Below are 57,671 nucleotides of genomic sequence, written 5' to 3' on the forward strand. Positions count from 1 at the left end.
GACCCAATGTTTCCCGAGCGCCGCAAGAGCGCGGCCGTCAAGAAGAAGCTGCAGCTCATCCAGCGCCTGGAGCGGCCGTGCGACGACGAGCGCGGCCTCATGGAGGCCGCTCGGACTGCGGGCCCTCGCCGTATTGTGGTGAAGCGTCCGGCCAAGGGGCCGTGGCTTGCGGGCGAGAAGCCCAGCTACACCGTGGCCGGCAAGGCCATACGCTACGACTGCTACGCGCTGTGAGCGTAGGCGGCGTGCCGAGAGACGCCCGGTCGCCGCACGCTGCGAGCCTCTCGGCCCCTCAATCTCACCACACGCATGCCCTAGACTCTTCCAGTTCACCAGACACGTCGCCTGCGCCGAGCGCTGGCAGAAGGGGGCACGCATGCCCACGAAGGACACTACGACTCCGGTCAAGATAGTCATGCTCACCGGGTACCTGGGGGCGGGCAAGACCACGCTCCTCAACCACATCCTCGCCAACGACGAGGGCATCCGCGCTGCCGTTATTGTGAACGACATCGGCGAGATCAACGTTGACGCGAGCCTCATCAAGAACGGCGGTCTCTCCGCCACGGACAGCCTCATTCCCATGAGCAACGGCTGCATCTGCTGCACGCTTGCCTCTGACCTGGCGCAGCAGCTCACGTCCATCGCCGAGACCGGCGACTTCGATTACATCATCATCGAGGCCTCGGGCATCTGCGAGCCCATCCCCATTGCCTACACCATCTCGTCCATCTGCGACCAGACCAAGGGCGGCACCGCACCGCTCGACCTGGACAACATCGTGGCCGTGGTCGACTGCGCCCGCATGTACGACGAGTTCAACGGCGGTCACGCCCTTCTCTCCGACGACATCGAGGAGGACGACGTCGAGAGCCTTCTCATCCAGCAGATCGAGTTCTGCACCACGCTCGTGCTCAACAAGTGCGACCGCGTGACGCCCGAGCAGGTGGCCGAGCTCAAGGCCATCGTGCGCGGCCTGCAGCCCCACGCGCGCATCGTCGAGGCCGTGAACGGCAACGTCCCCATGGACGAGCTGCTCAACACCGGCCGCTTTAGCTTTGACGAGGCGTACGGCTCGGCTGCGTGGGTGGACGCCATGGAGCACCCCGAAGAGCACGAGAACCCCGAGGTCCTGGAGTATGACGTCTCTACCTTTGTCTACCAGCGTCGCCAGCCCTTCGACTACCATGCGCTCTCTGAGTTCGTGAACAACTGGCCCGAGTCCGTGATCCGCGTCAAGGGCCTCATGTGGGTCAACAACGACCCCGACATGTGCTACGTCTTTGAGCAGGCCGGCCAGCAGTTCACGCTCACTGAGAACGGCCAGTGGGCCGCGCTCATGCCGGCAGACGAGCTTGCGCGCAACATGGCCGAGGTGCCCGAGCTGCGTCGCGACTGGGATCCCAAGGTGGGCGACCGCATGGTGCGCCTCTGCGTGATTGGCCGTCACATGGACCGCGAGGCCGTCGAGCGCGGTCTTGACGCCTGTCTCACCACGTGGGAGGGCGAGACGCCGGCCGTCGAGGTGGAGTAGCGGAAGAGGGCTGTCATGGCCGAGAACAACCAGACTCGGGGCAATGGGCATGGCGTCGGGGCGGTCACGCCGCACCCGCGCCATGCCGCCCAGGGATGGGATAGCGCGTTCTCAGACGACGCTGTGCCGACCGTGTCCGAGCAGCGCGCGTCCACTGCGGGGGATTTTGACCCCGACGCTACCGTTTTGGTGGGCAGCAATGCGGCCTCGGCCTCTTGGCCCGGCTGTGGCGACCATGACCCGGACGCCACGGTCTACGTAGGCGGGAACCCCGCTTTCCCCGACCCGGATGCCACGGTCTATGCGCCGGTATCTGCCGCCAACGACGCCATGCCGACGCAAGGGCCGGCGCACTCGTACCAGCAGGCGTCTGCCACGATGTATGCCCGGCCTGCCGTCTCCAGCACTGCCGCGGTGCCTCGGCGCGCCCCGGAGCCCGCGTGCAACGCCGTCCCCGCGCCCTCGCAGACGAGCTACTACGGCTATGGGTACGGTGGCGCTTCCGGCGGCGACGGCCGTGGTGCCCACCGTGGCCCCAACCTCAAGCGCATCACGCTTGTGCTGGTTGGAGCGCTTGTGGCTCTCATCGTCTTTGCGGTGGTGTCGAGCTGCGTGAGCGACGCCGTGTCGAGTGTTGCCGCTGGCGCTTCGAGCGGTGCTACGTCGAGCACAACTTCAACGGGTGCCACGACGGGCATGACCACGACCACGGGAACCAGCGGCTCCGGCAGCACCGGAGGCACCACCTCAGGCACCGATACCGGCATCGACCTGGGCGGAATCGCGGACACCCTGGGCGACGCCGCTACCACTGCGCAAGAGGTTGCCCAGAACGTTACCGGCGTTGTGCAGGAGGTGGCACCCCAGCTCCCTTCCCAGGTCAAGGGGCTTCTCTCCTCTCGCTAGGCCTGGCCGCTCCGCGATTGTCTGCGGTTGCGGCGCCCTGGGAATCTGCACGATTGTCTCGTCTGGCACTCCCATCTTGCAATTTTCGATCGGTTAGCGATTCCGGGCCTCGGCCCAAGACCATGCGACCGCAACACATTCGTGAGACGAATCTGTATCGACCTGCGCGCGTCACACAATCGGCAACGAATGTGTGACGCGCGTCTCTTGTCAGGGCAGGGGAGGAGGGACCGCGCCCCGAGCAAACCTTTGCGTACCGCTCGCAGAATTGTTGCTGCACTGCAACACAGGGCTGGTAACGTTTTGACAATTTAAAAGTCGGGCGTCGAGAGGGGCTGTCATGCTCAATCGCTTTTGCAAGAGTCCGTTGTGGGAATGCAACCGTACGCTCATCCGCGTGGCACAGGGCCAAGAGCCCGCTGACCTTGTCATTCGTCACGCCCGGCTGGTAAGCGTCACCACGCACGAGGTCCTCGAGGACGCAGACATCGCCGTTGCCGCGGGGCGCGTTGCCTACTTGGGCATTGACGGTCACACGGCCGAGCACTGCATTGGCGAGAAGACCGCCGTCATCGATGCCGCTGGCCGCTACGTGGCACCGGGCTTCATGGACGGCCACATCCATGTGGAGTCTGCTATGGTGGGCCCCTCCGAGTACGCCCGCGCCGTGGTGCCGCATGGCACAACCGGCATCTACTGGGACCCGCACGAGGCCATGAACGTCGCTGGCCTGCCCGCGCTGAAGGAGCTCATCCGCGACTCCGAGCGCGTGCCGCTCAAGTGCATGGTCACGCCTGGCTCGTGCGTGCCCGCGGTACCGGGCTTTGAGGACACCGGTTCCAAGATTGATGCCAAGGACATCCGCGAGACCATGGGCTGGGACGCCGTGGTGGGTCTCGGCGAGATGATGAACGACCCAGGCGTCCTTTCCTGCGACGAGGGTCCGCTCTCCGAGATGGACGAGACCCTCAAGGCCGACAAGACCCTGACCGGCCACTTCACCGTGCCAGACACAGACCGCCAGCTCAACGCCTATATAGCCTCCGGTATCTCCTGCTGCCACGAGTCCATCACGCGCGAAGAGGCGCTCGCCAAGCTCCGCCTGGGCCAGTATGCGCAGCTGCGCGAGGGTTCCGCCTGGAAGAACCTCGAGGAGCTGGCCCACGTCATCACCGAGAACAACATCGATACGCGCCACGTGAACCTTGTCTCTGACGACAACCACCCCGAGACTCTGGTCTCCGAGGGCCACCTCGACCGTATCCTGCGCAAGGCCGTGGGCTATGGCATCGATCCCGTCTCGGCAATCCAGATGGTCACGATCAACGTGGCAGACTGTTTTGGCATGTCGCGCGACCTGGGCTCCGTCACGCCGGGCAAGTGCGCCGACCTCGTGATTCTCGAGGATCTCAAGGGCTTCCGCGTGACGCACACCTTCATCGACGGTGAGCTTGTGGCCCAAGACGGCGCGGCGCTCTTCTCGCCAGAGCCCTACCTCTGGCCCAACTTCATGTTCAACTCCATGCACGTGGCGGCAGACATCAAGCCCGAGATTTTCCGCATTCCCGCCGTCCGCGCGGACGGCTCGCCCATCACGGCAGACCGCGCTGTGGTGCGCGTGATGACCTCGAGCGCCGGCTCCACCATCACCAAGGAGGAGCACCTCGAGGTGCCCGTGGTCGACGGCTACCTGGAGTGCTCGCCCGCAGACGACATCCTGAAGGCCTTTGTCTTCGAGCGCCATCACAACACGGGCTCGTTTGCCTACGGGTTTGCCAAGGGCTTTGGCATCCATGGTGCGCTTGCGCAGACTGTTGCCCACGATGCCCATAACCTGCTGGTCATTGGCGATAACGACGAAGACATGGCACTGGCGGCAAGTCTTCTTGTGGACTGCGGCGGAGGCGAGGTTGCCGTCGAGGACGGCAAAGTTCTTGGTCAGGTGAAGCTGCCCATTCTCGGCCTCATGAGCCCCAAGAGCGTGGAAGAGGTCGCCGCAGAGGTCCGTGGCGCCGAGGCCGCCTGGGCAAAGATGGGCTGCACGATGCCCTCGCCGTTCATGACCATGGCGCTTCTCTCGCTTGCCTGCATCCCAGACCTGCGGCTTACCAACCGAGGCTACGTGGACTGCCACACGTACCAGTTTGTGCCAGTGGTTGTGGAGTAGGACGAGAAGGCCGCGCGTGCCGGGGTGCCCGGTCCGCGCGGCCGCTGCGGTCGTCGTTGCGCTGCGCGCCTAGAGCAGCTGGTCGAGCGTCTTGCCGTAGCTGGGGAGAAACTCCGCCACGAAGTCCGCGACCTCGGGCATCTGCGCGGCCATCTCGTCCACCTTGGCGCGGATGCCCTTCTCGGCAGTCTTGAACTCGGCGTTTCCGGACTGCGCCTCGTCGACGCACTTGATGAGTGCCGAGATCTTGTCGGCGGCTTTCACCAGGCGTCGCAGGTAGACGTCGTCCTCGTCTGCTGGGTCGCCGCGGAAGATCGCCTCGTAGGTGGGACGCAGGTCTTCTGGCAGCGTGTCGAGCAGCGTGTCCTCGGCGCTTCTCTCCACATCCTTGTAGGCGTCGCGGATGCCGCGGTTGGCGTACTTCACGGGCGTGGGCATGTCGCCGGTCACGATCTCTGTGGTGTCGTGGAAGAGGCCGATGAGCGCGGCCTTCTCGGCGTCAAGGTGTCGTCCGTGGCGGACGTTGCCCAAGGTTGCCAGGCCGTGTGCGATGGCCGCCACCTCGAGGGAGTGCTCGGAGAGGTTCTCCGGGCGGGCACTGCGCATGAGCGCCCAGCGCTCGATGTACTTCATCCTCGAGACGATAGCGAAGAACGTGGACTGTTCAGTCATGGCAACCCCTCCTCCCCAGAATGGTACGCTCGGATGAGACAAAGGGACAGTCCCTTTGTCTCATCCGAGAGGGGGAACGCACATGAAGGTCCTTATGCTCAACGGGGGTATTAGCCCCAAGGGAAACACCGGTATCGCGCTGGCGGAGGTGGCAAACACGCTTGCCGAGCAGGGCATAGACACCGAGGTCTACCACCTGCCGCTTGCGCCTGCGCGCGACTGCATAAGCTGCGGCAAGTGCTCCAAGCTGGGTCGCTGCGTCTTTGATGACGACGGCGTGAACGAGTTTGTCGAGAAGGCCGCCTCAGCCGACGGTTTTGTCTTTGGCACGCCCGTCTACTACGCGCACCCCGCAGGTCGCGTGCTGTCCTTCCTCGACCGCGTCTTCTACAGCGAGAGCGGCCAGTTTGCCTTCAAGCCGGGCGCCTGCGTGACCGTGGCGCGCCGCGGTGGCTGCACCGCGTCGTTTGACGTGATGAACAAGTACTTTGGCATCGCCAACATGATCACCGTGGGCTCGTCGTACTGGAACATGGTCTACGGCGCCAAGACCGGCGAGGCCGCGCTGGACGTCGAGGGCATGAAGACCATGCGCAACCTGGGGCGCAACATGGCGTGGCTGCTCAAGAGCATCGAGGCTGGCCGCGCCGCCGGCGTGCCCGCGCCCGAGGTCAAGGGCGGTTCCTGGATGAACTTCATCCGATGAGACAAAGGGAAACTCCCTTTGTCTCATCCCAGCGTGACGAGTAGGGCGACTAGGGCCGCAGTGGCGGCAAAGGCCACGGCGTCACGCGCGCCAAAGTGCAGCGGGTGCCAGTGCGAGCGCGTGCCGCCGCTCTCGTAGCAGCGCGCATCGAGGGCGCGCGCGAGGTCGTCGGCATGGTTCATCGAGCTTGCCATGAGCGCCACAAGCACCGAGCCCACTGCGCGAAGGCGCCGGCCCAGGCTGCCGCGCGCCACCTCGCCACCGCGCGCAACCTGGGCGTTCATGATGGCCGAGGCGTCGTTTGCCAGCGTGGGGATAAAGCGCAGCATGAGCGAGAAGACCATGGCCAGCTCGTGGCCGGGAAGGCCCAGCCTGGTGAGCGGCGAGCATGCGGCGTCGAAGGCGTCGCCCAGCTCGGTGGGCGTGGTGGTGAGCAGAAGCAGCGCGCCAACCACGATGGCGGCAAACACGCGCACCGGATAGAGCACCGCCGACCACGTGCCGCCCATGGTTATCGTGATGGGTCCCGCGGCGAGAAGCACGCTGCCATCGCGAATGAGCAGCAGGTTGAAGACTGCAAGGATGAGAAGCACCCAGAGCACGCCTCGCACGGACGAGAGGACCTCGCCAGCCGGGACGCGCGCCGCAAGAAGCAGCGCGAGCACGCTGGCCGCAAGCGCCGCCAGCCCAAGCGGGGAGTGCACGAAGAACGTGGCAATCATGAGCGCCAGAGCGCAGGCCGTCTTGGTGCGGGGGTCAAGCCGGTGGATGGTGGAGTCTGCGGCGTAGTACTGGCCCACGGAGATGCGAAGTGCCATGGCTACTCGTCCCTCCCGTCGGCTGTTGCGGACGTACCGGCCGCGCTAGGAGCGCTGGGCCTGTCGGCCGCGCCGGCTGCGCGGACGATGGCGTCTGCCAGGGTCTCGTTGGTGAGCGGGTCTCCCAGTGGCGGGTAGCCGGCATCCTCCAGCACCCGCGCAAAGGCGAGCGGATGGGGGATGCCCAGCCCCATGTCGTGGAGCTTCTCGGCATTGTCTGTCGAGAAGACTTGGGCTGGCGTGTCCGTGAGCACCACGCGCCCGCCGTCGAGCACCGCCACGAGGTCTGCCCGTGCGGCGTCCTCCATCGCGTGCGTGACCTCGACAAGCGTAGTACCGTCGGCGTTGAGGCCGTCGAGTATGCGCCGCAGCTTGCGGCGGCCCCGCGGGTCAAGGCCGGCGGTTGGCTCGTCCAAGACGAGAAGGTTGGGCTCCATGGCGAGGATGCCGGCAAGCGCGCAGAGGCGCTGCTGCCCGCCGGAGAGCTGGAACGGCGAGGCGTCGTCCTTGCCCACAAGACCCACGAGGTCAAGCGCACGCCTCACGCGCTGGTCCACCTCGCTGGGAGAAAGCCCCAGGTTGGAGGGGCCGTAGGCCACATCCTGCGCTACGGTCTCCGCAAAGAGCTGGCGCTCCGGGCGCTGCATCACGTAGCCCACGCGGCCATGGAGCCGACGCCGGTCGCGACGGTCTGCCGTGGGGATGCCATCCACCTCAATGCGACCCTGGTCAGGTACCTCGAGTGCCGCAATGAGACGCAGCAGCGTGGACTTGCCCGAACCCGTCTGTCCCACCAACGCAACGTGCGCGCCATGTGGCACGTCAATCGTCACGCCGTCAAGGGCTGCGGGCGCGGCGTCAGCGCGGCGCCGGCGGCGGGACTGCTCGTACGAGAAGCGCACGTCCTCTGCGCGCACCACGGGTGCTCCGCCGCCGTGAGGCGCATCGCCTGGCGCAGCGGCTACACGCCCAGCGCGGTGGCCGCTCGTTCTTCTCGCCAGGTCGGCGAGAAGCGCGCCCTCGTCGCAGGTCCAGGAGACGTCCAGCCCGCGCTCGCGCAGCTGCGAGGAGAGCTGTCCGGCGAAGGGCTCCTCCAGGCCCAGGCCGCGTACCTCCTCTACGTGCGAGAAGACCTCCTGCGGCGTTCCTGCCAAGGCAACGTGGCCGTGGTCGAGCACCACCACACGATCTGCGCCAAGCGCCTCGTCCATGAAGTGCGTTACGTGGACCACGGTGCAGCCCACGCCACGGAGCTTCTCGACAACCTTCATGACCGAGCGCCTCCCGCGCACGTCGAGCGAGGACGAGGGCTCATCGAGCACCAGCACGCGAGGCTCCATGGCAAGCGCGCCGGCAATGGTCACGCGCTGGCGCTGGCCGCCGGAGAGGCGCGCCGGGTCCGCCTTGGCATAGCGCTCCATGGCAACGCGGTGCAGCTCGCGGCGAACCAGGTGCTCGATTCTCTCGGGTGGAAGGCCGAGGTTCTCGGGGCCAAATGCCACGTCCTCCTCGACCACGCTGGTAACGATCTGGTCCTCGGGGTTCTGGAAGACAAGCCCCAGCTTGCGGCGGGCGCGGCGGTAGGCGTCAAAGTCTGCGGAGCCGGCCTCAAAGACCTTCTCGCCCACAAGCGTGACCTCGCCAGCGTCTGGGGCGAGAAGCCCGCAGATGACCGATGCCAGCGTGGACTTTCCGGAACCGTTGGCACCCAGGACGCAGAGGCGCTCGCCTTGGCGCACGTCGAGCGAGACGTTATCAAGCGCCCGCAGGTCGCCATAGGCAAGCGTCACGTGCGCGAGCGAGACGATGGGCGTCTCGCTCGCGTTTGCGCTGGTAGTCGTAGTTGCGGCCGGCTGCGCCATCTAGCGGGCGTCTCCTGCGTTGGGGACCTCGATGCCCATGGCCTTGAAGGCGGGCCTCATGATGAGGACAAACACGACGCAGTTGATGACAATCTTGATAAGGTTGAAGGGCAGCAGCGCCGGCACGATGAGGGCGATAACCGCGTCGAGCGGCATTCCGGTGTAGAACGGCGTCACAATGAGGTTGCCCACGATGCAGGCGGCCAGGCAGACGATGCCGCCAACCACAAGGCCAAGCACCGCTCCGCGCATGGTGCACTGCCTGCGGTAGATGAGAGACGCGGGCATGACCAGTGAGAACGTGGCCAGGATCGCCATGATCACGCCATAGACGCCGCTTGCCGTGGCGATGTGCACCAGGTACGGAATGACCGAGACCACGGCTCCGGTGGCAGGTCCAAACGCAAAGCCCGCGATGAGCGCCACGATGCCCGAGGGGTCGTACTTGAGCCACGTGACGCCGGGCAGGATGGGAAACTCAAGCAGCAGCGTGCAAATGGCGGCCATGGCGCAGAGAAGCGCGGTTACCGCGATGCGCCGGGTGTCCCAGCCCGAGGCCGCGTGCGTGGAGTGGCTTGCGTTGCGTGATGAAGTGGGTGCCATAGTGGCTTCTCCGTTTCTTCCATCCGGACTGTAACCGTTGGTCCTGGAATCTCACCAGGTCAGCCGCCTTTTTAGCGGGTCGCGGACTTCGCGCGGTTGCGCGTCACCACCAGTGGGGAATCTCACCCCGCCCTGAAACTGTCAGCCGAACTATAGCACTTGGAAAGCAGCATGCAAGCGGCGCGTGCGCATCGGAGAAGTTAGACCTCGGTGCCCTCCTCGGGTGTGTTGTGTGCGGTACCCTTGTCCTTGTCGGCAAACGCGGGACGGATGCCCGGAAAGAGGGCGAGTGCGGCGCACACCCACACCGCGGCACCCAGCGCAACCTCCACGGCATAGAGCCAGGGGTTTGACCAGGGCACCAGGAAGGCGAGAAGCACCACGGCGCCCGCAGGCGGCATCCAGGTGCGTAAACCGTTCCAGGCAAGCACCAGTCCGACGAACGCAAACGCCGCCACAAGCGGGCTGGGCAGGCCAAAGTTGACCACAGCGTCTCTCGCCAGCGTGCCAATGATGCCTGCGATGGCGAGAACTGCCCAGGCCCGCCATGGGCGCAGGCGCAGCGTGAAGTCGGGGCGGGTAAGCTCGGTGTAGGCCACGAGCAGCGGTGGGACCGCGAGAAACACGTTGCCGGTGGCATAGGCAGGCACCGCGAACAGCGCGAACACGCACAAGCGGCGAGTCCAGGTTGCAAGGGCCTGCTCGATGGGAAGGCGGAAGGGATGGTAGTCGATTGTCTCACGCAGGCCCACGCGCTCGAGGGCAACCTGGCCCAGCTCGACGAGGACCACCAGCACGAAGACGGCCACGGGGTAGATCCAGGAGTCGGTCCCCAGGAGCATGGGAAGGATCGCCGCCGAGAGCATGGGGGTCATGTCGGCACCGGCAATGTTCATGCACAGGGCGCAGAAGGCGTAGCCGATGACCGCGCGGACAGGCAGCGGAATGTCGGGGAAGGCAAGGTTCATAACCAGGCCAAAGACGGCGCCGGTGGTCATAAGTGCGAGCATGCGAGGACGGTTGACGTTCCAGGCCTGCTTGGGCTGGATCCACGCGCCGCAGAGGATGGCGGTCATCTCGGGGAAGAGGACCTCGGGCGAGCCGATGAGCACCGAGGCACCCACCATGGCAACGACGAAGATTCCAGCCAGGAGGATGGGCAGCCAGCGCTTTTGGAATGACATGCGGAACGGCCTTCCGTGTTTGTGGTGTCGGGAGTGTAAGCGCAGGGTGAAGGCCCGCGCACAACATCCAACATCGTAGCCCACCTTGCTATACTCAAGAGCCAAGCGCGTGTATGTAGCGTGCAAAACCCAAACTGAGGAGCAAGATGTCCGAAAGTGGCACTACCGGCGACGACCACTTGCAACCGCTCGCCTGGAAGCTTCGCTCGATTGTTGGCGAGGACAACGTCCTTGTGAACGAGCCGATGAGCGAGCACACGTCGTTCGAGATTGGCGGCCCGGCCGACCTCTTTGTGATTCCCGAGGACTTTGACGAGGTCCATGACGTTATCGATGCCTGCAAGCAGGAGGGAGTGCCTTACTTCGTGCTGGGCCGCGGCTCGGACCTTCTGGTTGCGGACGAGGGGTACCGCGGCGTGATTGTTGCCGTGGCTGACGGCCTCGTTGGCGTGAGCGTCGATGACGACGAGATGTGGTGCCAGGCGGGTGTGACCCTGCGTGAGGCCTCCGAGATGGCATGCGAGCTGGGGCTTTCTGGCCTTGAGTTTGCATGTGGCATTCCCGGTTCCATTGGCGGGGCCTGCTTCATGAACGCGGGCGCGTACGGCGGCTGCATGGCAGACGTTCTCAAGAACGTACACGTGCTGCACCAGGATGGCCACGAGGAGACCATTCCCGTTGACGAGCTTGACCTGGGCTACCGTCACAGCCGGATTGCGGACGAGGGCATGGTGGTTCTCTCGGCGACCTTCGACCTTGACCGTGTCGACCCCGAGAAGATTCGCGAGACCATGGACGAGCTCACGCGCAGGCGCGAGGAGAAGCAGCCGCTTGAGCTGCCAAGCGCTGGCTCCACATTTAAGCGTCCTGAGGGCTACTTTGTTGGCAAGCTCGTGACCGATGCTGGTCTGCGCGGCTACCAGGTGGGTGGCGCTGCCGTCTCGAAGAAGCACGCTGGTTTCGTGGTCAACGTGGGCGGAGCCACGGCAGCGGACGTTCGTGCGGTTATCGCGCACGTCCAGGACGAGGTCGAGCGCCAGTTTGGCGTGCGCCTGGAGCCCGAGGTACGCTTCCTGGGGTAGACAGGCGCCTTCTGGGGAGCTCCCAGCCGTTCTTCTCGCATGCTCTTCTCGTGCTCAAAAACCTCACACGTGATGTTTCTTTTTCTATAATCGCTATTACCCATCAGGGATTTTGTCGCTGAATATAAGAAAAGAAACACCACGTGTGAGGTTATTAGTTGAAATGCGCGAGTTTCGGCATAAGGAGGCGTCACCATGTACGCGCTTTTGTCTCATGACTCCGCCTGTGAGGCATTGAGGTTTCTCTCTGCGCGCTCGACGCTTCCGACTGAGTGCTGGCCACCTGTCTCGCAGAAGCTTTCAGGTGATCAGTGTGTCTCGACGCAGCGCGAGTACCGTCAGCTCTGCGAGAAGGTTGACCTAACTTCCCTTGGGGTTCGTTCGGCTCCGACGCACCTCCTTGTGCCCTCTCAGCAGATGAGGAGCAGCGGTCGCAGAGCCCATTTTCATGTGTGGTCTGCCGAGCTTCCTGCGAATTCGTGTTTTGTTGTTGGCGATGATGTACTGCTCAGCGGACCAGAGTTCACCATCATGCAGTTCGCCGGAGCAACTGCGCGGCTGGATGGGCTTCTCGACGCGCATGCTGCAGCAGTTGCTGCAGAGGCCAGAATGCTGGCGGATTTGGGGCTTGAAGACCATGCGATGGCGGACAGCCCACTCGTCTGGGAGCACGAGCGCCGGATTGTGGCGGCGGCGGTCCTCGCCTGTGAGTTTGCCGGGTCGTATCGGCTGGGTATGCCTGGCGAGTCAACGCGATACCGTATTTCGCCCATCATGAGCTGCGGTGGGTTGGAGCTTATGACGGCCAGGGCAGAGCGCACGACTGCGGCGTCGCGTGCGAGCAAAGCAGCCCGGCTGGCCTTTGATGGCTCAGCGTCGCCAATGGAGACGGCGTTGGCTCTGCTGTTTGCGCTGCCTGTGGAATACGGTGGCTTTGGTTTGCCTCGCCCAGTGCTCAATAAGCCCGTTGATGTGTCGGGGTATCGTGGAGCACTGTCCGACAGGGATCAAGTGTCGCCCGATTTCCTTTGGCCAGAGATGCGGGTAGCGTTGGAGTACGACAGCGGGGGGTTTCATTTTCGGGATGAGAAAGACGCAGGTACGGATGCTGTTCGCGCCAACATCCTTACGGCTCTTGGGTATCGGGTTTTCCGGGCCGCTCCGCAGATGGTGCGGTCTTTGGCGGGAGTTGAGCTTCTCGCCAGACAGCTTGCTTGTGCACTTGGGATTAGTTTGGATGCCCCGGATGAGATCTGCGCCCTGCGACGTCGGCGCCTCTACGCGGAGCTCATGCCGCGCCAACGCGAGAGGTAGCGGCCTTTTCTTCCTCTTGCGCCGTTCCTCAACCTCACACGTGATATTTCTAAATTGATATCATCTACATGCCAACTGGTCGTTTTCTGAGATATATCAATTTAGAAATATCACGTGTGAGGTTTGGGCAAAATGAACGCCGCGACAGGGTTGGTGTCGCGGCGAAAAGCCTTTCGGCGAGAAAACTTGCGACCCTAGTTCTTCAGGCTGTTGAGCGGCGCGGGGAAGCGACCGCCGCGGTGTGCCAGGACGTTCCCGGCGAAGCGGTTCACACTCATGACCGGCGCACTGCCAAAGAGGCCGCCAAACTCCAGCGTGTCGCCGTCCTTGTGGCCAATCGCGGGAATCAGGCGCACGGCCGTAGTCTTGGTGTTGATGACGCCGATGGCCATCTCGTCGGCGATAATGCCGGCAATGGCCTCCACGGGCGTGTCGCCAGGGATGGCAATCATGTCGAGACCCACGGAGCACACGCTGGTCATGGCCTCGAGCTTCTCGATGGAGAGCGACCCGTCCTCGGCGGCGCGAATCATCCCGGCGTCTTCGGAGACGGGGATAAAGGCGCCGGAGAGCCCGCCCACGCTGGAGCTCGCCATGACGCCGCCCTTCTTGACGCAGTCGTTGAGCAGCGCCAGCGCGCAGGTGGTGCCGGGGCCGCCGCACTCGCCCACGCCGATGATCTCGAGGATCTTCGCCACGGAGTCGCCGGCAGCGGGAGTGGGCGCAAGCGACAGGTCCACGATGCCCTTCTCGACGCCCAGTCGGCGCGACGCCTCGCGACTCATCAGCTCGCCGGCGCGCGTGATCTTGAACGCAGTCCTCTTGATGGTCTCGGCGACTTCCATGAGGTTTGCATCGTCGGGTAGCTGCTCCAGCGCCGCCGCCATCACGCCTGGGCCGGAGACGCCCACGTTAATCACGGCGTCGGCCTCGCCGGTTCCGTGCACCGCGCCGGCCATGAACGGCGAGTCCTCCACCATGTTGGCAAAGACCACGAACTTCGCCGCGCCGTAGCAGTCGATGTCCGTGGTGCGGCGCGCGCACTCGAGGATGGTCTGGGCCGAGAGAAGCACGGCATCCATGTTGATGCCGGCCCTGGTAGAGGCAATGTTCAGCGAGGAGCACACGCGCTCGGTGGTGGCGAGCGCCTCGGGCACCGAGTTGATGAGGCGGCGGTCGGCGTTGCCGATGCCCTTCTGAACCAGCGCCGAGAAGCCGCCCATGAAGTCGATGCCGAGCGTCTGGGCGGCGCGGTCCATGGCGTGCGCGATGGGGGAGAGGTCTTCGTCTGCGCAGCCTGCCGCCACCTGTGCAACCGGCGTCACCGAGACGCGCTTGTTCGCAATGGGGATGCCGTACTCGGAGGCCAGGTCGTCGGCAACGGAGACGAGGTTCTCGGCCTGGTGCGTGATGCGGTCGTAGATCTTGTCGCACATGCGATCCATGTCCTCGTCGGCGCAGCCTGCGAGCGAGATGCCCATGGTGATCGTCCGGAGGTCGAGGTTTTGCTCCGTGACCATGGCAAGCGTCTCGGATACTTCCTGCGGCGTGATGTCCATCTGGGCCCCTTTGCTGTGACTGCTGATTTCGCTATGCCATTATAGGTGAGCGAGCAGGACGGCCACGGTGCGGTGCGCAACAGGAAAAGGCCTTGCAAAGTAGGGCCGGCGCTGAGGTTGGGCGCTGCCAGCGTCACGCTTTGGGGCCGCCCGCACCGCGCACGGCCTTTACCAGCGTAGCTCTTGGAATGACGAGAACCGCTCGTCTGCGGCTGGAAGCTCCTGCGGCACGCATGAACCCGTGAACCCCAGCGTGTACACGCCTGCCGCCTGCGCCGACGCAACTCCCGAGGGCGAGTCCTCGAACGCCACGGCCTCCGCGGGCGCCACGTCAAACGCTTCGAGCGCGTGGGTGTATGGCTCTGGGTGAGGCTTGTGCCGCCCGACGTCATCTCCGCCAATCACAAGCTCGACGAGGTCGGCAAGGCCAACGCGCGCAAGGCCCGCCTCTACGAGCGCGTGCCGCGTGGTCGAGACCACGGCGATGCGTGCGCCCGCCGCATGAAGTCGCTGCATGAGCAGACGTGCCCCGGGGGATGCCTTGATGGGGAGCTCCTGGTAGATGATGTCGCTTGGTCCACGACGGGCAAAGAACTCGGCGGCGCTTACGTCCATGCCGTGTGCGCGGAAGAGCACGGGGATGGACTCCAAGCCGTCGGTCCCGGACAGCGATGCCTTCTCGGCCTCCGTTGGCTCGATGCCATAGGAGGCGTAGGCCTTCTCGTCCAGCTCGATGCCAAAGCGCTCGGTGTCTGCGAGCGTGCCATCGAAGTCGAAAAGCGCCGCCTTCACGCATTCCGGCCGATGCGGCTTCCCCATGCTTCCTCCCGTATTCCTCGATTTCGCATGGGGTTCATTGTAGTGTGTAGGGAGGCCGTCCGAGGGGCTTGCGCCGCGAGGGGCGCAGTATGGTGCCATGGTTTTGTGACGTTGGGAGCGACATGGGCAAGGGCAAGAAGCACGGTGGCAAGGGAGCCGAGAAGGACGTCGTTTGCGGTTGCAAGCATGTGACCAGGGCGGATGTGGAGGCTGCGGTTGCTGCGGGCGCGACTGGCTTGGCTGACGTCAAGCGCATGACCGGTGCCGGGACCAAGTGCGGCAAGTGCAAGGGTCGCGTGAGGGCGTGCCTCGAGCAGGCGCTTGAGGAGCGGGCCGCAGCGGGAGCCGCCGCGCCGGAGCCCGAAGCGGCGCCGGAACCCGAAGCGGAGAACCCCCTGGTCATCCATGGGATTTACCGACACTTCAAAGGCGACTTCTACCTTGTCGAAGACGTGGCGCATGATTCCGAGAACGGCGAGGAGGTCGTGGTTTACCGCAAGCTCTATGGGGACGGCTCGCTTTGGGTCCGACCCAAGGCGATGTTCCTCTCGCCGGTTGATCGGGGGAAGTACCCTGATGTCACGCAGCGCTGGCGCTTTGAGCTGCAGCACGTGGAGAGCGTGGCTCGAAGGGCTTAGGGGGTAGGCGGCTGACACATGGAGAAGAGGTTCACATACCAAGATTATGCCAGCTTTGCCCACCTAGGCAGTTCGGAGCTTGCTCGCCAGTGCGTGGCAGAGGCGTTTCGGGCTACAGGCCCGGGCGACCAAGGCGTCAACACCACCGACTCAGCCGTGCGCATGCGCCACGTGCCCACCGGCATTACCGTGGTGAGCAGGGAGTCTCGTAGCCAGCTCCAGAACAGGGAGCGCTGCCTCGAGAAGATTCACGCCGAGCTGCTTCGGCGCTCTCGGCGGCCAAAGAAGCGTCATGCAACAAAGCCTACCAGGGCATCTGTGCGTCGACGCCTTGATGAAAAGGGCAGGCGCGGGGCGGTAAAGCGCCTTCGGCGACGTCCCGGCATGGACGAATAGGGCAAAGGTGGCAATGCGTGCTCGACCAATTCCGGGTGCTACGGGTTGGCGGCCCCGCTCCGATGCATAATTTTGCTTTATCGGACGGCTTTTGGCGCTCGGCTGCACAAAAGTGGTCTATCGGACAGTGCTTTTTACCAACTATTATCAATAATTTAACTAACTATGCAAAAATTTGTATATTATTTAAATAGTATGCATAATCTTGTAAATATAATTAAATAGTTGATATTACTCGCCAGAAAGGACTGTACGATAGCGCACTTTTATGCAGTGACTTCCGTTTCCCCGTCCGATAGAGCTTTTTTGTGCAGCGAAGACGGCAATTCTTGACCAGGAGAGGCTTCGATCAGGTTCGAAACGGGTTCTACAAGTCATACGGTGGCGAGCCACGGGCACGAACCTCTTGACCCGGACCCGGGCCCGGACCATGATCGCCGGATCCTTAGCCCTCCTCTTCCTCCGCGAGGAAGTCGAGCAGCCGAACAATGCGCAGATCGGGGACGATCCACAGCAGAAACGCGATGACCACCGCCACAAGGGCAACGTGGGACTTTGGTAGAACAAGGGCGAGTACCAGCGCAATTGCCTCAAGCCCAAGGGTGAGTCGCTCCTTGAGAAGGGAACGCTCCTCAACCATTGCGCGGCGCTCCATCTCTCGGTCATTTGCTGGGTTGGGAGGGCATGAACGGCTGAGATTGCGCCGAATGACGCGTTCAAGATTCATGTAGGCAACCGAGACCAGCATGTTCACTATTACGTAGCAGGTGGTGGGCAGCGCGGCGAACTCCGTCTTCTGCATCCAGTCGGTTGCCAGCGGAAAGAACGAGAGGACAAAGAGAAACGCGAGGTTCGACCAGAGCATGCGGCCAGTCACGCGGTTGACCAGCTTGAGCAGGTGATGGTGGTTGTTCCAGTACGTCCCCACGCCAACAAAGCTTACGGCATACGCCGCAATGCCTGGCAGCAGCCCCAGCAGGTCTGCAAGCTCGTCGCCATCGGGTGCGGTGATGCCCAACACCATGATTGTGATGATGATAGCAATCACGCCATCGCTGAACGCTTCCATCCGACCCTTGTCCATGCGACTCCCCTCGTTGCAAGCTGGTTGTGCCTAGGATAACGCGAGAAGGGCGCGCCTCTCGATGACGCCTTCGGCTCCTCCGGGTGCTACCCTAGAGGCCTATCCAGAGAGGGGATGCCATGACAGGAAACGAGAGCCACAGCGGGGTCGTCGATGCAATCCTCCAGCGCTACGAGGACCTTTCGGATGCCGAGAAGGCCGTTGCGGATTTCATCCTTACCCACAAGGGGACCGTCTCGTCCCTTTCGGCGGTGGAGATCGCCCGACTTTCCGGCATCTCTAACACAACCGTCTCGCGCTTCGTCCGCTCGCTTGGCTACGCGAGCTTCGCCGACATGCGCTATGCCCTTGCGCGCGAGGAAACCGCAAGCAAGGAGCGCTCGTTCGATGACTCGCGCGGCATTGGGCTCGCGGACGTCCAAGGCTCGCTCGATTACGTCCTGGAGACCAAGATCGAGGAGCTGAGAAGCACGTTTGCCTCCCTCAGCGAGGAAGGCGTCTCCAAGGCAGTGGGCGCCCTCTCTTCCGCACGCATCGCGATGTTTGTTGGCGTGGGCAGCTCCCTGCCCATCGCGCAGAGCGCTGCCATCAAGTTCTCGCAGGCCGGCGTCAACGCCATCTCTCCCTCCACGAGCGACGGTGCCATGATTACCGCCTCGCTCATGCAGCCGGAAGATTGCCTGGTAGTGATTTCCAACTCCGGCCGCTCGGATCGCTTGCGCAAAATCATGAACAACGCAATCGACCGCGGCGTCTCAACCATCGTGATCACGCGCAACGAGGAATCGCCCCTCGCCGACCGCGCGGACGTTGTCCTTAAGGTGGTCTCGCGCGACCACCTGCTCGTGAACGACTTCGACTTCTCCCACAACTCAATCAACTACGTGCTGGAATCGCTCCTGCTGCTCCTTTTCCACAGCTCGCGAGATGCCAACGAGTACAACCTCGAGCTCTTCAACCGCACCATTGCGAGCGAGAAGCAAGGCTAGCGAGAAGGGCGAAGTCTTTCCAAGCTCACCGCACACCAGTGGGCGGCACTACCCCACAGTGGGGAGTGCCGCCCATTTTGGCGCAAAGCAAGCCCGCAGAGAGCTACATAACGCGCTCACAGGCGTGCCTATACCACTGACGGAAAATCGTTTTCACAAAATTTGTCACATATGGCATGATTTTTTACGTAAAACGGCACGGATGCCGGAAGGGCTGACCGTACGACGGGTCGCGGGGGCGATCACCGAAGTGCTGCCAGCAATCACGCAGTTGGAGGGAGCAATCGGATGGGGATAGAACAGAAGCAGGTCACGCGCCGCGGTGCTGTTGCCCTCGCGCTGTCTGCCGGCCTTGGGCTGACGGGCGCACATGGCGTTGCTGATTCCTGGAGAGGAACCATCGACTCTGCGCTGGGTACGACAAGTACCGAGCAGACCGCAGACGATAAGTTCACGCCGAGCATCGCTTCGACGGACGACCTCGTAAAGGCCCACGAGGACCTTGGCCGTCGCGTTGGCCAGGAGGGCACCGTCCTTATGAAGAACGAGGGCCAGGCCCTGCCGCTTGCCAAGGGGGCCAAGGTCACGCTCCTGGGCATGGGCTCGATGTATCCCTTCCTGGGCGGCAAGATGGGCTCTTCGATCACCACGGAGGACGCCGTCGACCTTGTCTCGGCGCTTGAGCAGGGCGGCTTCGATATCAACCCAACCATGACCAGCATCTACGAGACCCTGGGCGCCGTTGAGGACACCACGGCGGTAAACCCCACGCCCTGGATGCAGTCGGTTGCCTACAAGTATCGTCCTGCCGGGTTCGCGACCCCGTACGTGCCCAACGAGCCCTCCTTTGACACCTATGTGAGCGAGGGCGGCGCGAGCGAGGACTTTGCCAGCAGCTTCGCCGAGTACGGTGACGCGGCAATCGTGGTGCTCTCCCGCCCCGGATCCGAGGGCAGCGACTACTACCCCGGCGCTGCCGGCATTGACGCCGAGACCTACGGAACTAAGAACCCGCTGGGCATCTGCACCAACGAGCGTGCGCTCATCCAGCTTGCCGAGGAGAACTTCGACAAGGTCATCGTGATGGTCAACAGCGGCTCGACCATGGAGCTTGGCGACCTCAAGGATGACCCCAAGATTGCGGCGATTCTTAACATCGGCTTCCCCGGCGCCTACGGCACGCTGGGAATCGCGGATATCCTCAACGGCACCGTGAGCCCCTCCGGCTGCCTGGCGGACACGTACGCGGTGGACACCGCCATGGCGCCCAGCTCCCAGAACTTCGGCTCGATCAAGATTGCCGATACGAGCATGGTCACCTGGCCAGATTCCCTCATGGGTGCCATGGGCACCGACATCGCGGGCGGTTTCCTCGGCGGAGAGAACAGCACCGCTTCGGCCTACTATGTCGTTGAGGCCGAGGGCATCTACACGGGCTACAAGTACTACGAGACCCGCTACTACGACTCCGTCACGGGTGCCGGCAATGCAACCGGCGCGGCAGGCGCCTCCAACGGCGCGTCGTCGTGGAACTACGACGACGAGGTCGTCTACCCGTTTGGCTACGGCCTCTCCTACACCACCTTCCAGCAGACGCTCGACGACGTTCAGGTGAACACAGACGAGAAGACCGTCACTGCCAAGGTCACCGTCACCAACACCGGCTCCGTTGCCGGCAAGCACGTGGCCCAGCTCTACGTCTCTGTCCCCTACACCGACTACGATAAGAAGGCTGGCGTCGAGAAGTCCGCCATCCAGCTGATTGGCGTTGCCAAGACCGACGAGCTCAAGCCTGGCGACGACCAGCAGCTCACCATCACTGCCGACCTCTACGACATGGCAAGCTGGGACTCCTCCGCCAAGGGCGGCAAGGGCGGCTGGATCCTCGATGGCGGCGACTACTGCTTCGTGCTTGCCGAGGATGCCCACGACGCCGTGAACAGCGTCCTGGCAGCGCAGGGCAACGGGGCCACGGGAGACGCCTCCCTGGTGAGCATCAAGCCCATCGGCTCCGAGGGCACGGTCGACGAGTCGACGCTCGCCAAGTCCAAGAACGGCACCGAGATTGCCAACCAGCTCGCAGATGCCGACGTGAACTACTACCAGCCCGGCTACGCAACACCCCTCTCGAGAAGCGACTGGAACGGCACCTTCCCGCGCACCTACGACGACCTCACCATTGGCGGAGACAAGCAGGAGGAATGGGTCAGGAACCTCTGCTGCGAGGAGTACCAGATCACGAAGAACGGCGAGGTCGCAGACGTCAACGGCGCACCCGCTGGCCTCACGCTCTCCAGCCTTGCGGGCGACGACAACATCGACGACGCCCAGTGGGACAAGCTCGTCGACGAGATTCCCGTTGACACGCTCTTCGCGAAGATCATCAAGGGCGGCAGCCAGTCGGACGTCATCCCCGAGATCGAGAACCCCGTGGTCTACCAGAACGACGGCCCCAACGGCTTTGGCACCACGCTCGCCGGCCGCGGCCTGCACACCGACGACGTCAACGCCAACTACGTGCTCAACACCATGGCTAACGAGACGACCATCGCTAGCACCTTCAGCGAGGACATCGCCAAGAGCTGGGGCGAGCTTCTCGGCAACGACGGCCTCTGGAGCGGCAACTACCTCCTGTGGGGCGCTGCGGCGAACCTGCACCGCTGCCCCTACAACGGCCGTAACTTCGAGTACTACTCCGAGGATCCGGTGCTCTCGAGCCTCATGTCCGCGCGTACGGTCGAGGGCGCGCTCGAGTACGGCATCATCATCGGCCCCAAGCACTTCGCCTTCAACGACCAGGAGACCAAGCGCGCCGGTGTTGCCCCGTACATGACCGAGCAGAAGGCCCGCGAGGGCGAGCTCCGCGCGTTCCGCGCCTCCTTCGAGGACGCTGGCGCCCTCGGCATCATGACCGCCTTCGGCAGGGTCGGCGCAACCCCCGTCAACGGCTCCTGGGGGCTTCTCCGCAACATCCTGCGAGGCGAGTGGGGATTCAAGGGCCTCATGTCGACCGACATGGTGAACAACCCCGGCTATTTCCGCCCGGAGACGTGCATCTACGGCGGCGTCACGATGATGGCCGACTTCTCGACCGACGAGACCCTCACCGATGTCCAGGAGAGCTGGCCGTACATGACCCACGACCTCATCGCCAGCGACGCGACGCTCGTCGAGTATGCCCGCCAGAACATGAAGTACCAGCTCTACGCATTTGCCCAGAGCGCTGCGCAGAACATCAAGACCGTGCGAGTGACGCCCTGGTGGGAGATGGCGCTCAACGGCGCCACGGTGGCCGGCTACGGACTTGCCGCAGTGTTTGGTGCGCTCTACGTCCGCGATGCCGTCAAGGGTGCGCATGACGCCACGGAAGCCAAGGAGGAGAACTAATGGGATCTGCCAAGAAGTCCATGGGGGCAGCTGGCGTCTTCAACGCCATTGTCTGCCTGCTGAGCATCGTGACGTTCGTGCTCTACGTGATGAACGCGACCCGCGCGTACTACGTCGACCTCAACCCGGTCATCGCCGCCCTGCTCGTTGTTGCCATTGCGGCGGAGGTCATCGTCCTTGCCCTTGGCCGTGGCAAGGAGGGCTATGCCCTGGCCATTGTCTCTGACGTGCTGCGCGTTGCCGTGCCCTGCTGCCTTGCGGTTGCCGGCGTGATGTTTATCTCCGCCCGCGTCGAGTCCCTGGCGCAGGTCCTTGGCTCGAACCTCGAGCTGGGCAACGTCGAGGCGCACGAGGCGGCCACCCAGGCCGTTGCGGTTATCGTCATCTCGCTGGTGACCTGGCTCTTTTCCGTGATTGCCGCCTTCCTGGGCCACGGCAAGAGCGCAAAGTAGCCAGACCTTGGCCGGCGGGCGCGCGTCGGCGAGAATGGGTAGTACTGGGCGGGCAGGGGATGCGTCCCGTGCCCGCCCTTCTTTGAAGTGGGGGATTGCATGCTGAAGCTACGGCGTTTTGCCTGTGAGGACCTTGAGACCGGTTGCGTGACGGACGAGGCGCGCCCTCGCTTCTCCTTTGCCTTCGAGAGCGACCGGCAGGGCGCAAGCCTGCGGGAGGTCGTGCTCGAGGTCAACGGCTGGACGTGGCGAGGTACGGACGAGGTGGCGGTGCGCTACGACGGCGCGCCCCTCTCGCCCTGTACCGTCTACCAGGCACGCGTTTGCGCGACCGATGACGCCGGGGAGTCCGCCGAGGGCACGCTGGAGTTTGAGACGGGGCTTCTCGGCGGCTCGTGGGAGGCGGAGTGGATCAGCGACGCCGCCTACCGCTTTGACGAGAAGGGCGTGGCGCCTGTGCCCATGGTCTTCAAGCATGCCTTCTCGCTTGGCGGTAAGGTGCGTCGAGCTCGCGTCTACGCCACGGCCCTGGGCATCTACGACATCTCGCTCAACGGCCAGCGGGTGGGGGAGCGCTACTTTGCGCCCGGCTTCACCTCGTATGGCTCGACGCTCCAGTACCAGACCTATGACGTAACGAAGCGGCTCGGCTCCTCGAACGAGCTGGTGGTCACCGTTGCCGGAGGCTGGGCGGTGGGGCCATTCTCCTACACGCGCAAGAACCGGGTCACCGCAGACAGGCAGGCCCTGCTCCTTGAGGTGCGCGTGGAGTATGCGGACGGCACAACGCAGGTCCTGGGTACCGGCGAGGACTGGCAGGTCACCGAGGATGGGCCATGCCGCATGGCCTGCTTCTACGACGGTGAGACGTACGACGCCCGTGTGAGCCTGGACAACGTCACCTGGCGCCCGGCCGCGCGTGAGGCCCTGCGCGTGAGCCCCGCGCTTGTCGCCGAGGACGGCGCCCCCGTGCGCGCCCATGAGGTCATGCGCCCCGTGAGCTGCACAAAGGTGGGCGACGAGCTGGTCTATGACTTTGGGCAGAACTTCGCCGGCGTGGTTGACCTGGTGGTTGACGGGCACGAGAGCCAGACAATCACGGTGCGCCATGCAGAGATCCTGAAGCCAGACGGCACGCTCAACACGGACTTCCTGCGCACGGCCAAGGCAACGCTCACCTATGTGTGCCGAGAAGGGCGCCAGGAGTTCTCGCCGCGCCTTACCTACATGGGATTTCGCTACGTTGCGGTGAGCGGGGTCGACGAGGGCGACATCAAGATTTGCGCCCACGCGCTCTACTCCGACCTGCGCACGACCGGCGAGTTTGGCTGCTCTGACGAGCGTCTCAACCGCCTGCAGCAAAACATCGTTTGGAGCTCGAAGTCTAACCTCATGGACATCCCCACCGACTGCCCGCAGCGAGACGAGCGCATGGGCTGGACGGGTGACATTGCCGTCTTTGCCCCAACGGCCTGCTACAACTTTGACATGGGTCGCTTCCTGCGCAAATGGCTGCGCGACCTGCGCTCCGAGCAGTACCGCACGGGCGGCATTCCCGTAACGGTGCCTGCGCAGGGCTTTGGCTTTCCCACCACCATCCCTCCCATGGCGGTGGACTTCTGGGGAGACGCCTGCGTCCTGGTGCCGTGGGCGCTCTACCAGGCCGAAGGTGACGTTGAGGTTCTCCGCGAGAACTTCGACACCATGAGGCGCTACGTTGACGCCTGTCGATTCTGGGCGCGCTTTGGCGTGGGCGACTACTGCTACATATGGCACACACCGGCGGTGCTCCACTTCGGCGACTGGGTTGCCCCCGACGTGCCCAAGATGGGCCAGTGGCAGGCTCGCAGCAAGTGGACGGCAACGGCAAGCCTTCAGCACACAAGCGCTCTCGTGGCCCGCATTGCAAAGATCCTTGACGAGAAGGACGCTGCCGAGAAGTACGGCCGCCTGAGCGCGCGCGTTGCCAGGGCGTACCGCAACGTCTTCACCGACGGTCACGGTAGGCTCAAGCAGGAGTTCCAGACTGCCTATGTCCTCCCCATCCAGTTTGGCATGCTCGAGGGAGACGAGCTTCGCGCGGCAGTGAAGCGTCTGTCTCAGCTGGTTGAGCAGGGCGGCTACCGCATTGGGACGGGTTTTCCTGGCACGCCGTACATTCTCTTTGCCCTGGCAGACAACGGTGAGAAGGACACTGCGTTCCAGATGCTCGAGTGCACGTCGTGTCCCTCGTGGCTCTACGAGGTGGTGCATGGCGCAACAACCATCTGGGAGCGTTGGGACGGCCTGGACGAGAACGGCAACTGCCCTATCGGCGACGACGGCACGGACATCATGATCTCGTACAACCACTACGCCAGTGGTGCGGTGGGAGACTTTCTCTACCGTCGCGTGGCGGGCCTAGAGCAGCTTGAGCCGGGATATCGCAGGTCACGCGTGCAGCCGCTTGTTGGGGGAGGGCTTTGCTCCGCTCACGGTGCGGTCGAGACGCCCTATGGGCGGCTTGCCAGTAGTTGGAAGCTTGATGGCTCGTCCTTCTCGCTTGAGGTCGAGGTGCCCCTGGGCACCACCTGCGAGGTCGTGCTACCCGACGGAAGCACGCGCGAGGTGGGGTGCGGTTCGTACGCGTTTTCATGCGAAGTGGAGGGTGCGCGATGAAGGGTCTTTCGTTTAACGAGGGATGGCAGTTCAGGCGGATTGCCCTTGACGGCGAGGAGGACGCGCCGTTCAAGGCGGTTAAGCTTCCCCACGACGCAATGATTGGCGAGACGCGCAGCCCGCAGGCGGTCTCGGCCCAGAACAGCGGCTGGTTCGAGGGACGCGACTACGAGTACGCCAAGACCTGGACCCCGCCAGAGGAGCTTGCTGGCAAGTCCCTCCTCCTCGAGTTCGAGGGCGTCTACCATCTGGCCCAGGTATGGATCGACGGCACGCTTGTTGCGGAGCGGCCGTACGGCTACACGAACTTCTACGTGGACCTTGCTGGGCTTGTGGAGCCCGGTAGGCCCTGCGAGCTGCGCGTTGTTGCCAGGAACTCCGACCAGCCCAACAGCCGCTGGTACTCTGGTGCCGGCATCTACCGTCCAGTCACGCTGTGGGTGGGCGAGCCGGTCCACCTGTTGCCAAACGGCATCGCCGTGCGGACACTCTCGCTGGACGGCGGCCGTGCCTGCGTTGAGGTCTCGCTCGAGGCGAGCGGCTCCGGGCTGGCAACGGTCAAGCTTCTCCCCGAGAGTTCGAAGGAACCTGTCGCCACGGGTAGTGTCGAGCTGGGCGAGGACGGAACCGGGGCGATGACGCTCGAGGTGCCGCAGCCCCGCACCTGGTCGCCGGACCATCCGGACCTCTATCGTTGCCGCGTTGACCTTGCGGCAGGGGGCAATGCCGTCGATCACGGCGAGACGTTCTTTGGCATCCGCACCCTTGCGTGGGGCGATGACGGGCTTCTCCTCAACGGTGACCGCATCGTGCTTCGGGGCGCCTGTATCCACCACGACAACGGCGTGCTGGGTGCCTGCGCCTTTGCCGATGCGGAGTGGCGCAAGGCCCTGCTCATGCGCGAGCAGGGCTACAACGCCGTGCGCTCTGCCCACAACCCCTGCTCGAAGGCGCTGCTCGACGCCTGCGACCACCTTGGCGTGCTGGTCATGGACGAGTACGTTGACCACTGGTACATCCACAAGACGCTCCACGACTACGTTGACTACTTCGACGCATGGTGGCGCCGCGACCTTGCCGACATGGCCGAGAAGGACCGCAACCACCCCAGCGTGGTGCTCTACTCGATTGGCAACGAGGTTGCCGAGACCGCTCAGGAGCGAGGCGTCCTTCTCACCCGCCAGATGGTCGAGCACCTGCATTCCCTTGATCCTACGCGACCCGTTACCTGCGGTGTCAACATCTTCTTTAACCTGCTGAGCTCGCTTGGGCTGGGGCAGTACTCAGACGAGAAGGCCCGCCGCGAGGCCGAGCAGGCCGCTCGCCAGGGCGCAACGCCGCACCGCGCGGTGGGAAGCGAGTTCTACAACAGGCTGGCCGGGCTTCTTGGTGCGGGATTCATGAAGAAGGGGGCCGCGCTGCCCGCATGCGACCGCGTCACGCGCGACGCCTTCGCGCAGATGGAAGTTGCGGGCTACAACTACGGCATCGACCGTTACAAGCACGACCTGCGGGCCTACCCGCACCGCCTGATCTTGGGCAGCGAGACCTTCTGCTCCGATGCACAGCGGTTCAGCGACCTTGCCAAGAAGGAGCCTCGGCTCATCGGCGACTTTGTGTGGTCTGGCATGGACTACTTGGGCGAGACGGGCGTGGGCGCCTGGGAGTATGCCGACTACGCGCCTCGCGAGGGCGGGTTTGGCTGGCTCACGGCTGGCTCCGGTCGCGTGGACCTTACGGGCAAGCCCCTGGGGGAGGCGCTCTACACGCGCGTCGCGCTTGCTGGGGAGGCAGGTCCCTACCTGGCCGTTTGTCCCGTGAACCATACGGGCGAGCCGCACACGCCAAGCGCCTGGAAGATGTCGAACGCCATTGCATCGTGGAGCTGGGACGGCTGCGAGGGGAGGGTTGCCAACGTCGAGGTCTACGCGCGAGCGCACGCGGTGGTGTTGCTTCTCAACGGCCGTGAGGTTGGCCGCAGGCTGTTTAGGGGCTCGTGCCTGGCGCGGATGTCGTGCCGCTACGAGCCTGGTTCGCTTGAGGCCGTTGCCCTCGGCGCAGATGGTCGTGAGCTGGGGCGTTGCGTGCTGAGAAGCGCGGACGGCCCGACGGAGCTTCGCGCCGAGGTGGAGTATGCCGGCGTGCCGGGCGGGTTCGTGCGGCGCGACGTCTGGCGCGAGGGCGAGCCGGTGGTAGAGACCCATGTCGGTGCCGAGGCGCCCGACGTTTCTCACGAGGGCGCGGTCGTCGGGGCCGGCCGGCTTGCGTTTGTCCGCGTGCGCTACACCGGTGCCAACGGCGAGACCCGGCCGCTCGCAAGGGGTGTGCTGAGGGCTTCGGTCGAGGGTGGGGACCTCCTCGGCTTTGGCTGCGCTTCGCCCTTCAACGAGGGGAGCTTCGTCACGGGCGAGACCCAGACCTACTTCGGCGAGGCTCTGGCCGTGGTGCGTCCGGCTGCAGGGTCCCGGTGCGTGCGTCTCTCCGTCACCGATGGCACGCTCTCGGCGACGGCGACTCTGACTGTCGCTTAGGAGACAAGCCCGTCTTGTTGTTGGGACCGCCTGGCCGCTTTCGAGCAGATGACGCGCATGGCGTGGCGACTCTGCCGAAGCCGAGCCGGCGACCCCTGCTTTTTGGTCGCGATTTCTCCCCGCGCAGGGGTCCTCGCAACCTCGGGACCTCAAATTACGTGCAGAAGTGAGGTTGTGTGTAAGTGGCCCCTCCGCCGGAGGGGCCACTTCGAAGTTGGCCTCTAGAATATTGCAATACAATAAAAACGTTACGCCTGTTGAACTCGGGTTAGGAGGGCACATGCCTCCCACGTCATGGCCACCGGGGCGTTATTGAACACGTGGCCGTGCCGTTTCGTGCCCCCAGAGCCCACACAACCTCACTTCTGCACGTACTTTTGCCGATCCTAATTGCCTGGACCCTTCCGTAGTACGAAAACCCCTCCGGCACGTGCGTGCCGGAGGGGCGGGGAAGGGAGGGACAGGTTGGTTTTCGTGGCCGATTGAGGTTTTTGCGGCGAGCGGTGCCTACTCGTGATTGGCCTCTGTAACTGCGCCTTCGTTGCGCTCCTTGAGGGCCGCCTGCTCTGCCGGGAGGTTCTTCTCAACCGTGAAGAACAGGAGCAGCACGCCGCAGATGGCAAACGCAACGGTCTCAACCCAGATGTAGCTGCCGGCGATTGCCGCCTGTGCCGCCACGGACTGTGCGGCAACGCCACGCGCAACGTCGGCGGCCTGGTCGTAGCCCACGCCACCAAGGATGCCCGAGAAGATCGCGTTGCAGATGGGCGTGGCGGCGACGGCGATGCAGCTGTAGATGGACATGGTGAGGCCGTCGGTGCGGATGTGGTTCTTGTACTCGATGTGGTCGATTACGTCGGCGAGCATGGCAAGAATCATGTAGCCAAGCGGCGCAGACCCAAGGCACTTGATCGCGACGCCCGCAGCAACAGGGACAATATTGCTCCCGCCAAGACCTGCAATGACACCGCCAATGACGCCCACTACCATGCCCACAATGCACACGCGCTGCTTGCCAAACTTGTTGCACAGCGGAATCACAAAGAGGATGGCTGCGGCCATGGGAAGGGCGCCCATGATGCTGAGGAGCGACTGAGACGCGCCCCACGCCTCTGCGGTGCCAAAGTAGCTGTTATCCAGAACCCACTTGCAGAAGTACACCATCGAGCCGTTCTTGAACGCTCCGCTGAACTGGTAGAGCAGGTACGCAACAATGATGACCCACCACATGGGCTCGTGCGTGACGGAGGAGAGCTGGCGCGAAAGCGACGGCGCCTCCTGCTTTTCGCCCTCGCTCTGCGAGGCGCTTACCTCCTCGGTGATGCGCTCGCGTGTGAAGCGAAACTGCAGGTAGACGGTGATAAGCGTAAAGAGGGCGATGGCGGACATCGCAAGGAGCCAGAGGTTCTGGTCCTCCTTCAGGAAGAACGAGACAAGGATGGGGAAGACCATGGTTCCGGCACCCATGACGCCAAAGCCGGCGATGTTGGTGAAGGATGCCATGGTGCCGCGCTTCTCGGTGTCACGCGTGGAAACGGCGACAAGGGCCGAGTTCGCGGTGTTGTAGATGGGGTAGGCCACCGAGTAGTAGAGGTTGAACGCAATGGCAATCCACACCATGCGCGCGGCGCCCTCAAACGGCACAAAGAACATGAGCACCGTGGACACCGCAAGCGTGAGGGCCGAAAGCAGAATCCAGGGGCGCGCCTTGCCGGCAAGGCAGTGGGTGCGCTCGATGAGCTGGCCAACCATGAGGTTGGCTATGACGATAAGAACGGTCGAGATAAGCTGCAGTGCCGTGAGGAACGAGAGGTCGAGCCGCAGGACATCGGTGAAGTAGTTCTGCAGCTGGCTTGTGAAGATGCCGCTGGCGAGAAGACCGCCGAACGGGCCGAGGAAGTAGCCAAAGATCACCTCGGGCGGTGTGACGCGGTCGCGCTTTGCAAGCGAGCTGGTAAATGGGCTAGACCAGAAGCCCTTGTCCTTCTCGTCCGTCGACGTGTTGTCTGTCATGTGCTCCCCCTGTCCTGCATTTTGGGCCGGTGGCCCGCAATGATGACGAATCCGACACAATCTCATTGTGGGATATGTTACCAAGAAATACGTAAGTTATGAAAACGATTTGCAGACGGTCGAGTTCGCCCGGTGACAGGCACCTAGAATCGGTCTGCGCGCGTGGAGGAACCGGTTAGAAAATTCTTACCTACGTTTAGCGAAATTATGTGACTAATTACCAAATCCGAGGTCAACCCTTATGGTTCAGCAGGTATTGTAGTGCGTGACACAAGGACGGCACGCACTTGAGCGTACGTGAAGGAGAGTCCATGGCACTTCGCCACCTTGCAATAGACATTGGTGCTTCCAGCGGTCGCGCCATCGTGGGCGAGCTTGACGAGACGGGCCGGCTGCGCCTTACCGAGGTCCATCGCTTCGAGAACGGCCTCGTCCAGCGCGGCGGGCATCTGTGCTGGGACATCGACGCCCTGTGGGAGAGCGTGCTCGACGGGCTTGCCGCTGCACACGAGCGGGGCCTCACGCCTGCCACGGTGGGCGTGGATACCTGGGGCGTGGACTTTGTCCTGCTCGACGGGAGCGACCGCCGCCTCGGCGAGGCCGTGGGCTATCGCGACGCGCGAACCCAGGGTGTGCGGGAGGAGCTAGAACGCACGGGCGTGCTGCCCTTCTCGGAGCACTACGCACGCACGGGCATCCAGTACCAGCCCTTCAACACGGCCTACCAGCTGTGGGCCCTCAAGCGCGAGCATCCCGAGCAGCTGGCGGCGGCGCGCACCTTCCTCATGGTGCCCGACTACCTCAACTTCCTGCTCTGCGGCGAGAAGGCCAACGAGTACACCAACGCGTCGACTACGGCGCTGGTGGGGGCCACGTCGCGCGATTGGGACCGCGAGCTCCTCGGGCGTCTCGACCTGCCGGCAGACATCTTCCTGCCCGTTTCCATGCCGGGCTGCGCGCTGGGCCACCTGCGTCCGGAGGTCGCGCGCCGCGTGGGCTTCGATGCGGAGGTGGTGCTTCCTGCCACGCACGACACGGGCTCGGCGTTCCTGGCTGTTCCCGCGCGAGACGATCGTGCCGCGTTTCTGAGCTCGGGTACCTGGAGCCTTCTTGGCACGGAGCTTGCGGCACCCGTGACCTCGCCCAGCAGCGCGGCGGCAAACTTTACGAACGAGGGCGGCTACCAGGCCCGCTATCGCTACCTCAAGAACATCATGGGCCTCTGGATGATCCAATGCGTGCGCAGGGAGTCCGCGCGGCCGGACGGTAGCCTTCCCACCTGGGGCGAGCTTGTCTCGGCGGCAAGCGACGCTCACGAGCAGGGCTTCCGTTCGACCGTGGACGCAGAGGACGAGCGCTTCCTCTCGCCAGACTCCATGGTGGGCGAGGTATGCGCTGCGTGCGCAGAGGCTGGCCAGCCGGTGCCCGGCACCACGGGCGAGGTTGCCTGCACGGTCTACGACTCTTTGGCCGCAGACTACGCGCGAACGGTGCGCCAGATGCAGGAGTTCACCGGCACCACGTTTACCAGCGTAAACGTTGTGGGCGGCGGCTCTGCCAACGCCTACCTCAATCAGGCCACGGCAAACGCCTGTGGCCTGCCTGTCTACGCCGGTCCCACCGAGGGCACCGCGCTCGGCAACCTCATTGTGCAGATGATCCACGCGGGCGAGCTGGCGGACCTCGTCTCTGCCCGCGCGGCGATTGCAAGAAGCTTTGACATCAAGGAGGTACTACCCCATGAGTGACGCAAGCACCACGTCCGTGCAGGCCACGGCCTACGAGTCTGCCCGCGCACGCTATGCCGCCTGCGGCATTGACACCGAGGCAGCGCTCGCGCGCCTGGCGGCCAAGCCCATCTCGATGCACTGCTGGCAGGGCGACGACGTCCAGGGCTTTGACCAGGGCGACAACCCCGCGTCGGGCGGCATCATGACAACGGGCAACTACCCCGGCCGCGCGCGCAACTTCGACGAGCTCACGGCCGACTTTGGCTACGCCGCGAGCCTCATCCCCGGCGCCAAGCGCGTGAACCTGCACGCCAGCTATGCGGTCTTCACGGACGAGAACCCCTGGCACGACCGTGACCAGCTCACCTACGAGGACTTTCGTCCCTGGGTGGAGTGGGCGCGCGAGAAGGGCCTTGGCATCGACTTCAACCCCACGTTCTTCTCGCACCCGCGCGTCAACCACGGCCTTACGGTGAGCTCGCCGGATGAGGAGACGCGCGAGTTCTGGATCCGCCACGGCATCTGCTGCCGCCAGATTGCCGAGAAGATCGGCGAGGAGCTTGATGACGAGGTCCTTCTCAACTTCTGGATTCCCGACGGCCTGAAGGACACCCCCACAGACCGCTATGGCCTGCGCAAGAACCTGGTCGACGCGCTTGACCGCATCTACGCCGAGCCCGCGCCGCACGTGGTGGACGCCTTCGAGCAGAAGGTCTTTGGCCTGGGCGTCGAGGGGTTTACCGTGGGTGACCAGGAGCTCTACGAGGGCTGGGCGGCGCGTCACGGCGGGAGCGCCTGCGTGCTTCTCGACACCGGGCACTTTAACCCCACCGAGAACGTGGCGGACAAGCTCTCGGCGCTGGCGCTGTTCTTCGATCGCCTGCCGCTTCACGTCACGCGGCCCATGCACTGGGACTCGGACCACGTGACACTCTTCAACGACGACCTGCGCGAGCTGGCCGGCGAGATTGTGCGCGTGCCGGGCGCCTGGGAGAAGTCGATGATTGGCATGGACTTCTTCGATGCTGCCATCAACCGCATTGGCGCATGGGCAACGGGCATGCGTTCCATGGAGAAGGCCCTGCTCTTCCAGCTGCTCCAGCCTAACGACGAGCTCAAGGAGCTGCAGAACACGTTCCAGGACTCGCGCAAGATGATCGTGCTCGAGCAGTTCAAGTGCATGCCGTTTGGTGACGTTTGGGACGAGTACTGCCGTCGCGAGGGCGTGCCTCTCGAGGGCGAGCTCTGGGACAAGATCAAGGCATACGAGGATGACGTTCTGAGCGCCCGCGTGTAGGCGTTGGCGAGAAGGGGAGAAAGACTCATGGCTATGGTGGACCTGGATTTTGTGAAGGGCTTTGTCCGCATGTGCAACGACGGCTGGCTGCAGGGCTGGCACGAGCGCAACGGCGGCAACCTCACGTATCGTCTGAGCGAGAAGGACGTGGAGGCCGCGCGTCCGTTCTTTGACGAGCCCCGCGAGTGGCACGAGCTTGGTGTTGCCCTTCCCAACCTGGCGGGGGAGTACTTTGTGGCAACGGGTTCGGGCAAGTACATGAGGAACGTGGCGCTTGACCCCGAGGCGAACATTGGCATCTGCGAGCTGGACGAGAAGGGCGAGCGCTGGCGCGTGGTGTGGGGTCTTCCCGGCGGTGGCGTGCCCACGAGCGAGTTCCCCACGCACCTCATGAACCACAGCGTGCGCAAGCGCGTGACTGGCGGCGCCAACCGTGTGATCTACCACTGCCACGCCACCAACGTGATTGCGCTCACCTACGTGCTGCCGCTCACCGACCGCGACTTCACGCGTCCGCTCTGGCAGAGCGCCACGGAGTGCCCGGTGGTCTTTCCCGAGGGTGTGGGCGTGGTGCCGTGGATGGTCCCAGGCGGCGTCGACATCGCGCGTGCCACGAGCGAGAAGATGGAGACGTACCAGGCGGCAATCTGGGCCATGCACGGGCTCTTTGTGAGCGGCCCCGACTTTGACACCGCGTTTGGGCTTGCCCACACCATCGAGAAGAGCGCCGACATCTACGTGCGCGTGCTTTCCTGCGGCGGCGTGCGCCAGACGATTACCGATGATGACCTGCGCGCCATCGCGCGCGACTTTGGCGTGACGCTCAACCCCGCGATGCTGTAGCGGGCGCGGTGGGCTGGGGGCTGCGGCGCCGGTGGCGTGGCCGGCGGTGGACCGCCACCCGCCACGCGAACCCCCGGACGGACCCGCCGCTCCCCTCCGACCCCAGCCGACCCTAGTCGGTGGGCAGCGAGATGACGATAAGTTGAGTGTCCCCTTCGGCGCTGGAGCTCACGGACCCTCGATGCGCGTCGACGACACGCCTGGCAAGGCGATCGAGCTCGCGGTGCGCTTCGCCCTTCTCATCTTCTTCCCGCTTGGCCTCATAACCTTGTACGGTTATCGTGACCATGCTCTCGCGGCGCCTCACTATAAATGAGATGTCGCGTCGCGAGGGGTCGCTAACCCGGCGCACCTGGCCAATCATAAGGTCGAGCACGCCGCCAACCAGCACGTATATCTCTGCCGGCCCCAGATTGGCCAGTGCCTCTCCATCCGCGATGGGCGAGAGGCTCATCCCATTTGACTCGCAGACAAGGCTCTTCTCGGTGAGCACGGTGTCCAGCGCCTCGTTGCCCGTGTGGATGATGGCATCGTAGTGGTTGACCTCGCTCACCATCTGCACGAGCAGTTCGTTTACCTGCGGATTGTCGAGCGCGCCCATCTGCCGCGCGGCCTCGGTGGTGCTGCGGACGATGTCGTGCATGCGCCTGTTGACCGCCTCGATGGAGAGCCTGCTCTCCTCGTACTGCCTGCTGCGCTCCTCAAGGATGTGACGGTCGACCGCCGCTTCGATCTCAAGGCGAGACCCAACCAGAGACCGGTACTCAAAGGCAAGGAGAAATGCGCAAAAGGCCAGGTGGACACAGCGCAACGCAAGAACGGTCGAAGTTGCAATCCCCTGGGACCCAAGCTGCTTGAGCAGGACGTCCAGCCCGATAACCGCAAGAATGCACATCCCAAAGGCGGGAAGCATGCGCCTGTCTGCCACAAGCTCGAGGCGACTCTTTCGCACTTTTCGAACAAACAGCAGGTAGAAACCAATGTATACGGCGAGAAGGACCAGATCGTCGGGCATGCCGGCAAGATAGGGGAGATGCGCATACCATGTCGTGCTCCGGAGGATCTGTTGCACCCCAGTGGCGAATCCCTGCGCCGTGTAGCCAGCAGACGAACAGAAGAACGCAGTCCAGATCGAGGTCGAGAACACCGCCCATACCGATGCGGCAGAGAGCAGCAAGAGGGCTCCAAAGGTTAGAAGGTAGTCGGCAGCGTCGACCTCTTCTCCCCAGAACGCAATGAGGTGCAGGGCGACGGGCGAGAGAAGCGCGACTACGAGAAGTACGCGGACGAGGAAGGGAGTCTTTCTCGTTGGTAGCGCGTCTGCCAAAAGAAAGATGGGAAACTCAATCTGCAGCATGAGCCACAGCGGCCCTATCACGCCCATCGCCCCGGCGGTTCCGCTCATACGGCTCCCCCTTGGGTGCCAAAGAACGTGTTGACCTTCTCGATTACAGACGCTCGCATGGTGCGGCCGATAGTCAAGGTGGTCCCGTCGAGAAGCGTGACCTCCGAAGACCTGTACCGCTTGATCTGAGCCATGTTGACGATGGTCCCCTTTGAGACGCGCACGAACTGTAGCGCGGGCAACCGCTCCTCCACCGATGCGAGCGTTCCCCGTTCACTCGTTGTCTGCCCGTTGGCGAGATGGAACAGCAGGTCATGGCCGCGCGAGTTGATGTAGGCAATCTCCGAGGCCCTCACCACGGTAATTCCGCCCTGGGTTTTTAGCACCAGGGAGTGCGAGTCGTTTCTCTCCATCACGCGAAGCGCCTTGTCCATGCGCATGCAGAACGCCCCATAGCTCACGGGCTTCACCATGAAGTCCAGCGCGTCAACCTCGTACCCACGAACCGCAAACTGGGCAAGATTAGTTACAAAGATGATGGGCGTGGTGGCGTCGAAGGTCCGCAGGAGGGTCGCGGCCTCCATGCCGTCAAGTCCGGGCATCTCGATGTCCATGAGGATGAGGTCGGCCTTCTCGGAAAGCTCCGTCAGCGAGCGGGCAGAATCCTGCCAGGTTACGTTTAGCTCCACGTCATGCTCGCGCGAGTAGCGCCTCACATGGGCGAGAAGCGACTGCGCGGCTGCCGGCGAGTCTTCAAGAAGTAGCACCTGATACACCCAAGCTCCCTTCATGCGCGACAAAACCGATGGTACACGAGTAAAAACTGCGCCGTCCGCCCTTCTCGACAAGCGGCCGCTGGCAACAAACGCCGTGTCGTTCGAAGCCAAAAGGCTACTGGTCGCGCCGCCGTGGGCGCGCGCTGCCGGATGTGGGCGAGGATGAGCCTCGGAAGGTTGCGGGGTGGGACCCGCACGCACACGAGGAGGGAATATGGCATCAACTACCAGGAGGAACTTCATCCTTTCGTCTGCCCTGGCTGCGGCTTCGGCAACGGTGCTCGCTGCATGCGGGGCCTCGGGCGAGAAGGCCAGCGGCAAGCTGCCGGCGGCCGACTCGTACCCCATCGATCCGGACGCTTCTGGCACAAAGGCAAAGTGGAGCGAGGAAGAGAAGGATGGCTACAACCTGATTACTCAGGATGCGGGAGCAACCCTCTCGTACAGCCCGGAGTCTGGCCTGGGCATCATTCAGGTCGACGGCTATGCGTTCAAGGACCTCAACGGCAACGGCAAGCTGGACCTCTTCGAGGACTGGCGCCAGAGTCCCCAGGATCGTGCCGCGGCATGGGCCCAGGAGCTCTCGATCGATGACGAGCTGCCCCTCATGCTGCACTCCTCCCTCATGGCAGAGGAGGCCAAGGACCTCTCCGCCGGTGGCGAGATGGCCGCGAGCAATCAGTTTGACCTGGGCATTCGCACGGCACTGAGCTTTGCCACGCAGGGTGATGGCAAGTCGCAGTCAGACTGGAACAACGCCTGCCAGGCATACTGCGAGGCCAAGCCCAACAGCATTCCGTTCAACCTCTCGACAAACCCGCGTGACTTTGGCAAGTTCCCCACGAACCTCTCCCTTGCGGCGAGCTTTGATCCCGAGCTTGCCAAGTCGGTTGCTGACGAGATTTCTAAGTGCTATCGCGCGGTGGGCGTTACGTGCCTGCTTGGGCCCCAGATCGACATGTGCGGCGAGCCCAGGTGGAGCCGTATTACCGGCGCCTTTGGTGAGGACCCCGCGCTTTCGCGCGACCTTACCCGTGCCACCATCGACGGCTATCAGTCCACCTATGTCGATGGCAAGGACACTGGCTGGGGAGCTGGTTCTGTTGGCACCCAGATGAAGCACTTCCCAGGTGACGGTGCTGGCGAGTCTGGCCGCGAAGCGCACAACGACTTTGGCAAGTTCAACGTCTATCCTGGCGACAACTTCAAGGCTTCGCTCGTAAACTTCCTTGACGGCGGCCTTAATCTGGACGATTCCACGAGCCAGGCCTCTGGCGTCATGACCTCGTATTCCATTGCGTACTCGAAGGACGAGGAGTACGGCGAGCTGGTTGGCTCGGCCTACTCCAAGTTCAAGACCGGAATCCTGCGCGACCAGTGTGGCTACGACGGTCTCATCTGCTCCGACTGGGGAGTGACCGACGATCCCGGCGGCTTTGTCTCCACCCCGTGGGGCGTGACCGGACTCACGAAGCCCGAGCGCTTCAAGAAGATCCTCGATTGCGGCATCGACCAGATTGGCGGCGGTTTTGACCTCGAGTCGCTCAAGGCAGCCTACGACATGCTCGTGAGCGACCTTGGACAGGACGGCGCAGACGAGCGCATCCGCGAGTCCGTGCGGCGCATCCTTGTTACCTACTTCGAGCCCGGTTTGGTCGAGAACCCCTACACCGACTCGAAGGCGGCCGTTAGCCTGCTCGAGGGCGACGAGCTTGCCACGACCGCGCGCGACGCTGCCGACAAGTGCATTGTCCTTCTCAAGAACGAGGGAGGCGTGATCTGCGAGCGCTCGCAGAAGCCCAAGGTCTACGTCCCTGTTAAGTACACGCCTGCCCAGGCCGCGGGCGCCACGGGCAACATGGCGACGGCTGCTACGATGAAGCTTCCAATCGATGCAAACAAGGTTGCGGACTGCCTTGACATCGTGAGCGACACCATTGGCGACCCCACGGGTCCTGCAGACGAGAACGGCAAGGCCACGTACCAAGAGTCCGACCTCACGCGTCTGACTGCCGACCAGGTTGCCGACTGCGATTTTGCAATCGTCTTTGTCGACTCGCCTGCCACGGGCGACGGGGCTGTCCCCAACAGCGACGGTACCTTCACCTACGTGCCCAAGACGCTTCAGTACCGCACCTATACGGCAGACGGCGCAAATGTGCGCAAGACCTCGATTGCCGGTGACAAGCTTGCCGACGGCAGCCAGGAGAACCGCACGTACTTTGGTCAGTCCGCGACGGCCCAGAACGAGAGTGACTTGGACTCCATTCTCAACACGGTTGAGCTCATGGCGGGAAAGCCCGTGGTGGTTGTGATCAACGCCAGCACGCCCATGATCTTCTCCGAGTTCGAGGACAAGGTTCAGGGCATCGTCATGCACTTTGGCGCAGCAGACCTCCCGCTCGCAGACATTCTTGGCGGCAAGGTTGAGCCGAGCGGCCTTCTGCCCCTGCAGCAGCCCGCGGATATGGATACCGTCGAGGCAAACGACGAGGACGTGCCCCGTGACCTGGTGTGCCATGTCGACTCGGCAGGAAACGCCTACGACTTTGGGTTTGGTCTCAACTGGAAGGGCGTCATCGACGACGACCGCGTGAGCACCTACGCAAAGGTTGCCCCGCTCACCGAGCCCCAGACGGTCTCGATTCAGCTGTAGCAGCGAGAGCGTTCACCCCGACGCGGCGCCCCATCGTCTTTGGTGGGGCGCCGCGTTCGTGCCCGGAATCGCCTCCAGCGCCGCGCCTGTGCTTTCGCCCCGCGCCGCCGTCGTGGCTACTTCTTCTCGCTCGAGCGACGAACCATGTCCTGCAGCTCGCTCGCGGCGGTGTTGGCCTTGTCACGCCACTCGGCGACCTTGGACTTCTTGTGCGCGTTCTCGTACTGGGTGGCAATGAGCAGCGCCAGCCGCATGCGCTGCTGCGGGCTCTTGGCCTCCTTGAACTGCTGTTCCATCTCGGTGATGTGGCTTGAGTCGTTCTCGGCGAAAATCTCCCACATGAGTCGGGATTCCTTGGCCACGCCCTTGTCGGCCGTCTTCTCTATCTCGTCGAGCAGTGGCTTGGCGTCCTTGTAGCGCTCGTGCTCCATGTAGAAGCGGTAGGCCTTCACCACGACCTCGCTGCGCTGGTTCTTGGACGAGCGCATGGTGAGAAGAACGTCGAACTGCCGAGAAGCGCCCTCGACGTCGTCCTTCACAAGGTAGGCGTTGAGCTTCATGTACTCCCTGTTGAACGGCGGGTAGAGCCACTTGGAGCTCGGCTTGTCGAGAAGCTCGAGCGCCTCGTCGCAGCGGCCGTCACGAAGGAGCAGCGCAAACTTGTTGAGGCGCGTGCTGCGCATGAGCTGCTCGACGATGAAGTACGCCGCCGCGGCGGCGATAAGCGCGATGGTTACGGGGTTGAACTGCATGGGGCCTCCGCCTGACGTGTGGTCATTGCAGGCAACAGTGTAGTCCCGGATGAGACAAAGGGACTGTCCCTTTGTCTCACGAGGCGAGACAATGAGACAAAGGGACAGTCCCTTTGTCTCATTGTTTGACGAGAGGAGGCGCCATGCCAAAGGTGACGCTCAAGGACATTGCGCGTGAGGTGGGACTCTCACCCACCTCGGTCTCTCTCGTCCTCAACAACCGACCGTGCCGCGTGAGCGAGGAGAACCGCCGCCGCATCAAGGAGGTCGCGCGGCGCAAGCACTACATCCCCAACCAGATTGCCCGCAGCCTCGTGATGCAGCAGTCTCACTCGTTTGGGCTGGTCGTGCCCAACATCCAGAGCCGCTACTTCGCTTCGCTTGCCAACAACCTCGAGATTCTCTGCCGCGAGAAGGGCTACCTGCTGCTCATCACCAACTCGGTCGGATCCTCCGAGAGCGACACCGAGCTGGTGCGGCTGCTGGTGAACCGCGGTGTCGACGGGATCTTCCTCGTGGTCTCGGACGAGTTCACGACCGACCGAGAGCTCATCGACGACCTTACGCAGCTGCCCGTGCCGCTCGTGATGGTCGACCGCTTTCTTGACGGCGTGAGCCGTGACCGCGTGCGCTACGACAACGAGCTTGGCGGATACCTCGCGACGGACCACCTGCTGGGCCATGGCCACCGGCGCGTGGCGTGCATCATCAACCCCGAATCAAACACCGGCCGTCTGCGCCTCGCGGGGTACCGACGCGCCCTGGACGAGCATGGCATCCCGTTTGATCCCGGGCTGGTTTTCGAGAGCGACTACTACATTCCCGACGCCTGGCAGGCGGCCGAGGGGCTTCTCGCCACGGATGCCACGGCAGCGTTTGCGAGCAGCGACAACATTGCGTTGGGGCTGCTTAAGCGCGTGTACGAGCACGGCATGCGCGTGCCGGACGACCTTTCGGTGGTGAGCTACGACAACAGCGCGGCAGACTCGCTCTTCGAGCCGGCTCTGACGTCGATCGAGCAGAACGTGCCGGCCATCGCGGGCGTGGCGGTGGAGATGATGCTCGCGCGCGTGGGGGAGCACGCCGACGACGCGGAGTACGCGCCGCCGGTGGAGCGCATGCTCACGCCGCGGCTGGTCGAGAAGGACAGCGTGCGAGCGTTGTAGGGGCGTCGCGCGGCGCGTGGTGTGGTCCGTTGGCACGAATTGACGGTTGGGCTACCGTATTTCTCGATACCCCCAAGTATCCAGCGGTTCGACATTTGATAAACCGCAGGTCAGCGAATTGGTCTCTCTGCGGTGACGTATAAGGGACTTAACCAAAACTGCTGCCAACCGGAAGTCGTGTGGCGTGGGACCTGGCACGGATCTGAGACCATGACGTTGCCGCGCCCTTCTCGGTAGAGTTTAGCTCCATTTCTTAAAACGGTTTCGAGCCAACTGCGGAAACGTGAGGTGCTTTTAAGAAATGGAGCTAAACTCCGCGATGAGCATGGTGGATGTGGCGCGGGCGGCAGACAGGTCCGCCTGCGCAGTGAACCGCGTCGCGCCGGAGCGTGCGTTATCGCGGCGATTCCGTACGAAAAGGTTTCTCGGGCGTCGCATTTGCGCCGGAGGGGAAGTTCTCGCAGCGGCTTCGTACAAAACCACGCTTTTGGCGCCAATTGTGCAGAACTTGCGGCGCTGTCGAGAATCCTCGTCCTTTCTCGTGTTGATAAAACGTTTTACCTACTACACTCAAACCGTAAGCAATACGAAACAAGTAGGCGAGCGGTGCCAAACGCCCGCTCGAGTGGCGGTGTCAAGTGCCCGTCAGTGAGAGGAGAGAGAATGGCTCAGCCTGTGTTGGGAACTCCCTGGAAGAAGCTCAACGGCCCGGTGAGCGAGGACGAGATCGCGTGGGTCGACAAGTACTGGCGCGCCGCCAACTACCTGTCCGTTGGCCAGATCTATCTGCGCTCCAACCCCCTCATGCGCGCGGACTTCAAGAACCAGGACGGCCCCGACGGCTTTACCCGTGAGGACGTCAAGCACCGCCTCGTTGGTCACTGGGGCACCACGCCCGGCCTTAACTTCCTCTTTGGCCACGTGAACCGCCTCATCCGCGACCACCAGCAGAACGCCATCTTCCTCATGGGCCCCGGCCACGGCGGACCTGCCGGCACCGCGCAGTCCCTGCTCGACGGCACCTACCGCGAGATCCGTCCCGACATCACCGATGACGAGGCCGGCCTCCAGAAGTTCTTCCGCCAGTTCTCTTACCCCGGCGGCATCCCCAGCCACTACGCGCCCGAGACCCCTGGCTCCATCCACGAGGGCGGCGAGCTTGGCTACGTGCTCTCCCACGCCTACGGCGCCGTTCTCGACAACCCCAGCATGCTCGCGGTTGCCGTGGTGGGCGACGGCGAGGCTGAGACCGGCCCGCTTGCCACCAGCTGGCAGACGAACAAGTTCATGGACCCGCTCACGGACGGCATCGTCCTGCCGATCCTGCACCTCAACGGCTACAAGATCGCCAACCCCACCATCCTTGCCCGCATCTCCGACGGCGAGCGCGACGAGTTCTTCCGCGGCATGGGCTACCACCCCTACAACTTCGTTGCCGGCTTTGACGAGGAGGACCACGCCTCCATCCACCGTCGCTTTGCCACGCTCCTCGAGGCAGTCTTCGACGAGATCTGCGACATCAAGCGCCGTGCGGCCGCCGGCGAGGCGTCCCGCCCGTTCTACCCCATGATCATCTTCCGCACCCCCAAGGGCTGGACCTGCCCCAAGGAGATCGACGGCAAGAAGACCGAGGGTTCCTGGCGTGCGCACCAGGTGCCCCTGGCGTCCGCCCGCGACACCGAGGCCCACTTCGAGGTCCTCAAGGGCTGGCTCGAGTCATACGAGCCCGAGGGCCTCTTTGACGAGAAGGGCGCCATCCGTCCCGAGGTCACCGAGTTCATGCCCCAGGGCGAGCTGCGCCTGGGCGCCAACCCCAACACCAACGGCGGCAAGCTCCTCGAGGACCTCAAGCTCCCCGAGACGTCCAAGTACGAGATCGACGTCAAGAACGGTGGTCACGGCTTTGGTGCCACCGAGGCCACGCGCGTGCTGGGCGAGTACACGGCCGAGCTCATCAACAACAACCGCGACAAGTTCCGCATCTTTGGCCCCGACGAGACGGCTTCCAACCGTCTGCAGCCCAGCTACCAGGTGACGGACAAGCAGTGGTTCAACGGCGACCTCAACGACGACCCCGCAAACGACGAGCACCTCTCGCCCGTGGGCAACGTCATCGAGCAGCTGTCCGAGCACCAGTGCGAGGGCCTTCTCGAGGGCTACATCCTCACCGGTCGCCACGGCCTGTGGTCCAGCTACGAGTCGTTCGTGCACATCGTCGACTCGATGGTCAACCAGCACTGCAAGTGGCTTGAGGCCACCGTGCGCGAGATCCCTTGGCGCAAGCCCATCTCCGGCCTCAACATGCTGCTCTCCAGCCACGTCTGGCGCCAGGACCACAATGGCTTCTCGCACCAGGACCCCGGCTTTGTCGACGTGCTTCTCAACAAGACGTTCAACAACGACCACGTGGTGAACATCTACTACCCCGCCGACGCCAACCTGCTGCTGGCTGTGGCCGAGCGCTGCTACACGTCCACCAACTGCGTGAACGCGGTCTTCGCCGGCAAGCAGCCCGCCCCAACGTGGGTCACGCTTGACGAGGCCCGCGAGGAGCTTTCGGCCGGCGCCGCCGAGTGGAAGTGGGCGTCCAACACCGCCGACGGTGAGGAGCCCGACATCGTCCTCGGCTGCTGCGGCGACGTTCCCACGCAGGAGACCATGGCCGCCCTCGAGCTTCTCGACAAGCTGGGCGTGAAGTGCCGCCTGGTCAACGTGGTTGAGCTGCTCAAGATTCAGAACGCCTCCGAGAACGACGAGGCCCTCTCTGACGAGCAGTTCACGGCGCTCTTCACGGCCGACAAGCCCGTGCTCTTTGCCTTCCACGCCTATCCTGGCACGGTCCACCGCCTCATCTGGGACCGCCCGAACCACGACAACTTCCACGTCCACGGCTACGAGGAGCAGGGCTCCACGACCACGCCGTACGACATGTTGCGCCTGAACCACATGGACCGCTGGGCGCTTGCCGCCGACGCGCTGCGCATTCTGGACGCCGAGAAGTGGGCCGACCAGATTGCCGAGTGGGAGCAGTTCCGCCAGGACGCCTTCCAGTTTGCCGTCGACAACGGCTACGACCACCCCGCCTTCACCGACTGGGTGTGGCACGACGCCAAGGACACCGCCGCGGCAATCAGCGCCACTAAGGCGACCGGCGGCGACAACGAGTAGCCGGTAGGGGTTTCTGCGGTACCTTGGGCGGCCTCGCACCCGTTTGGGTTGCGAGGCCGCCCTTTCTGTGTGCGGGCAGCTCACGCCAAAGTGTTACAGAGCCACGTTGTTACCGGCCCGTGGAGCTGTGCCTGCGTTTCCGCAGGATTGTGCCGAGAAGTTCGACGAGCCGTCAAGAACGCGAGGGGCAGCAGGCAGTTTGCCGCTCGCAAGTGCTGCGTGCCGCACGCTTCGAGTCATCCAATGCTGGCGGAAGATCGCGTGTAGTTATCCAAGATTGCTCCCGTCTCAACTGGGATTATCTCGTCATTGCCGTATCCTTCTTGCATGACCGCGTGAAAGGAACCCTGCATGGCACGAAAGCTGACCGACGTCGAACGTATGAACCTTGATTACTTAAGGGAAGCCCTCTGCCAGGTTCTCGAGCCATCGCAGAAGAACAAGGCCGCGTCCGTAGCGAGCGCTCTCGTACGCGTGCGAGGCGACGTGGTGACCGACGAGGACGTCTCGAGGATTGTGGGGAAGTACGGCAAGAACGCCCAGGTGGCGCTCGTCGCTGCCATTCACTCCGAGGCGCTCGATCCCGTGGGGGGACAGGAGGGCGTCTACACGCTTCGCGTTCCGGCGCAGGTAGATGGCGCCGTTGACGTTGTCGAGGAGGCCGGGGTCGCGGATGCCGAGAAGCCCGAGGATGCCGGCCAGGAGGGCGCAGCCGAGGCCGAGGCGGATTCCGAGCATGCTGCGGATGCCGCTCCTGAGGCCGAGCCGGGATTCGCTGCCGAGGTTGCGGACGTCGACGCCGCGCCGGTGCTCGAGAGGAGAAAGCCGCGCCGCCATAGGAGGAAGCCGGCACCCGCAAAGGAGAGCGAGGAGCCTGCTGAGACGGGCGTCTCGTCTGAGGGATTGGCCGCGGCCGGGCAGGCTGTGGAGGACTCCGCCGAGTCGGCGGGCGCACACGACCGTGAGGTAGAGGCCTCGGCTGCGTCGGCGCCTGCGGACGCGATGACGCCTGACCCCGCGACGGCGCCTGAGCCCGCGGCGACGCCCGAGGTCGCGGCAGTGCCCGAGGTCGCGGCGGCTCCGGCCGAGAAGCCCGGGCGCTCCTCAGCCCCGCGCACCCAGCGCGGGCGTCTGCGTCGGGTGGGGAAGGGCAGCCCCTCTCATCCCACGCAGCTCTCCGAGGTTCCCTACGTTCGCCGCGGCGGCCCTGCCGAGACCGAGGTCCGTGCCAAGATCCTCGAGCTTGACCAGCGCTTCTGGATGAACGGCTGGCTGCTCAGCCACCCAGGCGCGTACACGCTCTTCGAGCGCCAGCTCACGGCTATCAACGACGCCCTGGTAAACGGCGCGCTGCCCGGCGACATCACGCGTCGCCAGCTTGCCTACCAGATGGGCGGGGACGAGAAGTTCTTCGAGTACGGTTCCGACGGCCACAAGCTGCTGCGCGCGATGGGCATGGAGGACGTTATCCGCCATCGGCCCATGCCCAAGCCTGACCTTCTCTACCACGCGCCGCGTCGCAGGAAGCACATGCGCGTGCTGGTGACCGAGAACCTTGATCCCTGGCTCGACGTGCACGACCTCATGTACGAGGAGGGCCGCACCACCATTCTGGGCGAGCGCATCCATGCGGTGGTGCTGGGTGGCGGCACGCCCATCCTCGAGCACAACCGGCTGGCGCTACTGCTTGACACCCTTGGCGCGGATTCTGTCGAGGTGCTCTACTGGGGCGACATTGACCGTGCGGGCATCGACATCATGGTGCGCCTGCGCGACGTCCTGGGCGCGCACTACCCGTTTGCGCCCTTTGCCCCCGCCTACCAGCTCATGATTGACAAGGCGATGGAGCGCTACCCGGATCCCGCCGACAACGAGCAGACCTGTCAGGTGAACCTTGGCATGCCGGACATGTCGCTCATGTGCGAGGGCCTCACCGACGAGGCGGCCGCCTACGCGCGCAGCGTGGTCGAGGGTTGCCGGCTCATCCCTCAGGAGATTCTCACCCGACGCGACCTATGAGACAAAGGGAGTTTCCCTTTGTCTCATACCGGAATCGCGTGGGATTACCCCGCACTCAACAGACGAGGAGAACGCCATGGCTAAGCTGCTCTTCATCGAGTACCCCAAGTGCTCCACCTGCAAGCGCGCCAAGAAGTGGCTGGACGAGCATGGCGTTTCCTACGTGGACCGACACATCGTGGAGGAGAACCCCACGGCGGCAGAGCTTGCGGAGTGGCAGGCTCGCTCCGGGCTTCCCGTGCGGCGCTTCTTCAACACCAGCGGCCAGCTCTACCGGCAGCTGGGTGTGAAGGCGCAGCTGGACGCGGGGATGAGCGACGCGGAGGCCTTCGACCTTCTCGCCACCAATGGCATGCTGGTCAAGCGGCCGCTGGTCGTAGGGGCGGACTTCGTGCTTGTCGGCTTCAAGGAGCCCGAGTGGTCGGAGCGCCTCCTCTAGGCGGGATTATTCTCCCCGGTAAATCAATCCCGTTGCCAGGTAAATCAATCCCGTTGCCAGGGAATGGGATCCCGTTACCCGGCAACTAAATCCCGTCACCCCTGGCGGAGGATCTTCTCGAGCGGACGCCCCTTGGCCAGCTCGTCCACCAGCTTGTCCAGCACGCGCACCCGGTGCATGGTGGGGTCCTCCACTGCTGCCACGTCAATGCCACAGACCTTGCCGCTCACCAGCGCGGCCGCAGGATTGTACGCCGGCGCGTTATCAAGCCAGTCGGCAAAGCTCACCGCCTCCAGGCGCTCGTCGCAAAGCTCCTCCGGAGCGTAGCCGAGAAACCACTGGACAACGGACGCCAGCTCCTCTCGGCTCCGACCCTTGCGCTCTACCTTGGCGGCGAGAAGGTCAACATAGCGCTTGGCCGGCCCGTCCACCTGCGCGCAGACGAGAGTGACGTCCACGCTCTCACCTGGTCCCTTGCCGATGGCAGCGCGGATGTCCTTTCGGATGCCCACCACGTAGTCACGCCCGCCGTCATCGCGCTTGAATGCAACCACACTGCCGTCGTAGGGCACGCCATCAAAGGTTGCATGCACCTTGATGCGCCCGGCGCCAAAGACCCGCGGCAAGTCAAGCGGTACCTGCACAAATGCACCGTCAATGCCATCAACCTTCTCGATGGGCGCGCTAAAGCTGTAGGTCTTCACGTCTATTCCTCTCGCCGGCCTGCGAGAAGTATACGCACGGAGCGGCTCCTGCGGTCCATTGACGGTGCCCGTGGCTCCGTACGGCGACCATGTTTCGTAGCGGTAGTCCGCTGGGTCAAGTGTGTTGCTATGCGTTGCACGCAGTTATCCGATAAGACCCGACGTGATATATCCAACGCATCGACGAGAAGGGAGCAATCATGGCGTTCCAGCTGCCGGTCTATCACCACCCCGATTTCTCTGCGCTCGGTTTGGATGATGCTCCCAACGTGAGGTGGGGGACCGTTGAGCAGAACGGCGTGATACCTGAGGGCTTCCACAGCACGTCGATGTACCCGGAATATTTCAAGATTGATGGCAATTGGAAGCTGGCGGCCTCTTCTCGCATGGATGCCTGCATCGTCCTAAGAGACGACGGCACCCTCCACGTGGTCACCGGCCGCCACCTCAAGCAGGGAGATCTTGTCGCGCTGGGACGAAGCGAGGACGGCTCTGAGGGAATCTACGTCCACACGGACGGCTTCGAAGATCCCACAGCATCCAATGGCGAGAAGTTCTCCTTCCGCCAGGGCCGCAGTCGTGAGACCGCGTACACGCGAGACTACGATGACCTTATCGAGCTGCTGCAATACGAGCGCGACCACGGGTTTATCGAGTGGGTGATGGGTCCGGCGTTTGCGTTTGACGCGGATTCTCGCCACGCCATGCAGCGGCTGGTGGAGGAAGGCTACGCCCACGCGCTCTCCGGCGGAAACGCGCTTGCCACGCACGACCTCGAGGGCGCCATGTTCCACACGGCGCTTGGCCAGGACATTCGAACGCAGCAGAGCATGCCCAACGGCCACTACAACCATCTGGACACCATCAACCGCGTGCGGCGGTCCGGCTCGATTGCGCAATTTGTTGATGACTATGACCTGCACGACGGCATCATGTACGCGTGCGTGAAGAAGAGCATCCCCTTCCTGCTGGCGGGGTCGATTCGCGACGACGGCCCGCTGCCCGAGACCATCGCGGACGTGTACGAGTCCCAGCACCAGATTCGCGTTCTCGCGCGTAAGGCCACGACGGTCATCTGCATGGCCACGATGCTGCACACAATTGCGACCGGCAATATCACGCCTAGCTATCACGTCGACGAGGACGGCACCGTGCGGCCGGTCTACATCTATGCTGTCGATGCCTCGGAGTTTGTCGTCAACAAGCTGCACGACCGCGGAAGCCTCTCGGCCAAGACGATTGTCACTAACGTGCAGGACTTCATCTTCATTGTGGCCAAGGGCCTTGGGGTGCTTTAGGGTGGGCCGGGGGATGCCGCGGCTCTAGGGCCGTCGGGCTCTGGGGCCGTTGGGTTCTGGGCCTGCCGGGCTTGAAAGCCGCCGGACTGCCGCCGCTCTAGAGCACAAATTCAATGGCATTGCCCTCGATTGCCTGGCAAGGCTTCGAGTTCTCCTGCGCCATGAATTGACGCATATACTCGATGCCAGGCTTCCAGTCGAGCAGCGCCCAAATCAGGAGCTGCCGCTTCGCGCAGACGGTGGGGGAGTCGAAAGCCTCCCAACACGTGGAGAAGTCTCGGTCCGAGAAACGCTCAGCGGCACTAATGACCTGTTGCATAAGGGTGTCGAGGCCATGGCTGGCGAACAGGTCTTCCATCGTGGCATTGACAATAACCAAGCCTCGCGATGCAAGCTCTCGAGTCCGGCGCAAATCGTCGACGTACTTCTCGCGTACATGGTCCTTCTCGCCGGCGACCTCTTCCTGAAGAAGCGCGTTGCCTGGATTCTCGGCAGCTGCTATGGCGGCCGCGACAATGCGGTCCAGCTCAAGGTGGCCTCCGCCTTCATAGTTGATACCAACGGGCGTAGCGGGCACCCGCATGTCCGGCACTCGCGACTCCTTCGCGTGGCCATGCGCGTTTCCGTCACGCGCGTTCGACCGCTCGTTCAGGATGAGCCTGCCAATGCCATATCCCAGGCCCTTAATTGGGAGGGCGGCCATTGCTGCAATGAGCGACTCCGTGGGAGACCACGAATTGTCTGATACATACTTTATGCATTTCCGTGCAGAGCAGAGCCCTGGAATCCCGTGACATCGCGCCATGAAGTCCTCGATTTTTTCGACGGTAGTAAGCGGTGACACTCCGTAGGTGACGGGGCCAAGCCTCGGGCTGCTTGCGTCACGCGAGTATCTCCCAGTAAGTTCGTAGCCGAGAAGAACCAGCACCTGCGGAATCATGACGGTCGCGAACTCGACAAACAGAAGCTCGGGTGATGCGATTTGGATTCCGTTGCCAATGTCCAGGAACGCGTCATCGGGAAGCCCGGTTGAGTGGATGGTGCACGAGAAAAATCGGGCGCGGATGCGGCTGAGGTCAGACGGCACGGCGACATAAAGGGGTGTGCGCTGGGTTGGTTGGGGCATGCCCAGCCAGTCGAGGTGGGCGGCCGCAGGAGACCAGCGCTTCCTGACATCCGGGCGTTGGGGTGAGCGGAGAGGGGCTTTCTCCATGCGGACGATAGGTCGATTGACCTGCGGAGTCTTCCCACACCTGATAGCCCTGAGTGCTCGAAGCGCAGATTGTTTGTTAAGCGACAGCTGCATGACCTACTCGCCTTCGGCCGATTTTTTGCGAGTAGTATATGGGTGCGCAGCTGTAGAGAGCTGCTAATATTCGATGAATATTGCTTGGAAACTATGCATTGTCATCCTGCGTCACCTTGTGTCACGCTCAATGGTCATTTTGCATGCTTATTTACGCTCACGGGGGTCTAAAGACCTGGTTTTCTCCCTCTTGCCAGCAGTCAGAACGTGCTGATGCACGCTGCGGACAGTTTGTTGACAAGGACCTTCCGATGTTCTGACCGAAATCTGTCGGAAATTGAGGGTTTTGACCGCATGCCAAAATGAATACAAAAGTTTCAACTATTTTTTGCATTTCACCAGCACTCCACTGGACGTTCTCCTGCCCGCTTTTTCTCGGCTGCTCGTTCACAGTCGCTTCTCCCCAGCGTTCCACTCGGCGTTGTTACCGGCTCGTTTGAGATTGCGCGCTCTAACTGGACAATTACGCGGCCTTCATGATGGGCCGGTAATAACAGCCGTGCTTGGTACAGCTATCTCGTCCGCTTGTTACCGGCACAATTGACATGACGGCTGGCAACTGGGGAAATGCTCGAATTGCCTGTCAAGCCGGTAACAAGGGCCCGTCACTCGCGTGGCGCTTGCCTGGCAATCAAGCCCGTTGTTACCGGCTCGGCGGGGGATTTGATTGTTTTGTTTGATGGAAGCTTCGTGCCGGTAACAACACGTGCTGACCGATGGCCGTTGTTACCGGCCCATTGAGGTTGGCGGCCAACAACTGGGCAAATGTCCGAGTAATGCGACAAGCCGGTAACAACGCAGCGCTCCAAGAACAACGCAGCGCTCTTATTGGTGGAACCTTTGGCTGTTCCAACGTCGGCGCTCCACAATGAGACAAAGGGACTGTCCCTTTGTCTCATTGTGGAATGCGTGTGACACTTGGGCAGCGGTAGACTTGCCGAGAAATAACTACTCACACTGTGCAATACTTCACACGACGTGAATTAGTTCTCACTGTGTGAAGAAATGGGGGCCAGGGCTTGAGCCAAACCGTCAGTGACGTCCAACCGGCCGCACGCGACGCCCAACCGGCCGCGAGCGAAGTCCCGCAGGTCACGGACCGCCGCACGCGCCGCACGCGCCTCGCGCTCCGCGACGCGCTCGCGGAGGAGATATCCGCCACGGGCGACCTCTCCCGCGTCACGGTAACCGCCGTGACCAGCCGCGCCGGCGTCACCCGTCGCACGTTCTACTCGCACTACAAGGACATCCCGGACCTCGTGAACTGCATCGAGAAGGAAACGGTCACAGAGCTTCGCCCGCTTGTGGCGCAGCTCTCCCAGGTGCACCTCGACGAGCTCGCGGATGCCATAAACCATCAGGAGCCCTGCCCCGGCTCGCAGGAGGTGCTCTCCTACTTCAAGGAGCGCGGCTCGTACCTGCGTCCGCTTCTGGGCGAGGGCGGCGACCCGGCCTTCTCGCAGCGCATCCGCTCCATGGTCCACGAGGTCGTGGCCGGCCGCGCGCTCGACGGCATCGACCTGCGCGCCGTGGGCGCCTTCTTTGACTACTACCTCACCTTTGCGATATCTGCCGAGGTCGGCGTGCTCCTGCGCTGGCTCGAGGGCGGCATGCGCGAGAGCGTGCGCACCATGGCACGCATCATGACCGCCCTCATGTTCGTGCGCCCCGGCGACCTGTACGACAGCCCCATAGAGCTCGACCTACCCAGCTTTGCGCTGGCAGTCATGCTTCCCGACGAGGAGGACAACAACTGATGACCGAGAACAACACAACCGCCGAGCCGCTCGAGCTCACCCAGAACGGCGCGGAGCTCTACCCCGCAACGCCGCAGGACTTCACGGGCGCCGACCTGCGCCTGGGCATCGACGTGGGCTCGACCACGGTCAAGCTCGCCGTCATCGACGCATCGGGCAACCTGGTCTACGCCAACTACGAGCGTCACCACACCGACATTCGCGCCACGGCAAAGGAGCTCTTCGCCGGCGCCCAGCGCGTTGTGGGCAACGTTCCCATGCGCGTCTCGATCACCGGCTCTGGCGGCATGCTGCTTGCCAAGTGGCTCGACCTCGAGTTTGTCCAGGAGGTCATCGCGTCCAAGCGCGCCGTGGAGGCCCTCATCCCCCAGACCGACGTCGCCATCGAGCTGGGCGGCGAGGACGCCAAGATCATCTACTTTGACAACGGCATCGAGCAGCGCATGAACGGTACCTGCGCCGGCGGCACGGGCGCCTTCATCGACCAGATGGCAACCCTCCTCAAGACCGACGCCATGGGCCTGAACGAGCTGGCCAAGGGCGCCACGCAGATCCACCCCATCGCCAGCCGCTGCGGCGTCTTTGCCAAGTCCGACGTCCAGCCGCTGCTCAACGAGGGCGCCCGCCCCGAGGACGTGGCCGCCTCCATCTTCCAGGCCGTGGTCACGCAGACCGTCTCGGGCCTTGCCTGCGGCCACCCCATCAAGGGCTATGTGGCCTTTCTTGGCGGCCCCCTGCAGTACCTCTCCGAGCTGCGCCGCCGCTTCTACATCACGCTCGACCTCGACGAGGAGCACCGCGTGGTCCCCAAAAACGCGCACCTCTTCGTTGCCACCGGCGCCGCGCTGGCGGGCGAGTCCGAGAAGCGCGTGACCTTTGCCGAGGTCATCCGCTCGCTCGAACAGCTGAAGGACGTCCAGGGCTCTGAGGTCCAGCGCCTGGACCCGCTCTTTGCCACCGAGGAGGACTACAAGGAGTTCAAGGAGCGCCACAACAAGGAGGTCGTGCCCAAGGGCGACCTGGCCAGCTACCGCGGCCGCGTCTTCATTGGCATCGACGCCGGCTCCACCACCATGAAGTGCGCCGTGGTGGGCGAGAAGGGCGAGCTTCTCTACACCTGGTACGGCAACAACAACGGTGATGTCCTGGGCACCGCGCGCCACATCATGGACGGCATCTACGACGCCATGCCCGAGGGCTGTACCATTGGCCACGTGACCACCACCGGCTACGGCGAGGGCATCCTCATCGAGGCCCTGCGCGCGGACTCCGGCGAGATCGAGACCGTCGCCCACCTGCGCGGCGCGAAGGCCTTCGTCCCCGGCGTCGAGTTCATTCTCGACATCGGCGGCCAGGACATGAAGTGCCTCCAGGTGCGCAACGGCGTCATCGAGCACATCATGCTCAACGAGGCATGCTCGTCTGGCTGCGGCTCGTTCATCGAGAGCTTTGCCAAGTCCATGGACATGAGCGTCCAGGACTTCGCGAAGGTCGCCGTGACCGCAAAGGCCCCTGTCGACCTGGGCAGCCGCTGCACCGTCTTCATGAACTCCCGCGTCAAGCAGGCGCAGAAGGAGGGCGCGACCATCGGCGACGTGGCCGCGGGCCTCTCGTACTCCGTGATCAAGAACGCGCTCTTCAAGGTCATCAAGCTGCGCGACTTTGACGAGATTGGCACATACTGCGTGGTCCAGGGCGGCACCTTCATGAGCGACGCCACCCTACGCGCCTTCGAGCTCCTCACCGGCCGCAAGGTCATCCGCCCCGACATCGCCGGCTGCATGGGTGCCTACGGCGCGGCCCTTCTCGCCCGCGACCGTGCGGGTGCCACGGGCACCTCGACCGTCCTCTCGCGCGAGGACATCGACAACCTCAAGGTCAAGCACACCAACGTCCACTGCGGGCGCTGCGCCAACAACTGCCTGCTCACGATCAACGACTTTGGCGGCGGCCACCGCTTCATCACGGGCAACCGCTGCGAGAAGGGCGCCGGCCGCTCGGGCAAGACCAAAAACGACGCCCCCAACCTCTTCGAGTTCAAGAACAAGCTGCTGTTCGACCGTCCCTGCTTGGACGCCGAGACGGCGCCGCGCGGCACGGTGGGCATCCCCCGCGCGCTCAACATGTACGAGAACTACCCCTTCTGGCACGCGTTCTTCACCAAGCTGGGCTTCTCGGTGATGATCTCTGACCAGACGTCCTCGAAGACCTACGACGCCGGCATCGAGTCCATGCCCTCCGAGTCTGCCTGCTACCCGGCAAAGCTCAGCCACGGCCACATCATGAACCTCCTTGCTAAGGACCCGGACTTCATCTGGATGCCCTGCATCCGCTGGGAGCGCAAGGAGGACGACACCGCCACCAACCACTACAACTGCCCCATCGTGATGAGCTACCCGCAGGCACTTGGCCTGAACGTGGACGAGCTCTCGGACCCCAGCGTGGAGTACCTGGCGCCCTTCGTGCCGTATGACGACAAGCGCGAGCTCAAGCGCCGCCTGTACGAGCTCATCTCGGTTCAGCGCGAGCAGGACGCCGCCAAGGGCAAGGGCCGCTTCCGCGGTCCCCACATCACCCGTGCCGAGGTCGACGAGGCGGTTAACGTTGCCTGGCAGGCCGACATCGACTTCAAGAACGCCATGCACCGCGCAGGTGACGAGGCCCTGGCCTGGATGGAGGAGCACAACGCCCACGGCATCGTGCTGGCGGGGCGCCCCTACCACAACGACCCCGAGATCAACCACGCCATCCCCGAGCTGGTGCACTCCTTTGGCTTCGCGGTGCTCACCGAGGACTCGGTGGCGCACAAGATGGAGCCCGAGCGGCCCATCCGCGTGGTCGACCAGTGGATGTTCCACAGCCGCCTCTACCGTGCCGCGCGCTTTGTGGCCACCCGCAACGACCTCGACCTTATCCAGCTCTTCTCGTTTGGCTGCGGCCTTGACGCGCTGACTACCGACCAGGTCCAGGAGATCCTCGAGGCCTCGGGCAAGATCTACACGGTGCTTAAGATCGACCAGGTGTCCAACCTGGGTGCCGCCCGCATCCGCATCCGCTCCCTCATGGCCGCCCTTAAGGAGCAGCAGGAGCAGCTGGAGGAGAAGACCGCCGAGGGCGAGGCCAAGGAGGTTGAGCCCGTGGGCGTGCACCTGGCCGACGGATCGCTCGAGCGCGCCCGCAAGACCGACCTCTCGCGTCGCACGCCCGTCTACCGCGAGGCCAAGAGCGCTGCCTTCCCTAAGGTTCGCTATACCAAGGAGATGCAGGAGGCGCACTACACTATCCTCGCGCCGCAGATGAGCCCCGTGCACTTTGAGCTTGCCGAGGCGGTGCTGCGTGACTATGGCTACAACCTGGTGCTTCTCCCCTCTGTTGACCAGGGCGCCGTGGACGCCGGCCTCAAGTACGTGAACAACGACATCTGCTACCCGTCCATCCTCACCGTGGGCCAGATCATGGAGGCCATCGAGAGCGGCAAGTACGACCTCTCGCACACGGCCGTCCTCATCTCCCAGACTGGCGGCGGCTGCCGAGCCACCAACTACATCGCCCTCATCCGCAAGGCGCTGCGCGAGAGCGGCCACCCCAACATCCCCGTGATCTCGATCAACATGGCCACGGGCCTGGACGAGGACAACCCCGGCTGGTCCATCAAGGACCCGGTTCTTCTCACCAAGGCCATCTACGTGCTTCTCTACGGCGACCTCATGATGCAGTGTGTCTATCGCACGCGTCCGTACGAGGCCGAGAAGGGCTCGGTCAACGCGCTGCACGACAAGTTCATGGCCCGCATGAAGGAGGCCGTGCACACCCTCAACAAGCGCAGCTTCGAGGAGATCTGCCAGGAGACCATCACTGCCTTCGACCAGATCCCGCTCGTGAACGACCGCTCAAAGCCGCGCGTGGGCGTGGTGGGCGAGATTCTCGTCAAGTTCCACCCCACGGCCAACAACCAGCTGGTCAAGGTCATCGAGGCCGAGGGCTGCGAGGCCAACGTGCCCGGCCTTGTCGACTTCTTCCTCTTTGGGCTCACGAGCCCCATCAACATGAAGGGCGAGCTGGGCTCCAAGGCCTCCAAGCGCCTCACGCACATGGCGGGCATCAAGCTCATTGAGGCCGCGCGCAAGCCCATGGACCGCATGCTGGCGCAGTCCTCGCGCTTCGAGCCGTACGAGGACATCTTCGAGCTTGCCGATAAGGCCGAGCAGGTCCTCTCCCTGTGCAACACCATGGGTGAGGGCTGGCTGCTCACGGCCGAGATGGTCGACCTCATCGAGCACGGCACGCCCAACATCGTGTGCGCGCAGCCCTTTGCGTGCCTGCCCAACCACGTGGTTGGCAAGTCCGTGATCAAGCGCCTGCGCCAGATGCACCCCGAGAGCAACATCGTGGCCGTTGACTACGACCCCGGCGCGTCCGAGGTGAACCAGCTCAACCGCATCAAGCTCATGATCAGCGTGGCCAAGGAGAACTACCGCAAAGACCACGGGCGCGGGTTCCGCCTGGAGAACCCCAACGACCCCACGGTGAACGACGCCGTGGCGCCCTACGTGGACGAGTCACGCTTCCACCACGACTCCATCGTGAACGAGGGTGGCGTGGGCCACGGCGTGCCGGCGATCCACCTCACCGACGAGCAGCTCGCGCAGATCGAGGACGCCAAGCGCCGGGCTGGCGTGATCAAGTAGGGGGCAGCGCGGGCGGCGGGCATTCCGTCGCCCGCGTTTTTTCTCGCGCGGGGCGCTTGAGCCTATCGAGCGGCGCCACACAATCGGGCCCGAACCTGTATCCCGCGCAGGTCGATACAAGTTCGCGTGCCGAATGTGTAGCGCTATTCTCGCCCAGCCCCCGGAACGGGATTCCGTTGCCTGGCAATGGAATCCCGTTGCCCGGCAAAATAATTCCGCGGGAGCGGCATAATCGGTGAGGCCCACAACCGAGAGGAGACATCGCACCGTGCTCAAGCCCGTCTTTGTCGATATGGACGATACCTTCCTTACGCCCGAGAAGACCATCACGCCGCTCAACCGCAAGGCGCTCGACCTTGCGTACGAGCGCGGCATCCAGTTTGTGCCGTGCACCGGCCGCAACTACACCGGCCTTCCGGACGAGCTAGTACACCACCCCAGCGTGCGCTATGCCGTGTGCTGCAACGGGGCAATCGTCCGTGACCTGCGCGAGAACCGCAACCTGCGTGAGGTCACCATGGATCGCGCGCTTCTGCATGACCTTTGGCACCAGATTGAGGGACTTGAGATAACCTTCGACCTCTTTGCCGACAATGGCGTCTTCACGGCACGCGACCGCTGGCACATCATCGACGAGATGGACATCCCCGAAGGCACGCGGGCGATGCTCAGGAGGGTGCGCGTCCGCTGTAACCAGAGTACGGACGAGATGATCGATTCGGTCCACAGCATCTATCGCGTGAACATCTTCTATCTCACGGAGCAGGACTGCCTTGCCGTGCGCCGCGCAATAGAGGCGCGGCCCCAGCTCACGCTCGCCTCGTCCTTCTCGTGCAATCTCGAGACGACCCAAGTTGGTGCCGACAAGGGCGCGGGTCTCACGTGGCTCTGCGACTACCTGGGCGTCTCGCCCAAAGACGTCATTGCCTTTGGCGACTCGTCGAACGACATCCCCATGCTTCGGGTGGCTGGCGACGGCGTGGCCATGGCAAACGCCTTCCCCGAGTGCCGAGCGGCAGCCGACCACACAACCACAAGCTGCGAGGACTCCGGGGTGGCGCGCTACCTCATGAGGGAGGGGGCGCCCCTCTCCGCAAGGGTGTAGACTTTCGGCTGGTGAGCAAAACGGCCCGCACGCGGCGGACCACCACACGGCAATCCGAAAGGAAGACCGCATGAGCGACGTTCTTGAGCGCTTCCTGCGTTACGTGCAGGTTGATTCCCCCTCCGACCCGGACAACGAGGAGGAGGTGCCCTCGAGCCCTCTGGAGCACGGCATGGCGCGACTCCTGGCGGACGAGCTTTCTGCCATGGGCTGCCAGGACGTGAGTGTGGACGAGCACGCCTACGTGCTGGGTACCGTTCCCGCCTCCGCCGGCGCCGAGAACCTCCCCGCCCTCTGCCTATGCTCGCACCTTGACACCACGGCCGACGCCCCCTCGCTGGGCGTGCGGCCGCACGTGGTGCGCTACGAGGGCGGCAGCCTCGTGGCGGGCGTCGTTGACGGCCAGACCATCGAGACCACGCCCGAGCAGGTGCCGGACCTTGCGAACTTTACCGGCGAGGACATCGTGTGCTCCGACGGCTCGACGCTCCTCGGTGCGGACGACAAGGCCGGCATCGCCGAAATCTGCGCGCTGGCGGCACGCCTCCTCAAGGACCCGAGCATCCCGCACCCCACGCTCAAGCTGGCCTTTGTTCCCGACGAGGAGATCGGCCACGGAGCCGCGCTGCTCGACCTTGAGAAGCTCGGCGCGGCCTGGGGCTATACGGTAGACGGCGAGGCGCTGGGCGAGTTCAACTACGAGACGTTCAACGCCGCCGAGGCCCTGGTGCGCGTGCGTGGCGTGATGGTGCATCCGGGCTCGGCCAAGGGCGTGATGGTGAACGCCATCACGGTTGCCTCCGAGTTCGACCAGCTGGTGCCCGCCGCCGAGAGGCCCGAGTACACGAGCGGCCGCGAGGGCTTCTATCACCCCACGGTGATTCGCGGCACGGCCTCCGAGGTCACGCTCTCCTACATCGTGCGCGACCACGACGCGCAGATCTTCTCGCAGCGCCAGCAGACGCTCAAGGACATCGCCGCCTTCCTCAACAAGCGCTACGGCGAGGGAACCGTCACCGTGACCCTGCACGAGCAGTACCGCAACATGGCAGAGGCCTTTGTCGACTGCCCCTTCCTCACTGAGAACGCCCTTGCCGCAAACCGCGAGGCAGGTGTGGAGCCGCAGGTCATCGCCGTGCGCGGCGGCACCGACGGCTCGCAGCTCTCGCTGCGTGGGCTGCCGTGCCCCAACATCGCCACCGGTGGCTACAACGCACACTCGGTGCGCGAGTTCATCCCCGTGTCCTC

The 57,671-nt window shown here is 63.7% G+C and carries 41 protein-coding genes and 1 riboswitch (2 of these 42 cut by a window edge); of the genes, 27 read left to right on the forward strand and 14 right to left on the reverse strand.

Features of this window, described 5'->3' with window-relative positions; genetic code table 11:
- The 4 genes from AUL39_RS07855 to AUL39_RS07870 all read left to right on the forward strand — a co-directional run.
- Nucleotides 1-234 carry the final stretch of a class I SAM-dependent methyltransferase gene (locus AUL39_RS07855; protein ID WP_235810804.1) on the forward strand. Its footprint begins 513 nt before the window's first position, so only the last 234 of its 747 coding nucleotides appear in the window; its start codon lies off the left edge, out of view; it ends in the stop codon at nt 232-234.
- 142 nt (nt 235-376) lie between these two features.
- Complete coding sequence (locus AUL39_RS07860) at nt 377-1,534, forward strand: CobW family GTP-binding protein (protein ID WP_059055043.1); 1,158 nt, start codon at nt 377-379, stop codon at nt 1,532-1,534.
- Between the two features lie 15 nt (nt 1,535-1,549).
- Complete coding sequence (locus AUL39_RS07865; RefSeq protein ID WP_059055044.1) at nt 1,550-2,440, forward strand: hypothetical protein; 891 nt, start codon at nt 1,550-1,552, stop codon at nt 2,438-2,440.
- 340 nt (nt 2,441-2,780) lie between these two features.
- Nucleotides 2,781-4,607 (forward strand): adenine deaminase, encoded by a 1,827-nt coding sequence (locus AUL39_RS07870; protein WP_059055045.1) that lies wholly within the window; start codon nt 2,781-2,783, stop codon nt 4,605-4,607.
- A gap of 69 nt (nt 4,608-4,676) precedes the next feature.
- On the opposite strand, the gene yfbR is transcribed toward AUL39_RS07870, so the two are convergent.
- Nucleotides 4,677-5,279 (reverse strand): 5'-deoxynucleotidase, encoded by a 603-nt coding sequence (yfbR, locus tag AUL39_RS07875; RefSeq protein ID WP_059055046.1) that lies wholly within the window; start codon nt 5,277-5,279, stop codon nt 4,677-4,679.
- 82 nt (nt 5,280-5,361) lie between these two features.
- Between yfbR and AUL39_RS07880 the strand changes: the two genes are divergently transcribed.
- On the forward strand, nt 5,362-5,985 hold the full coding sequence (locus AUL39_RS07880; protein WP_059055047.1) for a flavodoxin family protein: 624 nt from the start codon (nt 5,362-5,364) through the stop codon (nt 5,983-5,985).
- Between the two features lie 23 nt (nt 5,986-6,008).
- On the opposite strand, the gene AUL39_RS07885 is transcribed toward AUL39_RS07880, so the two are convergent.
- The 4 genes from AUL39_RS07885 to AUL39_RS07900 all read right to left on the reverse strand — a co-directional run bounded on the left by AUL39_RS07885 (nt 6,009) and on the right by AUL39_RS07900 (nt 10,452).
- Nucleotides 6,009-6,803: an energy-coupling factor transporter transmembrane component T family protein gene (locus tag AUL39_RS07885; RefSeq protein ID WP_059055048.1), complete on the reverse strand. Its 795-nt coding sequence runs from the start codon at nt 6,801-6,803 to the stop codon at nt 6,009-6,011.
- 2 nt (nt 6,804-6,805) lie between these two features.
- Nucleotides 6,806-8,665, reverse strand: a complete 1,860-nt coding sequence (locus tag AUL39_RS07890) for an ABC transporter ATP-binding protein (RefSeq protein ID WP_070807594.1) — start codon at nt 8,663-8,665, stop codon at nt 6,806-6,808.
- Nucleotides 8,666-9,268 (reverse strand): ECF transporter S component, encoded by a 603-nt coding sequence (locus AUL39_RS07895; protein ID WP_059055049.1) that lies wholly within the window; start codon nt 9,266-9,268, stop codon nt 8,666-8,668.
- 7 nt (nt 9,269-9,275) lie between these two features.
- A riboswitch (FMN riboswitch) is annotated at nt 9,276-9,412 on the reverse strand.
- Nucleotides 9,413-9,468: 56 nt separating this feature from the next.
- Complete coding sequence (locus tag AUL39_RS07900; protein WP_059055050.1) at nt 9,469-10,452, reverse strand: hypothetical protein; 984 nt, start codon at nt 10,450-10,452, stop codon at nt 9,469-9,471.
- Nucleotides 10,453-10,598: 146 nt separating this feature from the next.
- Between AUL39_RS07900 and murB the strand changes: the two genes are divergently transcribed.
- A complete protein-coding gene (murB, locus tag AUL39_RS07905; protein WP_059055051.1) occupies nt 10,599-11,534 on the forward strand; it encodes a UDP-N-acetylmuramate dehydrogenase in 936 nt (311 codons plus the stop codon).
- A gap of 195 nt (nt 11,535-11,729) precedes the next feature.
- Entirely contained in the window at nt 11,730-12,848 is a 1,119-nt protein-coding gene (locus AUL39_RS07910; RefSeq protein WP_059055052.1) for a PDDEXK family nuclease, read from the forward strand.
- Nucleotides 12,849-13,042: 194 nt separating this feature from the next.
- On the opposite strand, the gene AUL39_RS07915 is transcribed toward AUL39_RS07910, so the two are convergent.
- Both AUL39_RS07915 and AUL39_RS07920 read right to left on the reverse strand, forming a co-directional pair.
- On the reverse strand, nt 13,043-14,407 hold the full coding sequence (locus AUL39_RS07915; RefSeq protein WP_059055053.1) for a PFL family protein: 1,365 nt from the start codon (nt 14,405-14,407) through the stop codon (nt 13,043-13,045).
- Nucleotides 14,408-14,575: 168 nt separating this feature from the next.
- The gene (locus AUL39_RS07920) at nt 14,576-15,226 is read right to left on the reverse strand and encodes an HAD family hydrolase (RefSeq protein ID WP_160327053.1); all 651 of its coding nucleotides are present in this window, start codon (nt 15,224-15,226) and stop codon (nt 14,576-14,578) included.
- Nucleotides 15,227-15,348: 122 nt separating this feature from the next.
- Here AUL39_RS07920 and AUL39_RS11355 point away from each other — a divergent pair, with 122 nt between their 5' ends.
- Complete coding sequence (locus tag AUL39_RS11355; RefSeq protein ID WP_235810805.1) at nt 15,349-15,864, forward strand: DUF1653 domain-containing protein; 516 nt, start codon at nt 15,349-15,351, stop codon at nt 15,862-15,864.
- Nucleotides 15,865-15,882: 18 nt separating this feature from the next.
- Complete coding sequence (locus tag AUL39_RS07930) at nt 15,883-16,260, forward strand: peptide chain release factor family protein (RefSeq protein ID WP_059055055.1); 378 nt, start codon at nt 15,883-15,885, stop codon at nt 16,258-16,260.
- Nucleotides 16,261-16,705: 445 nt separating this feature from the next.
- On the opposite strand, the gene AUL39_RS07935 is transcribed toward AUL39_RS07930, so the two are convergent.
- Nucleotides 16,706-17,344 (reverse strand): TMEM175 family protein, encoded by a 639-nt coding sequence (locus tag AUL39_RS07935; protein WP_059055056.1) that lies wholly within the window; start codon nt 17,342-17,344, stop codon nt 16,706-16,708.
- A 119-nt stretch (nt 17,345-17,463) separates the two neighbouring features.
- Between AUL39_RS07935 and AUL39_RS07940 the strand changes: the two genes are divergently transcribed.
- The 5 genes from AUL39_RS07940 (at nt 17,464) to AUL39_RS07960 (ending at nt 27,361) form a co-directional block, all read left to right on the forward strand.
- Nucleotides 17,464-18,333 (forward strand): MurR/RpiR family transcriptional regulator, encoded by an 870-nt coding sequence (locus AUL39_RS07940; RefSeq protein WP_059055057.1) that lies wholly within the window; start codon nt 17,464-17,466, stop codon nt 18,331-18,333.
- Nucleotides 18,334-18,621: 288 nt separating this feature from the next.
- Nucleotides 18,622-21,720: a glycoside hydrolase family 3 C-terminal domain-containing protein gene (locus AUL39_RS07945; protein ID WP_059055058.1), complete on the forward strand. Its 3,099-nt coding sequence runs from the start codon at nt 18,622-18,624 to the stop codon at nt 21,718-21,720.
- Nucleotides 21,720-22,172: a hypothetical protein gene (locus tag AUL39_RS07950; protein ID WP_059055059.1), complete on the forward strand. Its 453-nt coding sequence runs from the start codon at nt 21,720-21,722 to the stop codon at nt 22,170-22,172. The genes AUL39_RS07945 and AUL39_RS07950 overlap by 1 nt, the downstream gene beginning before the upstream one ends.
- 99 nt (nt 22,173-22,271) lie before the next feature.
- The gene (locus AUL39_RS07955) at nt 22,272-24,830 is read left to right on the forward strand and encodes a family 78 glycoside hydrolase catalytic domain (protein ID WP_059055060.1); all 2,559 of its coding nucleotides are present in this window, start codon (nt 22,272-22,274) and stop codon (nt 24,828-24,830) included.
- A complete protein-coding gene (locus tag AUL39_RS07960) occupies nt 24,827-27,361 on the forward strand; it encodes a glycoside hydrolase family 2 TIM barrel-domain containing protein (RefSeq protein ID WP_059055061.1) in 2,535 nt (844 codons plus the stop codon). Before AUL39_RS07955 ends, AUL39_RS07960 begins: the two co-directional genes overlap by 4 nt.
- 507 nt (nt 27,362-27,868) lie before the next feature.
- On the opposite strand, the gene AUL39_RS07965 is transcribed toward AUL39_RS07960, so the two are convergent.
- Nucleotides 27,869-29,374: an MFS transporter gene (locus AUL39_RS07965; RefSeq protein WP_059055062.1), complete on the reverse strand. Its 1,506-nt coding sequence runs from the start codon at nt 29,372-29,374 to the stop codon at nt 27,869-27,871.
- 311 nt (nt 29,375-29,685) lie between these two features.
- Here AUL39_RS07965 and AUL39_RS07970 point away from each other — a divergent pair, with 311 nt between their 5' ends.
- Genes AUL39_RS07970 through rhaD form a run of 3 tightly spaced genes read left to right on the forward strand, consistent with a single transcriptional unit; the run spans nt 29,686 to nt 33,244 of the window.
- Complete coding sequence (locus tag AUL39_RS07970) at nt 29,686-31,122, forward strand: rhamnulokinase (RefSeq protein WP_059055063.1); 1,437 nt, start codon at nt 29,686-29,688, stop codon at nt 31,120-31,122.
- The gene (locus AUL39_RS07975; protein ID WP_059055064.1) at nt 31,115-32,401 is read left to right on the forward strand and encodes an L-rhamnose isomerase; all 1,287 of its coding nucleotides are present in this window, start codon (nt 31,115-31,117) and stop codon (nt 32,399-32,401) included. The genes AUL39_RS07970 and AUL39_RS07975 overlap by 8 nt, the downstream gene beginning before the upstream one ends.
- Nucleotides 32,402-32,428: 27 nt before the next feature.
- Complete coding sequence (rhaD, locus tag AUL39_RS07980) at nt 32,429-33,244, forward strand: rhamnulose-1-phosphate aldolase (protein WP_059055065.1); 816 nt, start codon at nt 32,429-32,431, stop codon at nt 33,242-33,244.
- A gap of 112 nt (nt 33,245-33,356) precedes the next feature.
- Here rhaD and AUL39_RS07985 read toward each other — a convergent pair whose 3' ends face one another.
- Both AUL39_RS07985 and AUL39_RS11105 read right to left on the reverse strand, forming a co-directional pair.
- Nucleotides 33,357-34,649 carry an ATP-binding protein gene (locus AUL39_RS07985; RefSeq protein WP_059055066.1) on the reverse strand — a complete coding sequence of 431 codons (1,293 nt, stop codon included), beginning with the start codon at nt 34,647-34,649 and terminating at the stop codon, nt 33,357-33,359.
- A complete protein-coding gene (locus AUL39_RS11105) occupies nt 34,646-35,365 on the reverse strand; it encodes a LytR/AlgR family response regulator transcription factor (RefSeq protein WP_059055067.1) in 720 nt (239 codons plus the stop codon). Before AUL39_RS11105 ends, AUL39_RS07985 begins: the two co-directional genes overlap by 4 nt.
- A 214-nt stretch (nt 35,366-35,579) precedes the next feature.
- On the opposite strand from AUL39_RS11105, the gene AUL39_RS07995 reads away from it, so the two are divergent.
- Nucleotides 35,580-38,021: a glycoside hydrolase family 3 N-terminal domain-containing protein gene (locus AUL39_RS07995; protein ID WP_059055068.1), complete on the forward strand. Its 2,442-nt coding sequence runs from the start codon at nt 35,580-35,582 to the stop codon at nt 38,019-38,021.
- Nucleotides 38,022-38,137: 116 nt separating this feature from the next.
- On the opposite strand, the gene AUL39_RS08000 is transcribed toward AUL39_RS07995, so the two are convergent.
- Nucleotides 38,138-38,773 (reverse strand): hypothetical protein, encoded by a 636-nt coding sequence (locus AUL39_RS08000; RefSeq protein WP_059055070.1) that lies wholly within the window; start codon nt 38,771-38,773, stop codon nt 38,138-38,140.
- A 143-nt stretch (nt 38,774-38,916) separates the two neighbouring features.
- On the opposite strand from AUL39_RS08000, the gene AUL39_RS08005 reads away from it, so the two are divergent.
- The 4 genes from AUL39_RS08005 (at nt 38,917) to AUL39_RS08020 (ending at nt 45,565) form a co-directional block, all read left to right on the forward strand.
- Entirely contained in the window at nt 38,917-39,939 is a 1,023-nt protein-coding gene (locus AUL39_RS08005) for a LacI family DNA-binding transcriptional regulator (protein WP_059055077.1), read from the forward strand.
- A gap of 663 nt (nt 39,940-40,602) precedes the next feature.
- Nucleotides 40,603-43,107, forward strand: coding sequence for a phosphoketolase (locus AUL39_RS08010; RefSeq protein WP_059055081.1), 2,505 nt, complete (start codon nt 40,603-40,605; stop codon nt 43,105-43,107).
- Nucleotides 43,108-43,458: 351 nt separating this feature from the next.
- Nucleotides 43,459-45,126, forward strand: coding sequence for a Wadjet anti-phage system protein JetD domain-containing protein (locus AUL39_RS10940; protein ID WP_059055083.1), 1,668 nt, complete (start codon nt 43,459-43,461; stop codon nt 45,124-45,126).
- Nucleotides 45,127-45,202: 76 nt separating this feature from the next.
- On the forward strand, nt 45,203-45,565 hold the full coding sequence (locus tag AUL39_RS08020) for an arsenate reductase family protein (protein ID WP_059055085.1): 363 nt from the start codon (nt 45,203-45,205) through the stop codon (nt 45,563-45,565).
- 95 nt (nt 45,566-45,660) lie between these two features.
- Here AUL39_RS08020 and AUL39_RS11360 read toward each other — a convergent pair whose 3' ends face one another.
- A complete protein-coding gene (locus AUL39_RS11360; RefSeq protein ID WP_201783938.1) occupies nt 45,661-46,269 on the reverse strand; it encodes a DUF2200 family protein in 609 nt (202 codons plus the stop codon).
- Nucleotides 46,270-46,469: 200 nt separating this feature from the next.
- Between AUL39_RS11360 and AUL39_RS08035 the strand changes: the two genes are divergently transcribed.
- Nucleotides 46,470-47,567 carry a putative NPN-dependent ornithine cyclodeaminase gene (locus AUL39_RS08035; RefSeq protein ID WP_059055087.1) on the forward strand — a complete coding sequence of 366 codons (1,098 nt, stop codon included), beginning with the start codon at nt 46,470-46,472 and terminating at the stop codon, nt 47,565-47,567.
- Between the two features lie 97 nt (nt 47,568-47,664).
- Here AUL39_RS08035 and AUL39_RS08040 read toward each other — a convergent pair whose 3' ends face one another.
- The gene (locus AUL39_RS08040; RefSeq protein ID WP_160327054.1) at nt 47,665-48,654 is read right to left on the reverse strand and encodes a hypothetical protein; all 990 of its coding nucleotides are present in this window, start codon (nt 48,652-48,654) and stop codon (nt 47,665-47,667) included.
- A gap of 1,238 nt (nt 48,655-49,892) precedes the next feature.
- On the opposite strand from AUL39_RS08040, the gene AUL39_RS08045 reads away from it, so the two are divergent.
- From AUL39_RS08045 to pepT, 4 genes are all read left to right on the forward strand, one after another.
- Nucleotides 49,893-50,630 (forward strand): TetR/AcrR family transcriptional regulator, encoded by a 738-nt coding sequence (locus tag AUL39_RS08045; protein WP_059055092.1) that lies wholly within the window; start codon nt 49,893-49,895, stop codon nt 50,628-50,630.
- Nucleotides 50,630-55,318 carry a 2-hydroxyacyl-CoA dehydratase gene (locus tag AUL39_RS08050; RefSeq protein WP_059055093.1) on the forward strand — a complete coding sequence of 1,563 codons (4,689 nt, stop codon included), beginning with the start codon at nt 50,630-50,632 and terminating at the stop codon, nt 55,316-55,318. The genes AUL39_RS08045 and AUL39_RS08050 overlap by 1 nt, the downstream gene beginning before the upstream one ends.
- A 235-nt stretch (nt 55,319-55,553) precedes the next feature.
- The gene (locus AUL39_RS08055; RefSeq protein ID WP_153001595.1) at nt 55,554-56,423 is read left to right on the forward strand and encodes a Cof-type HAD-IIB family hydrolase; all 870 of its coding nucleotides are present in this window, start codon (nt 55,554-55,556) and stop codon (nt 56,421-56,423) included.
- Nucleotides 56,424-56,493: 70 nt separating this feature from the next.
- Nucleotides 56,494-57,671 carry the 5' portion of a peptidase T gene (gene pepT, locus AUL39_RS08060; protein WP_059055098.1) on the forward strand. It continues 100 nt past the right edge of the window, so only the first 1,178 of its 1,278 coding nucleotides appear in the window; it begins with the start codon at nt 56,494-56,496; its stop codon lies off the right edge, out of view.

The organism is Tractidigestivibacter scatoligenes (assembly GCF_001494635.1).
Classification (GTDB): domain Bacteria; phylum Actinomycetota; class Coriobacteriia; order Coriobacteriales; family Atopobiaceae; genus Tractidigestivibacter; species Tractidigestivibacter scatoligenes.

Bases quoted from the DNA above. Each gene is read 5' to 3' on its own strand.
- AUL39_RS07860 (WP_059055043.1), top strand. From the start codon at position 377: ATGCCCACGAAGGACACTACGACTCCGGTCAAGATAGTCATGCTCACC.
- AUL39_RS07865 (WP_059055044.1), top strand. From the start codon at position 1,550: ATGGCCGAGAACAACCAGACTCGGGGCAATGGGCATGGCGTCGGGGCG.
- AUL39_RS07870 (WP_059055045.1), top strand. From the start codon at position 2,781: ATGCTCAATCGCTTTTGCAAGAGTCCGTTGTGGGAATGCAACCGTACG.
- yfbR (WP_059055046.1), bottom strand. From the start codon at position 5,279: ATGACTGAACAGTCCACGTTCTTCGCTATCGTCTCGAGGATGAAGTAC.
- AUL39_RS07880 (WP_059055047.1), top strand. From the start codon at position 5,362: ATGAAGGTCCTTATGCTCAACGGGGGTATTAGCCCCAAGGGAAACACC.
- AUL39_RS07885 (WP_059055048.1), bottom strand. From the start codon at position 6,803: ATGGCACTTCGCATCTCCGTGGGCCAGTACTACGCCGCAGACTCCACC.
- AUL39_RS07890 (WP_070807594.1), bottom strand. From the start codon at position 8,665: ATGGCGCAGCCGGCCGCAACTACGACTACCAGCGCAAACGCGAGCGAG.
- AUL39_RS07895 (WP_059055049.1), bottom strand. From the start codon at position 9,268: ATGGCACCCACTTCATCACGCAACGCAAGCCACTCCACGCACGCGGCC.
- AUL39_RS07900 (WP_059055050.1), bottom strand. From the start codon at position 10,452: ATGTCATTCCAAAAGCGCTGGCTGCCCATCCTCCTGGCTGGAATCTTC.
- murB (WP_059055051.1), top strand. From the start codon at position 10,599: ATGTCCGAAAGTGGCACTACCGGCGACGACCACTTGCAACCGCTCGCC.
- AUL39_RS07910 (WP_059055052.1), top strand. From the start codon at position 11,730: ATGTACGCGCTTTTGTCTCATGACTCCGCCTGTGAGGCATTGAGGTTT.
- AUL39_RS07915 (WP_059055053.1), bottom strand. From the start codon at position 14,407: ATGGACATCACGCCGCAGGAAGTATCCGAGACGCTTGCCATGGTCACG.
- AUL39_RS07920 (WP_160327053.1), bottom strand. From the start codon at position 15,226: ATGGGGAAGCCGCATCGGCCGGAATGCGTGAAGGCGGCGCTTTTCGAC.
- AUL39_RS11355 (WP_235810805.1), top strand. From the start codon at position 15,349: ATGGGCAAGGGCAAGAAGCACGGTGGCAAGGGAGCCGAGAAGGACGTC.
- AUL39_RS07930 (WP_059055055.1), top strand. From the start codon at position 15,883: ATGGAGAAGAGGTTCACATACCAAGATTATGCCAGCTTTGCCCACCTA.
- AUL39_RS07935 (WP_059055056.1), bottom strand. From the start codon at position 17,344: ATGGACAAGGGTCGGATGGAAGCGTTCAGCGATGGCGTGATTGCTATC.
- AUL39_RS07940 (WP_059055057.1), top strand. From the start codon at position 17,464: ATGACAGGAAACGAGAGCCACAGCGGGGTCGTCGATGCAATCCTCCAG.
- AUL39_RS07945 (WP_059055058.1), top strand. From the start codon at position 18,622: ATGGGGATAGAACAGAAGCAGGTCACGCGCCGCGGTGCTGTTGCCCTC.
- AUL39_RS07950 (WP_059055059.1), top strand. From the start codon at position 21,720: ATGGGATCTGCCAAGAAGTCCATGGGGGCAGCTGGCGTCTTCAACGCC.
- AUL39_RS07955 (WP_059055060.1), top strand. From the start codon at position 22,272: ATGCTGAAGCTACGGCGTTTTGCCTGTGAGGACCTTGAGACCGGTTGC.
- AUL39_RS07960 (WP_059055061.1), top strand. From the start codon at position 24,827: ATGAAGGGTCTTTCGTTTAACGAGGGATGGCAGTTCAGGCGGATTGCC.
- AUL39_RS07965 (WP_059055062.1), bottom strand. From the start codon at position 29,374: ATGACAGACAACACGTCGACGGACGAGAAGGACAAGGGCTTCTGGTCT.
- AUL39_RS07970 (WP_059055063.1), top strand. From the start codon at position 29,686: ATGGCACTTCGCCACCTTGCAATAGACATTGGTGCTTCCAGCGGTCGC.
- AUL39_RS07975 (WP_059055064.1), top strand. From the start codon at position 31,115: ATGAGTGACGCAAGCACCACGTCCGTGCAGGCCACGGCCTACGAGTCT.
- rhaD (WP_059055065.1), top strand. From the start codon at position 32,429: ATGGCTATGGTGGACCTGGATTTTGTGAAGGGCTTTGTCCGCATGTGC.
- AUL39_RS07985 (WP_059055066.1), bottom strand. From the start codon at position 34,649: ATGAGCGGAACCGCCGGGGCGATGGGCGTGATAGGGCCGCTGTGGCTC.
- AUL39_RS07995 (WP_059055068.1), top strand. From the start codon at position 35,580: ATGGCATCAACTACCAGGAGGAACTTCATCCTTTCGTCTGCCCTGGCT.
- AUL39_RS08000 (WP_059055070.1), bottom strand. From the start codon at position 38,773: ATGCAGTTCAACCCCGTAACCATCGCGCTTATCGCCGCCGCGGCGGCG.
- AUL39_RS08005 (WP_059055077.1), top strand. From the start codon at position 38,917: ATGCCAAAGGTGACGCTCAAGGACATTGCGCGTGAGGTGGGACTCTCA.
- AUL39_RS08010 (WP_059055081.1), top strand. From the start codon at position 40,603: ATGGCTCAGCCTGTGTTGGGAACTCCCTGGAAGAAGCTCAACGGCCCG.
- AUL39_RS10940 (WP_059055083.1), top strand. From the start codon at position 43,459: ATGGCACGAAAGCTGACCGACGTCGAACGTATGAACCTTGATTACTTA.
- AUL39_RS08020 (WP_059055085.1), top strand. From the start codon at position 45,203: ATGGCTAAGCTGCTCTTCATCGAGTACCCCAAGTGCTCCACCTGCAAG.
- AUL39_RS08035 (WP_059055087.1), top strand. From the start codon at position 46,470: ATGGCGTTCCAGCTGCCGGTCTATCACCACCCCGATTTCTCTGCGCTC.
- AUL39_RS08050 (WP_059055093.1), top strand. From the start codon at position 50,630: ATGACCGAGAACAACACAACCGCCGAGCCGCTCGAGCTCACCCAGAAC.